Source organism: Hirschia baltica ATCC 49814, assembly GCF_000023785.1.
Taxonomy (GTDB): domain Bacteria; phylum Pseudomonadota; class Alphaproteobacteria; order Caulobacterales; family Hyphomonadaceae; genus Hirschia; species Hirschia baltica.
In genome coordinates this window covers 1670516-1728186 of sequence record NC_012982.1, presented here as the reverse complement: position 1 = coordinate 1728186, position 57671 = coordinate 1670516, and the positions used below count along the sequence as shown (strand labels likewise).

Genomic DNA, 57671 nt, shown 5'->3' with positions numbered 1-57671 from the left:
CGGAAACGCATCCTTGCTTGCGATGTAAAGTAATCTAAAATCGGGATACCCTGCTTAAATGGGTATCCCGATTGAAGTTATAATTTAGAGAACCATTCTAAATCCAAAGCGGAAATTACGACCCATATCTGGTACAATGTCTTTAAGAACAGATGTTGAATGTCTGATTTCTTCGTCAGTTATGTTCTGAACATCCAAGAATATCTCAGCATTTTGTAATGAAACACCCAATTGGGCGAGATCTATGCTGCTTTTAAAGTTAAGCGACGTGTATCCATCAGTGTCTAGATATCCCGCACCTGAATCAGTCTGGCTATCCGCCACAACAACATCTAAACCAACATTAAAGGCATTCCAGTTGGCATCTGCAGAAGCATTCAAAGTGAGTGGCGGCATAAATGGAAGGCTTTCACCGCTATCCAATTCTGCGTTCACATATTCAAGGCTGGATTTTAATTCCCAGTCTGCGTTGAATAAGCCGCTATTTTGGAAATGTTCGATATAGATTTCACCACCAGTAAATTCAGCGTCTTCTTGCGTGAAACTATAAACAGGGAATTCGTCAATTTCATCAACGAATACACCATCAACTAATGTTTCTTGAGGCGCAAGATATATGAATTGATCGAACTGGTTTACAAAGACATTTAAACCAATACGTGTCGCATCATTTTCCCAACGCAGCGCTCCTTCAATATTGATAGCGCTTTCTTTGTCTAGGCTTGAATCACCAATTTCAAACTGACTTGTCGCGACGTGTGGGCCGTAGGCATAAAGCTCATTCTCATTTGGTGCACGCTCGGAATAGCCCAATTGCCCACCTACAAACCAACCGTTTTCCCAATGCTTATGCGTTCCAACGGAAAAGTTGTAGAGATCGAATTCACGTTCGCCTTGAATATTGTTTTCAATTTGGGTCTTCTCATACCGAGCACCACCCTCAATTCCAAAACCGTTTTCCCAGTCTTTGGTTTCATATAAAAAGGCACCGATGTTTTGGTGACTTGTTGGCGTGATAAATGCTTCTTCTCCAAGAGACACCAAATCTTTTTCTGAGAATTGAAGTCCAAAAGCACCTTCAATCCCGTTGATTGAATGATCAATCTCTAACCGTGCTTCTGTACCTTCATTCTCAAACACTGAACCTATTTCGCCTGGAGCTTCAAACTCGGTATGCTCATAATCAGAATGAGAGGCAGTAAATAGAATTTTGGTTAGACCTGTGGTCCCCAAATTAAGGCCTGTGCGGATGTCTATGCGTGTTTGTTCTAAATCGATGAATGGAAGCTCTTCTTCGTGCTCGTCATGTCCCTCTTCTTCATGTTCATCGTGATCTTCGTCTTCATGGTCTTCATCGTCATGTTCTTCATGATCATGAGAGTGGCCAGGTATACCGTATGTTGAAGTTTGGTTGCGTACAGCGACTCCGAAAAACGCATTGGACCCAACCCAACTAACGCCCCCCGAAATAGTATTCGTTTCGAGAAAGGAATTTTCTAAAGAGCCGTATATTTCTTCCTCGTGCGCATCATGTCCTTCTTCTTCGTGGTCGTCATGATCTTCGTCCTCGTGATCATGATCCTCTTCAGTTTCACTCGCACGCAAACGCTCAGATTCAGCAAACCCCGGAATATCGTAATCTTCAAAATCACGTTGAGATGCAGAAAGAGCAAAAACAAAATTACCAGCTACGAATTTTGTGTTGGCAGCAAATTCAGATCCGTTATTCGCGCTGTTATACGCAGAGAAGGCTTCTGCGTTGAATTTCTTTTCTGGAATTTCTTCGGCAATCAACCCATCAATAACGTTTACGACGCCACCAATAGCCTGCCCACCATAAGCGAGCGCCGCTGGTCCTCTTAAAATTTCTATACGTTCCGCATCTATACCGTCAGATGCAACCTGATGGTCTGGTGAGGACGCTGATACATCAATTGTACCTATCCCGTTTGTCAGAACAAGAACGCGTTCTGCTCCTAGACCACGTAGTATTGGTCTGCTCGCTCCAGCGCCAAAGAACGATGTTGAAACACCCGGCTGGGAATCAAGTGTGTCGCCTAAAGTTCCTGACAGATTTTCAATCAAGTCTGCACGATCAAGCGATGTTGCATTGCCAATCAGCTCACTTGCTGCTCTGCTTGGTCCAGGGCCGGATACAATTATTACTTCTTGTCTTGAGGTGTCCTCTTGAGCCAAAGCGTGCGGGCATACCGACACCATGAGCATAGCAGCCCATAATGGTCTTTTCATTCTTAAATTCATTTTGTGATATTCTCTATTTTGACAAACAACTTTGCCATCAATTGGCAAAACGCAATTAGGTCAGAATAGATTGGGGCGGCCCTCGCGCCGGCGGCGCGCGTTCAGGTGGCCAGAGCCAGGACAAATTCTCTGTTGTTATCGGCGCGTTTATTTGAAGTACTGTTTTTACCTTGTGAACTACAGCGACAGGTGGATCGATCACTATTTCTTGAGATGAATAAGTCCCGATATCACAGAGCACGCCATCATGACTGTGTGAGTGGTCCCCGTATTTTGCCTCATGCGCGACACCTGCCGTTTGCACAAAGACAAACACAGTTACCAGCATTACCCAAAATCGGAACACAGATGCCATAAACCTACAATCAACAGAATTTAGATGTTATATTATAACGCTTGTTTTTGATGTATTACAAGACATTACTTCAATTAGACACCAAGCTAATTGGTGATTTAGCGAGATCAGATAAACATTTTTGTTTTTTACAGAGAAATGTAGCAAATATACATCTCGACGAAATCGACAGACACTGACAATAGCACCCCAAGCGTATGTTAATATCTTTAATCAGAGCATAGGAAGACGAATGACGACTATATTATTTTTTGGAAAAATATCAGATGTCATAGGCAGTCAGATTACATACAAATTTTCAGATAGCTCTTTAAATGTAGGTCAATTACGCTCACAATTAAGCACCATTCATGAATGTCCTGAGTTAAATGACCTTACTATACGTGTATCAGTGAATGATGAATTAGTTGCGGAGACGGATATGGTGAAACCGATCGACACAATTGCATTCCTTAGCCCTTTTTCAGGCGGCTAATCTATGAGTAATGTTGTAAAGTTGACGTCAAATTCTATTGATTGCCAAGCTGAAGAGCTTGAACTTTGGGAGCGCACTCAAGACTGCGGAGCTGTAGTCAGCTTTAAAGGAATTGCCAGGCCGACGACAAAGCAAGGCGAACCGCTCGACTTTCTTGTTTTACAAGCCCACCCAAGCATGACACTTAAATCTATGCAGAAGATCACTCACAGTGCAAACGAGCGATTTGATGTCAAACATTGCCAAGTTGTCCACCGACACGGCAGCATAGCCCCCAATGAAACAATTGTTTTTGTCGCTGTTTCAAGCGACCACAGACGTGAAGCGTTTCAGGCTGCGGATTACATTATGGACCGGCTTAAATCCGAAGCTGTGTTTTGGAAACGAGAAGAAGGTGCTTTTGGTCGCCGTTGGATAGAACCGACAAATAGAGATACAACAGATCTTGCTCGATGGAGTGACTGACCCACTCCGCTTGTTTTCATTGACGCTTGATTTTCCCAATATCACGCTCACAAAATGATACGAGATGGCTCATTGAAAGTTAGATTCGATTTGTCGAAATCCTTAATCACCAAATATGCACAGTGTTTCGGCAGTCAATCCACAATAAAAGCGCAGAGACGTGGAACAAAAACACCAATATATAGAAACAAATTTGTATCTAAATCATCCCAAAATACCCTAGCCCGCCACCTCTTTTAAGGGCTGCGGCGAAAGACTTTCTGTCTTCTTGAGATCATTTCGCATAAATTCCGGTTTTTGTTCTACCAGCTCCCAGCGACCGTCAAAATGCTCAACTAGCGCAGTACAGCTTTCCACCCAATCGCCATCATTCATGTATGCAATGCCGTCAATTTCTCGCATTTCAGCGACATGAATATGCCCGCAAATAGCGCCGTCAAACCCTTTGCGTTTGCAATAATCTGCGACATGTCCTTCAAAGCTATGGATATAGTTTAGAGCTTTTTTTGTTCGCTTTTTCAATTCGTTAGACAGCGACCAATATGGCAAACCAAAGTGGCGGCGCACCTGATTGAGTTTCGTATTCATTGCCAGCATGAAGTTATAAGCATTGTCCCCTAGAAACATTATCCATTTTCTATCAGACCGCATCATCCCATCAAACATATCACCATGAACCACAAGGTATTTTTTACCGTCAACGCCTTGATGGGTAATTCTATTTTTCACATCGATGTGACCAAAGCTCATGCCAAAACCAAGAAAGGCTCGAAGAAATTCATCATGGTTTCCAACGATGTAGACGACTTCTGTATCTCTCTTAGACGCGGTCAATATCCGCCGAATGACATTGGTGTGTGACTGCGGCCAAAACCATTTTTTTCGTAGGCGCCAACCGTCAATAATATCTCCAACCAGATATAATTTTTCACATGTGTTTGACTTTAGAAATTCACACAGCGCCTCAGCCTGACAACCTTCCGATCCCAGATGAATATCCGAGATAAAAATGCTACGGTATTTAGGTGAATTATTGCTCATGAAGCCACTGCATAAAGTGCTTCTGTATAAGTTTTATGACGTTAAGAATAATTCTCTGTACCAGGCTAACGAGGCATTATCTCTTAAGCTGGATAAATCTTTTTAATAGATACAGACGGCGCGCACGGATACTATCTTTTCTTCTGTTGACCGAATCCCTCTAGTATACGTCCTTATTGTTGTTCGGACTTTATAATTCGAGGTCAAATTTATGTCAGGCAACGCAAACTTGCGTGATTTAGCGAATGAACTTGAGCAATCAGGTGACTATCGCGTATTGAAAAGACTCGTCCCACCACTTCCTATGAATTTTATTGGTGCCCCTTTCAAGCGAGGCCTGTTGATTGATACAGAAACTACCGGTCTAGATTATCGCGAGGCTGAACTTATTGAAATTGCACTCGTTCCTTTCGAATATTCTACCGAAGGAAAACTGGTGACTTTTGGAAAGGCGCTAGATCAATTTCAACAACCAAAATCACCTATTTCTGAAGAAATCACCAAGCTTACCGGTATCACAAATGAAATGGTAGCAGGTCAAAAAATAGATATTCCTGCTGTCGAACAATTGATCAAAGAATCTGACCTTATAATCGCACACAATGCTGCTTTTGATCGCCCTTTTGCTGAACGTTTAACACCTGCTTTCAAAGCAAAACCTTGGGCATGTTCTCTGGTCGATATTGACTGGAAAGAGGAAGGTTACGAATCTCCAAAACTCTCATTTCTAGCTATGGAGCACGGTTTCTATTATAAAGCTCACCGGGCTGATATTGACTGTTGGGCGACGATTAAATTGCTTGCACAGCGGCTAAAAACATCTGGTGACAGAGCTATGGCTCACCTTCTAACGAGTGCTCGTGAAGAAAGATGGCGTATTTGGGCAACTAACACCAATTTTGCTAAAAAAGACATTCTAAAAAACAGAGGATATCGTTGGGAAAGTGGTGAGAATGGAAAACCTAAATCATGGTACGCTGACATTGCAGCCAAAGATAAAGAAGCAGAACTCGAGTTTCTAAAATCTGAAATTTATGATGGTCATTTACCCAACATCCCTATGATACATATTACTGCTTTAAATCGCTTTTCCGCCGATCTAGATTAGTTTACATAGATTTCCACTGAAACGGACTTAAAGGCTGGTGTCTTGCTTCTAGGGTCAACATTTGTCGACGTTAAAATATTTGCTTCTGGATAATAGGCCATAACATTGCCTCTAGGAATGTTAAATTCAACAACACTCACTGACAGCATCTCACCTTCAGAGCTTCTTAGATTTACCTTCGCACCATTTTGCGCGCCGAGTTCAACAATATCTTCCTTATTCATCAGTACGGACCAACGAGAGTCGGTTCCTCGATATGAATCTTTTTCTTCATAGATAATAGAGTTAAATTGTCCCTCACTACGAATAGTGGATAGAGTGAAACACCCTGTTTTCTTTAATGGTGGATTTTGAGAATTAACGACAAATTGCGCCAATCCATCAGGTTTGTTAAAAACGGGTTCATGAAGTAGACGATTTGAAATATGAAACTCTCGCTTCGCCTCATCAATATCCTTAAGGTTCTCCATTCCCGGAACAATTTCAGCGATAGCGGCACGAACAGAATTATGTTTTTTGAAAATTTGGAAATTCACCGGCAAATCCGGTAGTAATTTTTCAGCAAGATCAGCTAGAATAACTGTCTCAGGTCTTACATTATCTAGCCTATTTATACCTCCATCGCTCATTCGGACGTAATTAAACATGGACTCCTGTGTAGTTGGTTCCCATTCCTCGTCTCGTGCCGTTACTGGCAGTATGAGCATCTCGCTGTCTTCAACGCCAATTAAGTGGCTTTGATTCAATGTGGTGGTCAAACATAATTTAAATCCAATTGAGTTGAGGGAACTTTCAGACCAAGAAGAATTTGGGTTTGCGGCATATAAATTTCCACCCATTAGAACGGCAGCATCAATCTCTCCTGATGCTGCGGCTTTCATACAAGCCATAGTATCCATGCCAGTTTCGTCTGGAAGTATTATACCAAAATAATCCTCTATTTTTGCAATGACATCTTCAGCAAGAACAGGTTTAACACCGATAGTGCCAACTCCTTGAACATTTGAATGCCCTCTAAGCGGCAGCAGGCCTGCGCCTCTTCTGCCGATCATTCCTCTTAGTAAGGCAAGATTGGCGATATATTCAACATTATCAGACCCGTGCAGATGATGGGTCATCCCCATCCCCCAAGAAAACACCGTATTCTCCGAGGAAGCGTATGTTTTCGAAATGCGGATTATATCTGATTTTGAAACGCCTGTTCTCAGCTCGATATCATTCCATGATACCGATACGATATCTTCATAGAAATTCGAAAATCCGGAAGTGTATTTCTCTATGAAACTTTCATTCTGGGCATTAATTTCCAGCACCCCTTTGGCTATTCCTTTGAATAGCCAGATGTCTTGGCCAATATTTGGTTGCAGATACTCGGATGCGATTTCTGAACCACCAGAAAGCAAAGATTTTGGACTCTTAGGAACAGCAAATTTTACGAGTCCAGGTTCTTTTGCTGGATTTATCACGATGACTTGCCCGCCGCGCTCTCGGCAAGCTTTTAATTGATGAATAAAACGCGGATGGTTAGACGAAGGGTTGGCACCTATCACAAAAATGGTGTCTGCAAGTTTTAGGTCTGCAAACTCAACAGTAGCAGTTCCAGTTCCTATGGTTGACCCTAATCCAACTCCTGTTGCCTGATGGCAATAATAAGAGCAATTATTGACATTATTTGTCCCATAAAACCGAGCTAATAGCTGAAAAACAAACGCCGCCTCATTGGATGATCGACCAGAAGAATAAAAGAAAGTCTTTTTGGGATCGGTTGCTTTAAATCGGTCAGCTGCAAGGGCGATTGCTTCATTCCATGCAATGGGTCGGTATTTCCGGTCACTTTTAGCTTTGTATATGGGGGTATTTAAGCGCCCTAAACGTTCAATATCTTTGGGCTGTAGCTCTCTTAATTCAGAGATCGGGTGTTCAAAAATTTCATCTGGAATTGCTGGTTGGATATCTGTCGACTGCGCTTGAACACTCTTATTGCAAACAGAAGGAAATTCGCCCGCTTCATTGGTCATTCCGCCCAATTGACCACCCATTCCAAAAGCGCATGCTTTACATGTGTTTTTGGAGGTAAGTGCTTTGGTCGCTTTACCCACACCGATGCGCCGAACAGTCTCTAAAGTGTAGAGCACCTTCTTTGCACCACCACCAATGGGTTCACTTCTCATAATGTCCAGCCTCGCACTATTTTTGTTTCAGATTAGTGCCGCTAGTTTTCACAATAATCAATCACTCTTCCATATCAGAAATTTGTTATGACAGAGTGATTTTCATTGGCTTACATGTGCAATGAGCGCCCTAATGCACTGAATGCAGATTCTTGTAGTGCTTCTGCACGTGTCGGATGGGCCTGTATAACCATAGACAAATCTTCCAACGTGGATGCCATCTCAATTGCGAGCGTGAAAGCCCCTGACAGCTCTGAAATCTCTGCACCTACCCCTTGAATACCCAGAACTTCATGATTATCCTTACGTGCAATCACAGTTACAAAACCATCTTCACGTTCAGTAGACATAGCCCGCCCTGATGCGCTGAAGGGAAATTTACCCGTTACGACTTCGATACCATTTTTTACTACATCCGTAGCACTCATACCAACAGATACGATTTCGGGATCAGTAAAACAAACAGCAGGAATGCATCTCTTATCCCAAACGCGTTTGCTACCTGAAACTATTTCCGCAACCATTTCACCTTGCGCCATAGCGCGGTGCGCTAACATTGGTTCACCAGTTACATCGCCAATAGCGTATACATCTCGCATGGATGTAAGGCACTTATTGCTTATTTTTAAAAATGAACCATTCATAACAAGAGATAATTTTTCTAAGCCAAACTCAGTTAAATTGGGTTTGCGTCCTACCGTTACGAATACTTTATCTGTCGGAATACGAACTTCTTTGTCTTTTATGGATACCAACAAGGCTTTTCCATCTTCTGACATAGTTTGTGCTTGGGCCTCACAATGAAGCGTTATACCAAGCTCCTTCATACGCTTCTCAACAGGTTTTCTAAGATCGTCATCATACATAGACAGTATATTTGCGCTGGCTTCGACAATAGTGACTTTAGACCCCAATTTTGCATAAGCCATTCCTAGCTCAAGGCCGATATATCCACCTCCAATAATTATGAGCTTTTTGGGAGGTTTGCGAAGTTCTAATGCTTCAGTGGAGCTGCAAATCTTACCGCCAAAGGGTAATGAGGGTAATTCAATTGATTTAGAACCTGTAGCAATCACAACATTTTCAGTAGATATGCGGACAATGCCGCCCGCAGTAGTGACATCTACTGTTTTTCCATCAATAAAATTTGCGCGCCCATTTACGTGTTGGACTTTCGCCTTTTTTAAAAGTCCTGCAACACCTTGGGTCAGTCGATCTACAATTCCATTTTTCCAATCAATTGTTTTTGAAAAATCAATTTCTGGCGCATCAGCACGAATGCCCAAAGGATTATCTTTGGCATTCTCCCTTGCTTTTTCAAATTCATTTGAAGCATGAATAATCGCTTTTGAAGGGATACATCCAACATTCAAACAAGTGCCGCCCAAATGAGATTCTTCGACAATAATTGTATCAACCCCAAGCTGTCCGGCTCGGATTGCACAAACATAACCACCAGGACCTGCACCAATGATTAGCAACTTACATTTTTTTGAAATCATGGCTTAGTTCCCCATAAAAATTAGTGCGGGTGTTTCCAAGAGTGTTTTAATGCGTTGTACAAAAACAGCCGCATCCCAGCCGTCGATAATTCGGTGATCAAAGCTGGATGAGATATTCATCATTTTACGAGGTACAAACTCAGCACCATCCCAATGTGGGCGTACAACAATTTTGTTTACACCAACGATAGCAACTTCGGGGTGGTTTATGATGGGTGTTGTCGCAATCGCACCTAATGGACCAAGAGATGTTATTGTAATCGTGGAACCAATTAATTCTTCACGCTTTGCCGTACCATCCCTTGCCGAAGCAGATAACCGAACTAATTCAGAGGCGATATCCCATACAGATTTTGCTTCAGCATGGCGCAGGACTGGCACAACCAGCCCATTCTCAGTCATTGTGGCAATACCGGCATGAACACCCTCATAACGTCGCACAAAGCCTTCATCGTCATAATAATGAGCATTCATTTCTGGCTGTTTTTGAATAGCTTTAACAATAGCCGCCGTTATGAACGGTAAAACCGTCAATTTTGGTTTGTCGCCTCGATCATCATTTAATTTTGCTCGCAAGTCTTCAATTGAAGTGACATCAACCTCCTCTACAATTGTAATGTGAGGGATACGAGCATTGGCGAGCGCCATCTTTTCTGAGATTTTTTTGCGCAATCCTGTGATCTTAATGTCAGTTTGCCCCGCTTGCTCAACCATTGCATTTCCCACACCAGCGTTAGATTGCGCAACTGGGTTCGCATACACTCGGTTGAGGTCTTCATGTGTAATACGTCCAGCAGGGCCTGAACCAACCACTTGACGCAAATCAATTCCGCCTTGAAGCGCTCGATGCCGGACTGCTGGAGAGGCTAATGGTGCCTCCCCTTCTTTTCTAGGTGCACTTAGGTTGGAAGTAGGTTTATGAGATGTTGAAGGTGCTAACTTTTGTTCGGAAACATCGACTTCTTTTGAAGCGTTGTCCGGTTGAAGTTTGGCTACTGTTTCTTTTGCTTCTTCAATTTTAACATCATCACTTGTTTCAATATGTACAAGTTCAGATCCAACCGCCAGTACATCGCCTACATCCGTCGCAAGCCAAACAATCTTACCGCTACACAATGATGGAATTTCAACAGTTGCTTTATCGGTAAGCACAGCGGCCAACACATCATCTTCGCGTACTTCGTCACCAACTTTTACATGCCATTCTACGATTTCAACTTCAGTGACACCTTCACCAACATCTGGAAGTTTAATTGCTATATTTTTCATTTTAAGCCTCCAAAGTTTCTTTAATTGCTCGGATGACGCGTTTAGGACCTGGGAAATAATCCCATTCTTGCGCATGCGGGTAAGGCGCATCCCAACCAGTTACGCGCTTGATAGGTGCTTCAAGATGGTAGAAACAGGCTTCCTGAACTTCAGCGATAAGCTCGGCACCAAAACCAGATGTTCGGGTTCCTTCATGAAGAATCATGCAGTGCCGCGTCTTCTGCACAGATGCCACGATTGTTTCTAAATCAAGTGGCAACAAAGTGCGTAAATCAATAATTTCCGCATCAACTTCAGCCTCTTTAACCGCAGCTTCGGCGACATACACCATTGTGCCATAGGCTAGGATCGTTATCGCTTCACCTTCACGGTAAACTGAAGCTTTGGCTAATGGGGTTTTATAATAACCTTCTGGAACCTCACCTAAAGGATGCCCCGCCCAACCAACAGATTTAGTGTCGTGATGGCCATCAAAAGGACCGTTATAAATTCGTTTGGGTTCAAGAAATATAACGGGATCTGGATCTTCTATAGCTGCAATCAGAAGCCCTTTGGCATCAAGAGGTGATGAAGGTTGTACAACTTTCAAACCCGCGACATGAGTAAAGAGTGCTTCTGGACTTTGACTATGCGTCTGTCCACCAAAAATACCACCTCCGGTCGGCATACGAATAACCATTGGGCAAGTAAATTGACCAGCGGAGCGATGACGAATACGTGCAGCCTCCTGAGTGATCTGATCATAAGCAGGAAACATATAATCGGCAAATTGGACTTCGACGCATGGACGCATGCCTTGCGTGGCCATGCCAACTCCCATCCCAACAATAGCGCTTTCATTTATAGGCGTATCGAATACGCGTTCGATACCGTATTTTTTTTGTAATCCGGCTGTGCAACGAAAAACACCACCAAAATACCCAACATCCTCCCCCATAACGATAACTTTGGGGTCCTTTTCAAGCATAACATCCATGGCAGATCGTACCGCTTCAATCATAGTCATTTGAGCCATTTTCACTACGCCCCCATATCTTGACGCTGACGTTTCAAATGCTCGGGCATTTCTTCATATACGCCTTCAAAAATCGCTGACGGAGATAGGTATTGGGGATTTAGGAAAGTCCCCAATGCTTCACTTTCTTTTTGAGCGGTAATAACTTCATCCATGATTTCAGCTACCCCTTGCTTATGCCGCGCTTCGGACCATTTTCCACGATTTATGAGATGTTGTTTTAAGCGTTCAACTGGATCACCTAAGGGCCAAGCTTCAGCTTCCTCTTTGGGTCTGTAAGCGGACGCATCATCTGAGGTTGAGTGCGCCGCCACACGGTAAGTCACCCATTCGATTACAACTGGCCCAAACCCACCACGCGTGCGCTTTGTTGCCCATTTTGTAGCAGCCATAACAGCTAGAAAGTCATTTCCGTCTACACGAATAGACGGTATTCCATAACCTACCCCACGGCTCGCAAAAGTTGATGCTGAGCCACCTGCTATTCCTGAAAAACTAGATATCGCCCATTGGTTATTGACCACATTCAATATCACTGGCGGCTTGTAGACCGCAGCCGTCACCATCGCAGAATGATAATCATTTGAGGCAGTTGCACCATCTCCTATCCAAGCTGCAGAGATATTGTCAGTACCAGTTAGAGCCGCTGCCATAGCCCACCCAACAGCTTGAACGTATTGGGTACCTAAGTTTCCGGATATAGTAAAAAAGCCATAGTCTTTAGCTGAATGTAGCGTAGGTAATTGACGCCCGCTCAATGGGTCATTTTCATTTTGATAATACTGACCAAAAAGACTTTTTAAAGGATAACCACTGGCAACCAATAATGACTGTTGCCGGTATGTAGGAAAATTCATGTCACCTGGGTGCAGTTGCTTCTGGAATGCACAACCAATTGCTTCTTCGCCTGTACATTGCAGATAAAAGGTCGTTTTACCTTGCCTTTGGGCGTTTAACATTCGCGCATCTATCGCGCGCATCTGAAGCATATCGCGGAGACCTTGAAGCAACGCGTCTTCAAGACCCTCTTCACCTAGATAATCTGACCACGGGCCAACGGCATTCCCCTCCTTATCAAGAACACGAATAAGACTATTTGCGTACTCTCGAGATTCTTCTGCGGTCATCTCCAATGGTGGTACTGACAAAACTCCTGGGTCGGGAAACTTATAATTTGAAAAATCCGGGATATCTCCGGGTCTCGCCGAGGGGGTTGGAAAATTAATTTTAACTGACATTACATTGAGTTCCTCCGGACAGAACGCCAGCAATTGCCCATCTATGTAAGCTAACTGCTTTCATCTGCTATAGTTCAAGAAGCCATCCCAATACCGCAGACAAGCTTCCGTACCACCCAATATAACAGAATAATAGACCAGTATATACTGATAATTATTATAAAATTTGCGGGTAATTTAAAATTTACAGTACAAAGCTTCAACATTCGACGAATATTTGCAATATATAACCTCCGCAATATCCTTGGAAATTTGACATTACGCAGGCGAACTCACAGCAAAAACAACTAGCTCTCGCTTCTATCACAAAAGAAATTCTCAAAATTCATAAGATAAAGATTTCTTGACTAAATAATGATCAAAAACCCTCAATATCATCTAAGTTAATTTATAATTAGGCGTATTTCATGCGCAGAGCGCTCAAGCCACCTTGCTGTATCGCAAAAGAGCTGCCAAAAATCATTTATCAACAAAATTCGGGATGAGGAATTTCCATGAGCAAAACAACACTAACAGCTCTAGCGACCATACTAATGCTAGCAGCATGTGAGCCCAACACACCCACCAAATCTGAACCAAAATCAGAAACCACATTCACAGCTGAAGAAGTTGAACTTGAATCAAAGCGTTTGAATGAATGGTTGGATCAAAAATTTGAAGAAGAGCTAGCGTTCAGTCCAATCCAAAAAACATTCCTTGGCAGAGATAGCGGTCAAGATAAAATCGACGACTTCTCAAAAGAGCACGAAGAGAGCATTCTTAGCTGGAAGCGTTCCAAAGATTCGGAAATGAAAGCCTCATTTGACTATGATAAACTTTCAGCTGAAGCAAAAACATCTTACGACATCGCGGCTTATCAATTTGCACAATCTGATGCAGCAGCAAATTTTCCTACAAATGGGTATGTATTTGAACAGATGAATGCTGTTCATGGCTTTTTTCCACAGCTATTAATTGCATTTCATAAAGTTGAAGATGCAGATGATATGGACAATTACCTATCACGAATTGGCGAATCTGCTCGTGCTATAGACCAACTCATTGTCAGGTCAAAAGAGAATGCTGCTACAGGCGTTCGGCCACCATATTTTGCATTTGAACAAGTGATTGAAGAAGCCGAAAAAATCATATCAGGCGCACCATTTGATGAAAGTGGTGAAGATAATGCTGTTTGGGCTGATGCAAATACAAAAATAGATGCTCTACTTGAATCTGAAGCAATAGATGAGAGCAAAGCGGAGCAACTAAGAGCAGACATCAAAACCACCCTTTTGGAAAAATGGAAGCCAGCTTACCAATCGCTCATCGAATGGCAGGTTGAAGACAAAGTAAACGCCAACGAAATTGCTCAAGGTGTAAGCGCACTACCTTCTGGTGGTGATTTTTATAATGAAAGACTGGCAAACCAAACTACGACAACGCTCACAGCAGATGAGATTCACGAAATAGGTTTAAAGGAAGTTGATCGCTTACGAGGCGAAATGGAAGCAATTCAAACAGAATTTGGATTTGAAGGAAGTTTACAAGATTTCTTTGCTTTCTTGCGTGATGAAAAATCCGATGAACGCCTCTACTACCCCAATACTGATGAGGGGCGCCAAGGATATATAGACGACGCGACAGCTGCAATTGATAAAATCAAAGCGCAACTACCAAACTATTTCGGCATTCTACCTAAAGCAGATCTAGAAGTACGTCGAGTTGAACCCTTCCGTGAACAAGCAGGCGCTGCTCAACATTATTTCCCCGGTACGCCAGATGGGTCACGCCCAGGAATATATTACGCCCACTTACTAGATATGGAAGCAATGCCAAAACGTGAGCTTGAGGTGATTGCATATCATGAAGGCCTTCCCGGCCATCACATGCAAATATCAATAGCACAAGAGCTAGAAGGTATTCCAATATTTAGAACGCAAGCTGGTTTTACAGCCTATGTTGAAGGCTGGGCTCTGTACACAGAATGGCTAGCCAAGGAAATGCCAGGCACTTATGAAGACTCTCTGTCAGAGTTTGGTCGTTTAGGTTCAGAGATCTGGCGCGCTATACGTCTAGTTTTAGACACTGGACTACACTCTAAGGGCTGGACAGAACAACAAGCTATCGAATATTTCCAAGCAAACTCCGCAATAACAACTGACCAAGCGCGTTCTGAAGTGCGTCGTTACATGGTTCTACCGGGACAAGCGACTAGCTACAAAATCGGAATGATAAAGTTTCAAGAATTAAGAAAGAAAGCAGAAGAAGAACTTGGCGACAAATTCGACATTCGCAGTTTTCACGATACAGTTCTCAGTGGTGGTGCCCTACCACTTACAATTCTGGAAAGACGTGTAAATGACTGGATTACTTCTGTAAAAGCAAAATAGCATTTTACCGCTTAAAAAATTCTAGGCTCCGGAAATTTTTCTGGAGCCTTTTTTGTAAGCCTCCATTGCAATGGAAACTTACAAAAATATTTTAACCATACTCTTGCTTGTAAACCTTCTATAAATGAGTTCAGGAGCACTTCATTACCTAAAGCATTTCACAAACTTGTTACTTATCCGATCAGTCGAACCATCGGCCACCAAGGTGCATAAATGAAAAATTCTTCTTCAGTAAAAAATCAAACAGCGCAAATCATTGCTCGTGAACTTAAAGTTCCCGACGCCAAAGTATTAGCGGCAATTACACTAATAGAAGAAGGTTCCACTGTGCCGTTTATTGCCCGATATAGAAAAGAAGTCACAGGCGGTTTGGATGATACTCAACTTAGAAAACTATCTGAAAGATTAACCTATCTCACCGAGCTTAACGATCGAAAATCAACGATTTTAAAATCTATCCGTGATCAAGAAAAACTCACACCAGATTTAGAGCGTCAAATATTGAAGATTGAAACAAAAGTTGAGTTAGAAGACGTATATGCACCGTTTAAGCCCAAGAGGCGCACGAAAGCATCAATAGCAATAGAGGCGGGTTTAGGACCTCTGGCAGAGAAACTATTGCTCAATCCATCTCTAGCTCCAGACAAAGAAGCTCTCGCTTTTGTCTCTAACGATAATGGGATCACAGACCTGAATGCAGCATTAGAAGGTGCCAGAAATATCATTATTGAACGTATAGCTGAAACACCTAAGGTTGTTGGTCCGGTAAGAGAAAAAGTATGGAATAATGGGGAGTTAGGTTCAAAATTAGTAAAAGGGAAAGAAAAAGAAGGAGCTAAGTTTTCCGATTATTTTGATTTTGATGAACCCATTCGCGATATGCCATCACACCGTGCGTTAGCCCTGCTTCGGGGTCAAAAAGAAGGTGTGCTGAAAATCAATCTTGATGTGCCACATTTGCCAAGTCAAAAACATCCTGCCGTTGGTGTGGTCATGCGAGAATTTGGAATATCCAATAAGGGGCGTCCAGGTGATAGCTGGATGTCTGAAACAGCTGAAAAAGCGTGGAAATCCAAACTAGCATCATCAAGTGCAAATGATTCAATTTCACGCCTAAAAGAAAAAGCAGATACAGAAGCTATCAGAATATTTTCTCGAAATGCGCGAGACCTATTACTCGCAGCACCAGCGGGCGCTCGAGTGGTTATGGGGGTGGATCCGGGAATACGAACAGGATGTAAAATTGCTATTGTTGATGCAACTGGAAAAGTAATTGATACAGCAACTATCTACCCACACGAGCCGCGTAAAGATTGGCAGGGCTCGCTTACCACCATGGCTACACTTTGTAAGAAGCACAAAGTAGAACTTGTGAGCGTAGGCAATGGAACAGCAAGTCGCGAAACTGATAAACTTGTCGCAGAGTTATCAAGCAAAATGCCAGAATTGAAGTTGACTAGAGTCATTGTATCTGAAGCAGGTGCCTCTGTGTATTCTGCTTCTGAGTTAGCGGCTAAAGAGTTCCCAAATATGGATGTAAGCATTCGCGGCGCTGTCTCAATTGCTAGACGCCTACAAGATCCCTTGGCTGAATTAGTAAAAATAGACCCCAAGGCGATCGGTGTTGGTCAATATCAACATGATGTGGATCAATCAGCTTTAATTCGATCACTAGACGCCGTCGTGGAAGATTGTGTGAACTCTGTCGGTGTTGATGTTAATATGGCGTCGGCCCCGTTACTTTCTCGCGTTTCTGGTTTATCTGAAACCTTAGCTAATAATATAGTTGCTTTTAGAAATGAAAATGGTCCTTTTAAGAACCGATCAACTCTCAAAAAAGTGGCCCGTATGGGGCCTAAAGCCTATGAACAAGCAGCTGGTTTCCTGAAAATTGTTGATGGCACGAATCCCCTTGATGCTTCAGCAGTTCACCCTGAAGCATATCCTCTGGTAAAACAAATTGCTGAAAAGACGGGCCGAACAATAAGCAGCCTGATTGGGGACAAAGAATTTCTTTCCAGGTTAAACCCAAAAGATTTCGCGACTGAAACTTTCGGTATTCCCACTGTAGTAGATATTATCGCTGAACTTGAAAAACCCGGTCGTGACCCGCGACCACTTTTTAAGACTGCCACGCTACAAGATGGGGTAGAAGAAATATCAGATTTAAACTCAGGAATGAAATTGGAAGGTACCGTCACAAATGTAACAGCTTTCGGAGCCTTTGTGGATATAGGTGTACATCAGGATGGACTTGTTCATATTTCACAATTAGCCGACAAATTTGTGAGCGACCCTCACGATATCGTCAAAGCAGGTGATATCGTAAATGTGACGGTTATGGAGGTAGATGTTCAAAGAAAACGGATTGGTCTCAGCATGAAATCAGAACCGGAACTGCAATCTAATAATCGGCGATCCTAAGATCGTCGAACACGCACACAACAGCTACATTGTACGACGATTGCATCTGTTACGAAAATGAAAGTCGCAAAATGACGAAATTTGAAATTGCGACCTTCTTCTTCAAATAGAAATTTGTTGCTGTATTGTTTCTATGAAATTTTTGCTAGAAATATCATCTTTAGATATTATTGCTGCCAAGCGTTGGTCAGCATCCTCTTCGCCTATATTTATAGGAATTTCACTAGAAAACAGTATGATAGGCCCTGAAAAAGCCCCATCTAATTCCTTGATTGATTGACGAAAGTCAAAATGCGGTGGAAGTAAATTATCTAGTAAAATTAAGTCAGGTGTATCTGATTCTATTTTCAGACATGCAATTTCCAAGCAGTCAGCATGCTGGATTCTGATATGACTAAGACCTGCTTTTATAATATAAGCTTCTACCAATTTTGAGATGTTGGCATGATCGTCAACGACGAGAATGCTGGGATTTCTTGCTCGGCTCTTTTGAGCATTATCAATCACCATATTTGGTCAACCATTTTTATGTTATAATTTAATTCGTTGAAGCTCTTGGTAGCTTAACTTCTTTTAGCCAAAATTCATTTAATAGAGATGCTACTTTTTGATATCCCGCCACACTATCCGGTTTCACCATATATGCGTTAGCTTTACGACTGTATGAGTCATCAACATCTGTCTCATTTTCAGATGTGGAAAGAACAATCGTCGGTATATTTTTAAAGCGATCGTCCGACTTCAAAACGTCCAACAACCCGCGCCCGCCCATTCCTGGCATATTTAAATCTGTAACAATTATTCTCGGATTGCTTCCATTTTTTAGGACTTCCAAAGCACATTCAGCATCTTTAGCGATTTCAATTTGCAGATTTTCATCTGCTTTGTTCAATGCTCGCAGGATGAATTTTTGGTCTTTAAGATCATCTTCAACTATTAGTATCCCAATTTGTTTTGGCATAATAAATTCCTAATATCTAATAACCAAATGCCATCACAAATTTGGCACCATCTTTAAAGCTAGAGTCTACGTACAAATCACCATCATGCAAAGCCATAATCTTTTTACACAACGCTAAACCAATTCCTGCACCTTCAATAGTTTTACCATGATGAAGGCGTTTAAAAGGTTCAAATATTTTTTTCTGAAATTGCTCAGCTATTCCTACACCATTGTCTTCAACGATTATGCATTTTTGTCGATTTATAACATCTATTTGAGAATGAATTTTAATGTTCAATTGGTCAGCCATAGAATATTTACAGGCATTGACAACAAGGTTTTGAATAACTTGAACGAGTAATTCTTCATTTACATTGTGTTGGAAAAAATCACCGATTTCAATATTTGCACCAACGGCTTCAACTTCCGAATTTACTTGCTTTCGAGCTTGAACAACGATTTGTTCGAAATCAGTGATCTTCTTTTTTATTTTTTCACTGTCCAACTTAAACATGTCATACAAACTGCGAACCATAACTCTCATTCGCCGTAATCCATCTTCCATTTCATCGAAATACTCTGCCGCCAAAGTCGGTAAAACGATTTCATGCTCTTTCAATTCATCGGCAAATAGTTCAGAGAACATTGCAGATTGACGAAGGGGTGCTTGCAAATCATGTGAAGCCACAAACGCGAAATCTGACAGACTTTCATTAAGCCTAGATAATTGTTCTTCTTTCAGCTTTAATTCCGTTATATCAGTTGCTACTGCCAGAATAGTTGTATTCCCATCCTCACCAATCATTGGAATCTTATCTGTAGATATCCATCCCTCTATACCGTTCGTAGGCGCGTAAGATTCCACGATATTTCTGCGTGGTTTACCACTTTCTATGACACTTAAATCGTCTTGAAGGTATTTCTCGGCAATCTCTGGAAACAAATCTTCAGTAGCAACGCCCTCAACCTCTAATGGGTCATTCAAACCTACTGAGAGAACAGCTGCTTTATTAGCTCTTAGAATTTTGTTGTTATTATCTTTATACCAAATCCGCGCCGGTACGTTATCCAGCACCATTCTCAACTCATCGTTCAAACGTGCATATTTTTCAAACGCTTTTTGTGATTCAATTGCATGCCCAATACTTGCAGCAATAATGCTCAACAACTCAAGGTCCGTCGTTGGAAAAGGCGAACTCCGTTTTACGTCACTTACGAAGCTAATTGTTCCGTAGAATTCTTCATCCACAAAAATTGGAGCGCCTAAGTAACTAGCAAATTCATTTTGAGGAACAGCCGGATGACATTTAGTCTCGTTAGACTGAAGGTCGTCAAATGACAGGGCTGTTTGCTCTTCGACAACAGCAGCGCATATAGTATCAGGCAAGGCAAGCTCAACACCTGCAGCTAGTCCTTCCATTTCACCAACATATGCTTTCACCAAATATTTTTTGTCCTGAATATTTGATACAAACCCATCTGTCGCATGAAAAGTTCGTCGACCCAACTCAAGCAATTCTTCTAAATATTTAGTAGGGTCTGAATGCGCAAGTGGAGATATAGCTTTGAGCGCCTTAACAGTCGCTTCAAAATTCTTCCTTTGAGAAATAGGTGTAGATGCAACTGTCAGCCCGTTTACGCCGCAAGGTTCTGCCTTGACCCTAAACCATGCACTAATGGTATCATCAGTATATTCTATTTCTACAGTTTCTGATTTCCCCGTCTTAACAACTTTTGAATATAGTGCGAATAGCCCCACCTCTTTAATGTTGGGAAATAGATCCAACATTTTGTTTCCGATGAGGCTCTCTAATTTTTGCCCCGTATTTAATTCCAATGCGGCATTTGCACCAAGTAGCGTAAAGTCAGAAACAATACCCTGCTCATTGAAAACAGCTTCCAGCCTTAAAATCACAGCCTCACTAGCGTCGTAGATTGAACGTGAAATTTCACTTTCTTTTCGAGCTGCTTTAGCGAGTTCAATAATTTCATGCTCAAGTGTATTTTTAACAATCATATCCCTGATTGTTGTCGCCAATCTCACAAGGAGTGCTTGTTCCTGTGCCGAGAATTTTCGAGGTTTTCTGTCGATAAGACAAAGCGTTCCAAGGGCGTGCCCTTCTTCTGTAATCAACGGTGCGCCAGCGTAAAAACGAATACTGGGTTCGCCTAAAACTAGGGGATTTTGGTCGTATTTTTCGTCTTCAATGGCGTTTTCAACAACCATAACATTTGTAGACTTTATCGCATGTTGGCAAAAAGAGATGTCACGAGCAGTTTCAGTGACACCATCTAATCCGCAATTGGATTTAAACCATTGGCGATTTTCGTCCACTAGCGAAACGAGAGCAATAGGAACGTCAAACATTTCAGCAGCAAGCGCAGTCACATTGTCATATTGTGCTTCTGGTTTTGTATCCAGTATTTTCAATGCCGCTAACGTTGCTAACCGTGTTTGCTCATTTTTGTCATCAACCATTTAGACATTGCCTCAACATTTTTTACATTCCAGCCAACTGCCCCCCAGATTTATATCTCTCTTCATATGAATAAATCATAACCAGATAATATATGAGTATAGCGCAACTTAAAGAGACACGCCGATATGAAAAACATTATTTCTTGGAGTGCATAATCCAATCTCCAGATTCAATGCCATCTATTGTCCAATTCCCCACTCGATATCGAATTAAACGCAAAGTAGGAAATCCAACACAAGCGGTCATCCGCCTGACTTGCCGATTTCGTCCTTCTGAGATTGTGATCTCAATCCAACTATCTGGTACGCTTTTTCGATATCTAACAGGAGGCTCCCTCACCCAAAGGTCAACAGGTTGGTCCATCAGTTTGACTTTAGCCGGCTTGGTCATCCCGTCTTTCAATAATACTCCAGCCCGCAACAGGTCCAACGCTGTTTCGTCGGGAATCCCCTCAACTTGAACCCAATAACTTTTTTCCATTTTATTACTTGGATCGCTTATACGGTGTTGCAATTTACCGTCATCTGTGAGGACCAATAAACCCTCACTGTCCTTATCTAATCGCCCCGCCGCATACACATTGGGTACGTCAATAAAGTGAGATAAGGTCCGGCGAGAAGATGCTTCATTTCCAGCGTCAGTAAACTGTGAAAGCACATTGAATGGTTTATTAAAAAGGAGAATATTCGACATGTGAATCTCTATGCCATTATAAGATATTTAATGCCATCCCCTCTTGTTCGCCTATTTCTATTGAACCGAGGTGAGAGATACAAAATCAACTGTTTTGCGTATTATGTCTTTTTAAGAAAGCTTCAAAAAAACCTTTTAAACGAGGCATTAATCGTGTCTCACAAATAGCTAAATGATCAAACCGCCTCCGCATTCTTGAAGCTATGGAGTTTTCATTTTTCGTTCCAAATAGGTTCCAACTTTTAAACCCAACGCCTTGAATAGTCCCCAAAATTGTTGGACGGAAATAAACAAGTTTTCCAACCTCACGAGATGGCTTTGCAAAATATTTCTTGTAGTGATCGTGACCACCTGAGAGATCATAAGATTTCAGCCCCATCTCATCCATCGCTTCAATAGCTCGATAGAGAAGTATAATTCCCGGCCCCAACTCACTGTGATCTGGATCATACGCTGATATCCATGGATGAAAATTTTCACCTGACCTTAAACCAAAATGACCTGCCACAAGGGCACCGTTCACCCTAAGCTCAATAAGGTATCCACCAAAATTATTTTCTTCATTGTATTTTACAGAAGATACCGCCTGCAGAACTGTAGAACTTTTCTCAGCTTCAATCACATCTACCAGACCCGATTTGCTAAATTGGTTACTTTTCCAATTAAAAAGTTGTTGAATATCTGAAGGATTATTCACACCATATCTGAGTTCTACGGTATCAAAATCTTTATCCAGTTTCCGACTAAGCCGCCGAAAGTTTTTCATTCTTTTTGGATTGTCTTTCCATCGCTCCGCAAGATATTCTGCTGCACTTCCGTCTTCAATTTGCGCAACAAAAGAATAGCCTCGACTCTCAAACTTGGCGTCCATCAACACACCTTCAGGAGTCGCACAACCTTCACCTCTATAACTATGCCAACCACCCGCCCGTAGCATGTCATTCATGCTTATCTGGTAGCCTTCTGCGATCAAAGGCCCTGAATAATCATCAAATGGTGCACCAAGGGGGCGTACCATTCCTGCAACACGACCAGAACCACAAAAAACGCTGACAATCTTCTCACCGACTTGTCCAAATATAACTCGGACATGATCATTATTGGAAGCAATCAGTTTTGCAAATTCAGGCTCCAACAAAGGAGACCTATAGCAATTTTGAGAAGAATTTAAGAATTTCCATTGTTTCCACTCAGCATGAGTTACTTCAGAAATATCTTTTGCAACAAATAAAACCACCCGTGAAACCTCAGTATTTTTTTCCATTTGGGTTACACGTTGGAACTCTCATCAATCCGTCGCACTTCAAGAGTATTTTTATCAATTTCGAAAGTAATGGGCGTGACTTTCTTAACCGTTGGTTTTTTCTGAATTTTTAGAGCCCTTGCAACAACAGCTTTTAGCATGACAGCTGCTCCAGTATTTTGGGGAATGGACGGATTCATACCAAAACGACGTCTCAATTTTCCATTTGTATACATTGCATTGGCTTTTAATAATCCTGAAGCTGTCATATATTCACATGACAATGAAACATTCATCATATTGCCATTCTGCACTCTGTGCGGAGCATTTTGAGGCCAAGTAATTGCTACTCCTGGCTTCATGTGCACCTTTGATACATGCTCATCAAAGCTATATTTAAAATCCATTTCTTCTTCTTGTTCACGCAAAACAACTGCCTCAATCTGGTTGGCGGTCGCAAAGGGTTCATGCGGTGGATAAAGAGAAACATATTTTTCTCCCCTCACCTGAACCAGACAAACAAATGGTATGTCCAAATGGTAATGGACATGAATATCTGGAGAAGAAATTAGGACACCGATATCTTGCTTTAATGTTTTGATACCTGCTGCTGAATCTAGTTGAGAAAAAAGTTTATTTCGAACATCTGCATATTCGGGAAGATATTTACTGACTGCTCTCAAATTTAACCAAATCTGCCCTCGCTTTACCGCCTCAAGGAGTTCAGCCCCAGATAAATTATCAGCTCTTCCATGGATTGCTTTAACCCGTCCTTCTGAGTGGGCAGGAAATGTGTAAATTCCCATATTTTCACGAGGGTAACGGTCTAGCAAATCAGCCAAGCCATCGTCTGAGTATTTCTCACTCAAATGCTCGTCATGCTCACCAGCAATAACTTCTTTGGAAAAGCATACAGACGTATCCTCTGGCCATTTGAAAAGCATATCAACACCAACTGCTTGAAAACAAAAACTCTAAAACGGAAAACACTAGACCAACCAATTGAATAAGCAGTTCGTCTGATTTATTTTCTGTATTCCAATTTCTTTGCAACTAATATGCCGAATACATTAAAAATAAACTGTTTTTTACATCATCATTTCAATACCAAATAAAGCGACCAGCTTTTTTTATGAAACCAGCACACAAAATTCACCGAGCGAGAGAAAACCTCTTATTTCCTCTACCAATTTGAATTCACATAAATTTCTATGGATTTGTCATTTTTGCTCGTAAAACATCAACAATCACAGGCGGTGAATGGTACAATTTTTCTGCATGCGGTGCCCACAGCAAACCAACGGACCTCACTAGGTCAAACCCCGCCATTTTTCGCATTATGATGTGACTACAATCATAACTGTCAGGCATTACCGTCACGCCTAATCCTGCTTTGATCATTTCCAGTACACGCTCGTCATTTGATGATTTGTACGCAAAAAAAGGGCGAACGCCCCTTTTTGTAAAATGCTTACTGGTTTCAGACAACACCTCACAATGCCTACGAACAATCATAGTATTGTCAGCCAAAGCTTCACCGGGAATAATTTCTTGGTCTGCTAAAGCATGATTTTCAGGCATAGCAATGGAATATCCCTCTCTAAAGAGTGTCTCTTCCAGGAAACGTTCCCCGCCTCGCTCGACAAGCGTCATAGCAGCATCTACACGACCACGCGCAAGATGATTTGTGAGTTCGCGTTCACTACCCTCGACAAGCTCAACCTTGGCATTGTCATCAACATGTCTAGCTTGAACGATAGCATCAGACAAAATCTTTGCTGGAATGCTCGTCAATATTCCTAACTTAAGAACTGGCTGCGCTTCCTGTCCCCGCACCGCCCTTTCTGCTTGGTTAAAATCACTTTCTATTCGTCGAGCATATTCAAGCAATCTAGTACCAGAATCTGTAAGATGTATTCGTCGATTTGCGCGATGGAACAGCTTAGATTCTAATATTTTTTCAAGCTTAGCAATTCCCACAGACAAGGTTGGCTGGGCCACATTCAAATGAACTGCAGCTCGAGAAAAATTTCCATGATCTACAACGGCAAGGAAATAGCGAAGAAGGTAGCGATCTATCATAGATAAAATCTATACCATGATTAGTTTAATTTCAATTTTATCTATTAAACCAAAAATGTTACAATGTGCCATAAGAGGCGCAGCGCCCATAAATTGAACTTGGGAGGTATTTAAATGATGAACCTTGATTTCGCTTTGGGCGAGACAGCAAACATGATCCGAGAAACATGTCGACGCTTTGCTCATGACAAAATATCCCCGATCGCTGCAGAAATAGATGCGTCAAATAAATTCCCGCGACACCTATGGCCTCTTATGGGAGATCTTGGGCTTCATGGAATTACTGTTTCTGAAGAAGATGGCGGTTTGGGGCTTGGCTATCTTGAACACGTTGTGGCGATGGAAGAAATTTCTCGGGCATCAGCATCTGTTGGTCTTTCATACGGTGCGCACTCCAATTTATGCGTCAATCAAATCCGGCGCTGGGGTACAGATCAACAAAAAAAGAAGTATCTTCCTAAACTCATTTCTGGAGAACATGTCGGATCACTTGCCATGTCAGAAGCTGGTGCCGGGTCTGATGTATTAGGCATGGTCACAAAAGCTGAAAAAGTTGATGGTGGCTATCTTCTCAACGGAACAAAGTTCTGGATAACAAACGCCCCCGAAGCCGACACGCTCGTCGTCTACGCCCGCACAGACCCAAACAATAAAAATCAGGGTGTAACAACTTTTCTTATAGAGAAAGAATTTGAAGGTTTCTCAGTATCAAAAAAGCTGGACAAACTGGGAATGCGTGGATCAGACACCGCCGAGTTAGTATTTGAGGACTGCTTCGTACCCGAGAGCAATATAATGGGCGAAGTTCATGGCGGCGCAAAAGTCTTAATGAGCGGGTTGGACTATGAGCGGGTAGTCCTTTCTGCGGGCCCTTTAGGCATAATCCAAGCCTGTCTGGATGTGTGCATTCCTTACGTGAAAGACCGAAAACAATTTGGCAAACCCATTGGTAGCTTCCAGCTCGTACAAGCAAAAATAGCAGACATGTATGTCGCTCTAAATTCAGCACGGGCCTACACTTATGCTGTTGCACGTGCTTGCGACGCGGGGCAAACAACACGTTTTGACGCAGCAGGTGCTATTCTTCTCGCCAGTGAAAACGCCGTTAAATCTTCTCTAGAAGCCATTCAGACATTGGGCGGTGCAGGATATCTAAAAGAATGGCCCGTTGAACGCTTTTTAAGAGATGCAAAACTTTATGACATTGGTGCTGGAACGAACGAAATTCGGCGCTTCCTCATAGCTCGGGAGTTGCTGGCTTAATGAGTGCTCCAACGCTTGAAACCAAACTAGACACCAGTTCGGAAACTTTCCGACAAAGACATGCATCAAATAAAGCTCTCAATGAAGAATTGAGAGAACGCATTGCTGAAATTGGGCTTGGTGGCCCAAAAAAATCCAGAGACAAACATGTTGCACGCGGAAAGCTATTACCTCGAGAAAGGCTAAAGGTTTTATTAGACCCCGGCTCACCCTTTTTAGAAGTCAGTCAGCTTGCCGCCTATAATCTTTACGGCAATGAAGTTCCGGGTGGCGGCATTATTTGCGGTATAGGCCGTGTGAGTGGCCGACAAGTCATGATCGTTATCAATGATGCTACCGTAAAAGGTGGCACATATTACCCCTTAACGGCCAAGAAACACCTCCGCGCTCAAGAGATTGCCGAAGAAAACCACCTTCCTTGTATCTATCTTGTGGATTCAGGCGGCGCTAACTTGCCTCACCAAAGTGAAGTATTTCCAGACCGAGACCATTTTGGACGTGTCTTCTTCAATCAAGCAAACATGTCAGCAAAAGGCATTCCGCAAATAGCGTGTGTCATGGGAAGTTGCACAGCCGGCGGTGCATATGTGCCTGCTATGTGTGATGAATCTATCATTGTCCGCGATCAGGGCACCATCTTTTTAGCCGGTCCGCCGCTGGTCAAAGCTGCAACTGGAGAAGAAATCTCCGCTGAAGAATTGGGCGGTGCCGATACTCACGGACGCCAATCAGGACTTGTTGACCATATCGCTGATGATGATGAACACGCACTCACAATCGTACGTGACATTATCTCAACCCTTCCCCCACAAAAGCTTCCCGAGCTAAACTTAATAGAACCGGAATCTCCACTATATGATGCAGATGAACTCTATGGTGTCATTCCACAAGATCTTAAAACGCCCTATGACGTCCGAGAAATAATAGCCCGCATCGTTGATGGAAGTAAGTTTAACGAATTTAAAGCCAACTTTGGGGAAACGCTTGTCACAGGCTTTGCCCATATATGGGGAATGCCTGTTGCTATCCTAGCAAATAATGGCGTGCTATTTTCAGAAAGTGCTCAAAAAGGTGCGCACTTTATTGAACTAGCCTGTCAGCGTAAAATCCCGCTCCTCTTCCTACAAAACATCTCCGGTTTCATGGTTGGTGGAAAGTATGAAGCTGAAGGCATCGCAAAACACGGCGCAAAAATGGTAACCGCTGTTGCAACTGCCCAAGTCCCCAAGATTACAGTGCTAATCGGCGGAAGCTTTGGTGCAGGCAATTACGGCATGTGTGGCCGCGCCTATTCCCCCCGTTATCTTTTCACTTGGCCCAATAGCCGCATCAGCGTGATGGCAGGTGAACAAGCTGCAAGTGTCCTCGCAACTGTAAACCGTGACGCAACAAACTGGACACCTGAACAAACAGAAGCTTTTAAGCAGCCTATTCGAGACAAATATGATGAAGAAGGAAACCCATTCTTTGCCACGGCGCGGTTATGGGATGATGGAATTATAGATCCAGCTCAGACACGTGATGTACTCGGTCTAGCCTTTGCGTCAACTCTAAATGCGCCAATAGCCGATCATGCCCACTTTGGCATGTTCAGGATGTAATCTCATGATCAAAAAGATACTGATAGCCAATCGCGGTGAAATTGCATGCCGGATTATGCGCACAGCTAAAGAAATGAATATTGCAACAGTTGCAGTATATTCTGATGCAGATGCAAAAGCGCTTCACACACAAATGGCGGATGAAGCTATTCACATTGGTCCTTCACCAGCAATTGAAAGCTATCTTGTTGGCGAAAAGATTATTGCAGCAGCAAAAAAAACTGGCGCTGATGCCATCCATCCAGGCTATGGCTTCTTGTCAGAGAATGCGACTTTCGCTGATGCCGTCATAGATGCTGGTTTAATATGGATTGGCCCAAAATCATCTTCCATACAGGCTATGGGACTAAAGGATGCAGCCAAAACACTCATGGAGAAAGCAGGAATTCCTTGTACGCCCGGTTATCTAGGCGAAGACCAATCACTAAAGCGTCTTGAAAAAGAAGCTAAAATCATTGGTTACCCTGTTCTTATCAAAGCTGTTGCTGGCGGCGGCGGTAAAGGAATGCGTAAAGTTGACAATGCTTCTAATTTTGCGAATGCGCTAAAGTCCTGCCAAAGGGAAGCTGCCTCTTCTTTTGGCGACGATCGCGTACTTTTAGAAAAATGGATTACAGCACCGCGTCACATTGAAGTACAAATCTTTGGCGACAAACATGGGAATATTGTCCATTTGTTCGAGAGAGATTGCACGCTTCAACGCCGCCATCAAAAGGTAATTGAAGAAGCACCTGCTTTTGGCATGAACCAAGAAACGCGTGCACGGATATGTGAAACTGCAATTCTAGCGGCCCAAGCTGTAGACTATGAAGGTGCAGGCACAATTGAATTCATAGCAGATGCTTCTGGTGAACTAAACCCGGATAGCATCTGGTTTATGGAGATGAATACGCGGTTACAGGTTGAGCACCCTGTTACAGAAGCCATTACAGGTATTGATCTGGTCGAATGGCAAATACGTATCGCTTCAGGTGAACCAATCCCCGTTAAACAGGAAGATATCAGTATTAATGGTTGGGCTATGGAGGCGAGACTTTATTCCGAGAACCCTACGAACGGATTCTTACCATCCATAGGTAAAATAAACCTGCTAAACATGCCGTATGGTGTGCGTGTCGATACTGGGATTCAAGATGGAGCTGAAATCACTCCTTTCTATGATCCAATGGTCGCTAAGCTGATTGTACATGAAGAAAACCGCAAATTAGCTATGCATAGCCTGGCTGAAGCATGTGAAAACGTTTCGACCTACCCTGTGATCAACAATGCTGGATTTCTTTGTAATCTATTGAACCACAAAGCATTTGAAGCGGGCAGCTATACCACCGGATTCATTGATTCAAATTTAGAAGCTCTTACAGCAAAGCCTCCCTTAAAGGTTGATAAACTAAAAGCCATATCACTTCTTCTAAGTGACGAAGATAAAGCCGGCCCATGGAATGGATTATTTGGTTTCAGAAATGGATCACAAGCTGATCTTTCAATGCGTATAAGCGTTGATGGCGAGACCCATACTATAAGTGTAGACCCATATTGTGATGACTGCCCTTATTGGGAGCAAGTCTCAGATGGTCTACTTTGTATTGATCAAGGGTGGCCCTACCTTGTGTCTTTGCCGCGCGGTAAAGCTAAATCCGGTGCTGGTGATTTATCAGATGGTCAGATTACATCCCCCATGCCTGGGAAAATACTTTCACTTTCAGTAGCACTAGGTGATGAGGTCACGAAAGGCCAACCCCTTATCACGCTTGAAGCAATGAAAATGGAGCACAGCATGACCGCGCCATTTGATGGAAAAGTTATTTCTGTAAATGTGGAAGCTGACCAAAATGTTATGCAAGGCATGATATTGTTAGAAATCGTATCTCATCAAGATGAAGAGGTTTAATTTTTATGGCTGGCAAATATTTTGATGAGTGGACTATTGGTGACATTATCAAGCATGATTTACGCCGTACTGTAACTGACACTGACAACATCATGATGACTACGCTGACACACAATCCTCAGCCATTGCATTTAGACAAAGAATACGCTGAGAGCACAGAATTTGGACAAATCGTCGTAAATGGCATTTTCACATTTGGCCTAATGGTTGGTATTTCTGTAGGTGACACAACTCTTGGAACACTCATCGCCAATCTAGGTTATGATAAAGTCGTTATGCCAAACCCTGTTTTTATCGGTGATACTTTGCGGGCAGAAACAGAAATCAGGGAGATGAGAGTTAGCAAATCTCGCCCCAATGCTGGTATCGTTACATTCACCCACCGTATGTATAATCAGCGAGATGAATTGGTTTGTCAGTGCTTACGAACGGCTCTATTGAAAAAGAGAGAAGCATGAAACTACGATCCCTTTTGTTTGTGCCGGCAGACCGCCCTGACCGCTTTGAAAAAGCGATAAATTCATCTGCAGATGCCATTATTTTAGATATGGAAGATTCCGTTGTTCCATCTCACAAGCAAGAGGCACGCATTGCTGTTTCAGAATTTTTAAAGACACCGAAACCTAAGCCTATATTCGTCCGTATTAATCCCTTAACGACGCAATGGGCGGCGCAGGATCTGTCTTGTTTGCTTCCCTTCCCGCCTGCTGGAATAATTCTGCCCAAGGCTGAGGGAGCGCAATCCATTCTTACCCTAATCAAGCTTCTAAATGGAGTTGTTATTCCTATCATTCCGATTACGACAGAGACCCCAACTGCCGTCTTTGAATTAGGCACCTATCGTGAAGTGTCGGAATATTTACTAGGCTTAACATGGGGAGCGGAAGACTTGCCAGCCTCCATTGGTGCATCAACCTCTAGAAATGAAGACGGCAGCTATACTCCCCCCTATGAAATGCTTCGCAGTATGTCACTATTTTCTGCGCATGCTGCAGATGTTGCAGCAATAGACACAGTATATGTTGATATTAAAAACCAAGACGGCTTGGCAGCATATGCAGCGCGAAGTCGACGTGATGGCTTTTCAGGAATGATGGCAATTCACCCATCTCAAACTGACATTATCAATCAAGCATTTACACCAACAGATACCGAAATTAAACAAGCACAATCTATTGTGGACGCTTTCAAAAGTGACCCCGACGCCGGAGCACTTCAGATCAATGGCAAAATGGTAGATGCACCGCATCTGGTTCAGGCTAAAAAAGTACTTGCGCGCCTAAAAAACTAAAAAAATACCTTCTGGTTCTTCTCAGTTTTGACACTAAAGAACCAGAAGGCATAAATTTACTAATGGAAAATATCTAAGCTTCAGAAGCTCTTTTTACATCTGACCGATAAAAAATACCCGAGAACAGAAAACAGATAATGCTCGCCGCGTTAAAAATGAGAATCCACCGCAGAGCTAATGTAAGTGGTGCCTCCACTCCCTGCGCAGCAAAATAATCACTTAAACTTCCTGCGATAAGTGGTCCGCCCCCAATGCCAATCAACGTAAGACAAAACAGAGTGAAAGCAGATGCAAATGATCGCATTTGCAAAGGCACAAGTTCTTGAGATGATGTATACGCGATGCTCGCATAAATTAATCCGACGAAACACGGCACGATATTCCACATATAAGCGTGATTTACGGTTTCTGCACCGAGGAACATCCACGCAAACGGCAGAGCAACCAACGAACATATTCCAATCATCCATGGACGCCAGCGAAGATCCTTAGCTGACAAGCGATCACACACATTTCCTAGAACAATAGCACCGAAACTCCCCACTACCCCGATAAGAAGTCCTAAGGGAAGTGCCACATCCATCACAGTCAAGTTATAGGAACGCTGCAAATGGCTTGAAATAAATGCCACATACGCATTCGCAGAAATACAAATCATCAAACATCCAAGCAACAACCAGATAAGTGATTTTTGCGTACCTATAAAGGCTAATGTTTCCTTCAAACTTGGCGCTTGCTCATGCTGCTCCCGCGCCTCGGAAAGACCGCGTTTGGGCTCTTTCATTGTAAAACGAACCAGTAAAGCCAGTAATAATCCCGGCACACCCGCTACAAAGAAAGCTATTCGCCACCCAAAATGCGCGTAGACTTCAGCCGCCAGCACATACCCGATCATGATACCAAGTCCGATACCTGAAGTGTAAATACCCAAAGCCATTGCGCGCTGTTTAGGTGGGTACAGATCGGCGATAATACTTGTTGCCGGAGGTGTACCACCGGCCTCACCAACACCAACCCCCATGCGAGCAATGAGTAAATGCATAAAGTTCTGCGCAAACCCTGATACTGCAGTCATCGCGGACCAGACGGTTAGAGCTAATGCTATGATATTTCGGCGATTTCCTCTATCAGCCCACATAGCCACGGGAATTCCTAATGTCGCGTAAAAAGCAGCAAACGCAAGACCAGTCAGCAAACCAAGCTGACTGTCTTTCAGGTGGAGCTCTTGTTTGATCGGCTCAAGAAGCGTTACCAAAATCTGACGGTCGACATGGTTGAAGGTGTAAACCAGCGTGAGAAGCCCTAAAACATAGGCACGCCCCTTAAAATTGGTTTGAGTTTCAGTACTTGGTTTGTTTAAGGAATCATTCATTGACCTAACTCCAGCTTTTTAAGAAAACTCTCAATTGTTTTCACACAGATAGGCTCATCCAATATTGGGGCGTGACCAACGTTTGAGACAGAGATTACATTCGCTCGACCGTGACGGTGAACCATTTTTACAGCCGTATCACTTGAGAAAAGATCAGAAATTTCGCCACGTACAACCAATAAAGGTCGTTTAAATGTAGAAGCAAACAAAGCCCAAGTTTGCATCTCTACTGAAATGTCAGCTTCTATATTTTTCAGGCTTTCTGCAATTGCCGGATCATAATCCAAAACAATTTTACCATCTTGATTTTCTTTGTGAGTTCGCTTGGCAAACTTCATCCAATCATCATGCCTGAAATTTGGAAAAGCTGAATGTTGAGATTTTTCAACTGCTAACGCAGCATCTTCCCATGAATCATGCTCAATGAAATTGCCCACATACCCAGCAATTCTCTCAAGTCCAGCTTGCTCAAGTTTTGGGCCCACATCGTTTAAAACGACTCCCAACAACTCTTGTGAAAGCATTTGGCTTAAAAGGAGCGACATCAATCCTCCCATTGAAGTCCCGATTAAGACCAACTTAGAAGGTTTTACGATCGCAAGCAGATCCAAGACATCTTGCACATAGACATCTAAACGATATTTCGAGGGATCTTGATCTCTATCAGATCGGCCACGTCCTCTCACGTCTATCGCGATATAGCGTCTATGATTCCCCAAACTTTGAATCATAGGTACAAAATCTTTATGGTTCCGTGTTAACCCGTGAAGACATAGAACAGTTAAATCTGCATCTTCAGGTCCAAAGCTTTTAGCAAAAAGATTTAACCCATCTCGCGATTGGTAGATGATTTCACCATTCTTCATTGTTTCCTCGCCGTCTTTTTATATTTCAACAGATGTTGAACATGAAATGACTTAGGACACAATAGTTAGATCAAACATATGAAAATCTGGACATTTATAATCCGCGCCCTATTCTTGTCGGATGGTAAGCACGACTCAATCAAATACTACTACCGACGGCGATGGAATTAGCCGCCGTACTCGTATCCTCAACGCTGGTGAAATCCTTTTCTCTCAAAATGGGTTTGACGCCGTTACATTGCGAGAAATCGCTAAATTAGCAGAAGTAGATCTTGCTTTACCTAATTATTACTTTGGTCGTAAAACCAAAGTATTTGAAGCCGTTTTCAAACGTAGAGCGAAACTTCTCAATGATTGGCGCTTAGATGCGCTTCACAAAGCAGTTGCAGAAGCAGCGCCCAACCCGCCCTCTATCCGCTCAATCATGGAAGCTTATCTCAAGCCTGTCCTCACTGGTTCCCATATTAAAAAACCTGGCTGGAGAGAATATTACGCGCTTGTCGCATACGTGAATAACTCTTCTGAATGGGGTGGTAAGCTCATGTCAGAATTTTTTGACCCAATGGTTGGGACATTCCTAGAGCAACTAAGAGCGGCTTACCCTGAAGCATCTGAAGCAGATATGCTTTGGAGTTACCACTGTCTTTCCGGCGCGCTAACTTTAGCTTTCGCTCAAACTGGACGCTTGGATACTCTTTCAAACAACAAACTTCGTTCTACCGACCTGCAACAAGGCTATGAAACCATTTTAGAATTTTGCATAGCCGGTTTTGAAGCAAGTTGCGGAAGAAAATAAACGTCACAATTAGCACATTGATACATAAAAAACGGCGACTGATTTCTCCGTCGCCGCTCTTTTAGTTTAATGATTTTAGAATATTAGAACTTATATCCTACCGACATAGTAAACGTCCGAGGGTTTCCGTAAAATGCAGTTAAAGTCCCCTCTAATCCCAATGTTGGCGTGAAAGATCCGTCTGGCCCGATTGAAACAAAATTGTATCCAGCCACTTTGTATTCCTCATCAGTTAAGTTCTTGCCATGCAGCCCTAAAGTCCATTGATCATTAGGTGCAGTCCACACAAGACTCAAATCATACAAAGTAAATGCTTCCTGATCCAAGAAAGGATTTGGTGCTTCGAACTGACTTGAATCCCCTTTGTATGAAATGGTGGTCGCAACATTCAAATCACCACCCCCAAGAGGCGTATTATATGTAAACACACCACTCGCAGACCAGTCGGGAGTATTCTGGAATACACGCTGATCAGACACATCAACTTCATTGAGGATATATTCGTCATATTGCGCGTCTATATACCCAGCGGTAACAGATGCGTTTAAGAAGTCACCTGTCGTAAAGATATCATCAGCAACATGCGCCAAAGCTTCAAATTCTATCCCTGAAACAGTAGCAGCACCCGCATTCGTCGTCACACCTGTGAAAGTATCATTAATTCCATCATCATCAGTATCGACACCGATTGAACCAGGAATTTGAATATCAGTATAATCCATAAGGAATGCGGCAATATTTGTTGTTACCCTACCGTTTCCAAATGACGATTTCAGCCCCACTTCAAAACTATTTACAGATTCAGGGTCGAATGACATGAATTCATAAATTTCTTCTGCTGACACAACTGAATCTTGGTTTAAATCAGGCGCTGTTGATGTCTGACCACGTGGATCAAAACCTCCACCTTTAAAGCCCTTAGATGCAGACGCGTAGATATTGTGATCAGGTGTAGGCTTATAGCTAAGCGCTATACGCGGAGTAAATTCATCCCATTCATTTGAACCATTAAAGTCGGATGATGTGGCGATGACGATACCATCACCATTGAAGAATTCAGAAAAACCACCAATATATGTTCGTCTCAAAACGGTTGAAGTACGTTCATCATGTGTAAAACGCCCCCCTACAGTTAAAGACAATTGTTCGGTGAAATCATAACTAAAGTCTGCGTATGCAGCCCATGTTTTTGTTTCAACTTCTCCAAATGTCTGAGCATTTAATCCCGGCAACGAAATCAACGCACCAGTATTTGCTAGCAACACATCAAAAACAGTTGATGCATTTGCATCAAGATAATAAATCCCTGCAATTCCGTTTAATTTGTCACCAGTATAAGACAACTGCAACTCATTTGAAAGTTGATCATTTGCATAAATAGCTGGTACATCAAGATCAGCAGATTGCAGACTATCAAAATCAATTGGAGATGTCGTTTCATCTTCTCGATAAGCTAAAATGTTCTTGATAGTGATGCTGTCGTTCAGATCCAATGTCGTGACAAAAGACCCACCATAAGCTTCCACTTCTTGCTGAACAACATTCAATCCAGCGCGTGTGTCAAACACATCACCCAAAACTGGAGCACCCGATAACTGGCCAGGAATAAGTCTATGTCCTTGGCGTGCAACAGAATCATCTTTCGTATAATCACCTGACAGTTTGAAAGACAAACTTTCCGTTGCATCTAATTCCATCGACAAACGACCAGAAAGTACATCTTTGTTATAATTTTCAGCGCCAGTGATGACATTTTTCCCAAAACCGTCACGGTTTAATTTTGTGACAGCTGCACCGACGCGGAAAGAATCAGATATCGGAACTGAACCTTTAACTAACGCTTCAGCTTGTCCATACGTACCGTAAGCGCCACTCACTTCTAATTCTGGTTCATCTGAAAGGTCTTTTGTCACATATTTAACGGCACCACCGATCGTATTGCGACCATATAGGGTTCCTTGAGGTCCACGAAGCACCTCAATACGCTCAACGTCAAACACATCTAAAACAGCTCCCTGAGGTCTGTTCAGATATACATCATCCAAATATACCCCTACGCCGCTTTCAAAACCAGAAACAGGATCTTGCTGCCCCACACCGCGGATAAATGCCGTTAAAGTTGAGTTCGTACCACGTGATACTTCTAATGTGACATTTGGAGAAAGTTTCGAAACTTCCGTCATGTCTGCAACACCGAGATTTGCCAACGCATCCCCACTGATCGCTGTGACGGATACAGGAACATCTTGTAAGTTTTGTTCACGTCTCTGAGCTGTGACGACTATAGTATCATAAGTTTTTGCACTCTCTGTTACTTCATTATCAGTCTGAGCTAACGCAACGCCAGACAAAGCAGTTGTGCTTGCACCCAATAACATTGCTAACGCGAATGATTTTTTTGATCTGTTCATACCTATTCCTCCCAATGCGAGCCATTTTGACTTCTTCTAAACCAACAATTTTTCAACAAATGTTGATTTCAACACGCGTTGAAAGTATAGATAGGTTTATGACCTGTCAATTGGGTTCAGTATAATCTAACGAACCGCCAGATGTTCGGGTTTAAAAGCACAACAAGGGGAAGAAGAATGGCTAATAAAATTTATTCAGATGCTAATTCAGCACTGGATGGCCTCCTAAAGGATAACATGACCATTGTATCGGGAGGTTTTGGGCTTTGTGGAATTCCCGAACTACTGATCAATGCGATCCAAAAGAATGGATCTAAAAATCTCACAGTCATTTCAAATAATGCTGGTGTCGATGGTTTTGGATTAGGGCTTCTCCTAGAAAACCGTCAAATCAAGAAAATGATTTCTTCTTATGTTGGTGAAAATAAAGAATTTGAACGCCAATATTTAAATGGTGAACTGGAATTGGAATTTAATCCACAAGGCACCCTAGCTGAGAGATGCAGAGCTGGTGGAGCTGGAATTGCAGGATTTTATACCAAAACGGGTGTGGGAACAGTGATTGCTGAGGGGAAAGAACACCGAGATTTTAATGGTCAGACCTACATTTTAGAAACAGGGCTAACGGGCGATATAGCCATTGTAAAAGCTTGGAAAGGCGATGCTCAGGGAAACCTTGTCTACCGAAAAACTGCTATGAATTTCAATCCAGATATGGCTATGGCGAGTAAAATGACCATCGCAGAAGTAGAAGAAATTGTACCCGTCGGCTCCCTTGATCCTGCCCACATTCATACTCCGGGCGTGTTCGTTCAACGCGTGATCCAAGGACATCATGAAAAACGAATCGAAAAAGTAACCACACGCACCAGAGAGGAGTCATAATTATGCCTTGGGACCGCAACCAGATGGCTGCCCGTGCAGCTCAAGAACTTGAAGACGGCTTTTATGTAAACCTTGGTATTGGTATTCCAACACTTGTTTCAAACTACATTCCAGAAGGCGTGGATGTTACGCTCCAATCGGAAAATGGCATGCTTGGAATGGGGCCATTTCCTTTTGAAGGAGAAGAAGACGCCGACCTGATAAACGCTGGCAAGCAAACCATTACAGAACTCGATCGCACTAGCTTTTTTTCCTCTTCTACTTCATTTGCCATGATTAGAGGCGGACATATAAATCTTGCAATTCTCGGTGCTATGGAGGTTGCTGAAAATGGAGATCTCGCCAATTGGATGATTCCAGGCAAGCTTGTCAAAGGAATGGGTGGCGCAATGGATCTGGTTGCAGGCGTGCAGCGCATTATAGTCGTCATGGATCACACAAATAAGCGAGGAGAATCAAAACTTCTCCCTTCCTGTACCCTCCCTCTAACTGGAAAAGGCGTCGTTGATAGAATCATTACTGATTTAGGGGTATTTGACGTTGTTCCACATGGGCTAAAAATCGTAGAGTTGGCAGCTAACGTTACGCTCGACGAAATCAAATCAAAAACTTTAGCTAATTTGGTGGAATGAACATGTCAAAACACCCACTTAGCGACTTTTTGGACCTTACAGGGAGAAATGTACTCGTTACCGGATCGACAAGTGGTATCGGTAAAGGGATTGCCATCGGTTTAGCCAATGCAGGGTGTAATGTAATGATCAATGGACTTGGGCTTCCCGAAGAAATTGAAACATTTAGGTTAGAACTGGAAAAGACGTCAGGCAGAAAAATCATTTATTCAAACGCTGATCTTACAAATCCGTCAGAGATTGATACTATGTTTGACGTTTTTAAAGAAGCTTTCGGTGATATCCACGGCGTTATCAACAATGCTGGAATACAACACATTGCGCCAATAGAAGACTTTCCAACTGAAAAATGGGACCAGATACTTTCTCTCAATCTGAGTTCCATTTTTCATACTACTCGATTAGCTTTTTCAGAGATGAAAGCGCGTAATTGGGGCCGCATAATAAACATATCTTCAGCGCATGGCTTGACCGCCTCTCCTTTTAAATCGGCATATGTAACTGCCAAACACGGAGTCATGGGCTTTACAAAGACAGCAGCATTGGAAGGTGCTGAATTTGGTATCCGAGTAAATGCTATCTGCCCAGGTTATGTCCACACCCCGTTAGTCGACAACCAAATTCAAGCGACAGCTAAAGCTAGAAATCTTGAAATCGATGAAGTAATTAAAACAGTGATGCTTGACCGACAACCAACCAAAGAATTTACAACTATCGAAGAAATAGCCCGAATGACGTGTTTCCTTATGTCCGATGCTGCCAATAGCATCACTGGTGCCGATATAAAAATGGAAGGCGGCTGGACGGCTCTGTAGTGCACTATACAATTATCGTTTTGAATTAGATATTGAGCATCAAAAATGGACAACCGCCACTCTATCCCTAACGGATTTGTTCCAATTGTAGACCGGGGGCCTTTAGTTGATCTACTAGGCCCCTTTTATCGTTATCAGTCGAAAGATAATACATCCCCAAAAACATTTGGCTTCATGCCGGAAAATCGACATACCAACAATTTGGGTTTTATGCACGGCGGTATGATCTCGACTCTACTAGACGTCTTTATGGCCCAAGCCTTATCCGAAATTTATGACCAAAAACTCGTAACCTTGACTCTAAAAATAGAATTTCATCACGTCATAATGATTGGCAAATGGGTGGAAGCAGAAGTTACACTAAATAAGGTTAGCGATAATCTGACAACAATCTCTGCTACTCTTAATTCTAGAAATCGCGTATGCGCCTCTGCAATAGGTAGTTTCAAACTGTTTAAACGTTGAAAAAGTCATCCCCAAAGTGCTTTTCTCAACATATTGATCGCAGTACAAATCAAAAGAAGCCCAAAAATTTTTCTTAATCTCACGGCATCCAAGCCATGAGCAATCCAAGCACCTATAGGCGCGAATGATGTTGTCATCAGCGCAATAAGTAGAAACCCCGGAAGGTTCAAATAACCGATAGATATTGGTGGCAGATTTTCAACATACCATCCATTGATGACATATCCAACAACAGCTGGAATACCAATTAAAGCTCCAAACCCTGCACTCGTACCAATTGCCTGATGTATAGAACGACCATAAAGAACCATTGTGGTCACACCAAATACACCTCCCCCAATTCCCATCAATGAGGAACATAAACCAATAGTGATGGATATAAACCAAGCTATTGGTCCGCTCGGAATATCACTTGCTAGTTTCCAGCTCGGGCGCCCAAAGATAAGTTGTGCAGCAAGCAAAAAAGCAACAGCACCAAAAAATATAGTTAGCGCGCGACCAGAAAGGATTGCAGCTAAAAAACTACCTGCAAACGCTCCTAATATTATGAATGGACCCCACAATTTCAGAATATTCCAGTCAACAGCCCCTTTGGCATTGTGAGACAGCACAGATCTGATTGATGTTGCAATAATTGTAGCTAACGATGTTCCAACCGACACATGCATTGCTGTTTCAGCAAAACCTAGAGAGCTAAAGGTAAGATATAAAGCCGGCACTATAATAATGCCTCCACCTACTCCAAACATACCAGCAGCTATACCCGCTCCCGCACCTGCGAAAATCAAAGCAAATAAAAGAGGAATGTTCGTAAGGATCAATTCATCCATAATTACTTCTGACATGTTGGAAGTGGAGAGACAAAAAAAACCGCTAATTACTTAGCGGCTTTTAGGGTTTTAATGAAAAATCACATCAAGCAAACTGTTTTCTAAACTGTCGGAATGAAATCATACGTTCATTCTGTTCATCCCATAGAGCTAGTGGAACGCATTTGAAACTTTGCCATAATGTAAGGCGGTTTAAATCTTTTAAGTCCGGATGGTCTTTCAGTACTTTAGGTAATTTATAAAAAGGTATTTTGCTCGCCGCATGATGCACATGGTGAATACCTATATATCCAGTCAACCAACTTAAAGGCTGTGGCAAATCATAGTGAGAGCTACCTAATAAGGCCCCTTCAGTGTGATTCCACTTATTATTTCTAAACCAGAGAACATCTTCAAATTGGTGTTGAACATAAAACAACCAAACACCTAGAACTGCAGCAAAAAATACTGATGGTACAAACACAGCAAGCAATGGAGCCCACCCAAAATTGGATACAAGCAACCATGCAATCGCCGCAACCGCTATATTCGTTCCGATTGCACTCACCCACGGACGCCAGCCTTCTTTCATGATACCGGACGGTATTCTGTGCTCTAAAAAGAACATATAAACCGGACCGATAATAAATAATGTAATTGGATGACGATAAGCGCGGTATCCAAATTTCTGGAGAGAACTAAGCTCCTGATATTCTTCAACGGTTAGTGTATCAATCGCACCTAACCCACGTCGATCAAGGTTTCCAGAGGCTGCGTGATGAATCGCGTGCGTGCGCCTCCAAACATCATAAGGTGTTAAGGTTAGAATACCGACACACCTACCAACCCAATTATTGATAGTTGGTGATTTAAAAAAAGCATGATGCCCACAATCGTGTTGGATCAGGAACATCCTAACAAGGAAAACACTTGCAGGAAGACACAAAAGGACAGCAAGCCAAATCATACCTGACACAGACGCCCAAAAAGCTCCTGCCCACAACAACGCCAGAGGAGTAATTGTAAGTAGAATCTCAAAAATAGAATGTGTCAGATCGGGTTTTTGGTAGGCTGAAAGTATCTTCCGCCATGCCGGCTGTTTTGTTTCAGTCGTCATACGGTCTCTATCTCTTACAGGCCGCGGCCATAACTCTAAACCATTCGCCAATAGTGTCGTTTTTGCCAACGCGCATGAAAACACTATCAGATGGTTCCCTCATGGAACCGTGAAGCCAATGTCTAATGTCCTCATTGCATCAGTCAAGTAGTGATCTTGTTTCCAGCAATATTTTAAACAGCAAGTATGAAAATATTACGTCTCACATCCTGCAAATTGTCGTTCTAATTTAACAAATTATTTGGACAAAAACACACCTTCAACCTGCATTTTCTCCGGCACGCAAACAAGCCAAATGTACAATATTGGCCAAACGCCCTCGACAATTGCCTTCGACAGGGTTGCGATAGCACGAATCATCAGGACTTAGATCCATTGCCACAGCGATATAAGCCAACAATTCTCCTGAATCCTTTCCGTATGGCACTAAATTCCCGTTCTGATCTCTATTGAAGTTTAATGAGACCCGGCGATTGATTTTGGTCATGGCATCATCGGCGGTGCATGCTGATGCAAACAAACTTCTTTCAATAGCTGCGTTCGTTACATTCTCTTGCTCTTGGGAACTGCGCAACAATACAGGCCATTTTGTATTCACATGATTAGCAAACGATTGCGTGACACTTCGGGTTGCTTCCCAGTTAATTGGTACGTTGCTCCCAGAATCAGCTATCCTCTTCAACTCAGCTGCTGAACGACGTGAAAACAGAGTTGCATCATGAAGCCCAGCAACAGAACACATTCTTCTATCACTCGTCGTCGTACATAGTGTTTTGACATCCTCAATTGCCTCTTGAGCAGAGGTATATGGATCACTCTGCCCTTCTTGTGGTGGCATTTCAATCAACAACACACGTGCTTCCATCTCAAGAAAACGACATCCAAGGGCATCTTCGGGGCGCGATGATGAAGATATATTTTCAGTCTTGGCAATCAGTTGATTGATGTCATCAATATTTTTTAGGACCGCTATACTTTGATCATCAAATTTGGAAATAGCGTCTTTGATATTTTCAAGAGAGACCAAATCTTTGCCATACTGACAGTGAGATTGCTTCACTGTAGCGTCTGTATAATTAGTATTTGAATTGCCTGATGTTTGAGTAGTTGCACACCCTGCACCCCACACAACCGATGCAGCAATAAACCCCTTCAAATAGCTCAATGACATATGTGCCTCCCTGTTTTCTAAAATCGAAAATCTTTAGCTAGTTACTCCAACTATTCACATCACCGGTTTCAGCCTTCAAAGCCTCGATGATATCGACAGCTTGAATTTCATCCACCGCTCCAACACCATTCTCAAGAATATGAGAGATAAAATACTTAAAAACGAATAGCCATTCATCAGCGTTCATTGTTGTAGATGGATCGTCAGAAAGCGACATTGAGTTCAACTTCTCAATAAACAACCCAACCTCTTGAATATGAGCCTTTTGGTCACCTGTCGTCTTTTTTTCAATAACACGCACAAGATTCGCATTAGCCGCTTTAATAGTTACTTTAAGAGCTTCTCTGAGTGTTTCACCGAAAAGAACACTGCCAGTGACACGACCTTCTCTTTGCATCAAATCTCCAGCTTTTCGTAAGACCTGCTGAATCAACTCTAATCCGACCTCATGCCCCATACTGTCTTCTGCATTCACAGAAAAAAGTACGCCAGGATTACGAGCGGCGGTCAATGTCATAACGGACACAACTGATCTCCAGTCATGTGCATTAAGCAATCCTAATTCGTCACTAGAAATAGCTTGAGCTGCAATACGTGCAATTTCCTTCACTTCGGAATTTGCAGACCTACCTGCCGCCATGTGCGGATGCGAAGCTATATGACCGGCCATAACTTTTACCAGATCAACAGCTTGCTCACGCGTAAACAATTGCTGAAGCACCTCACCGCGATTTCCTTTAGAGATACCAAGTTTCAAACCGCTCATTAGATCCGCAAACAAATGGCTATAAACATCCGCCCAAGCAGTATCCCAATCTTTGTTTCCGGCTTTACCTTGGATTCGCGTTGTTCCGTACTCGCCAACGACATCAAGCGCGGCACTCATTATTTCAGAACCAAAACCAGAATTAGCATCAAAAGGAGGCGGTGCCATGTCCTGCATGACAGTGACCATGTTTTGAAGAAACTGTCTGGCCGAATTTGTTTCTAAAGAACGACCCCTCATAAACAGTTCTGGTCTTTTTGAAGCTGTTTTCAAAGTCGCCTCATATACCTTTAATGCACCGACCTCTGACAATGCATCCACAATATTAAATGCATCAGGGCGTATTGAAACAGCATCGCCTAGCACTGTGCGGGTAATTTCACCCATCAGTTTCTTGGTCCCAGCATCCCCCTTTAAAAAAGCGTCGGCATTATTGTTGATGGCCACTAGTGCACCATGAACCATTGACCCTGACACAACTCGTGTTAGTTTTTCATGTGCGAGGAACTCTAATCCTTCGCTTGTTTCTACTTCAGCCTTAAGCGGCTCAATCATACCATGAATGACAGGTTGCCAACGCTCTTTGCTTGTCACTAAATCTGGATGTTGTGACACAGATACTAGTGCAGAATGAACGAATGTTTTAACAAGACGTTCGCCAAAACCTTGTTCGCCGCCGCCATCCAATTTTACTCTATCAACTAAAACATCCAGACTTGGTATTAAGCCTTCCAATATGCCTTCCGCTTTTTTATCGAAACCAAGAACTTGCGGCTGACTCCCGATTACGTCCAATGCAACATCAGCCAGCTCCAACCCGAATCTAGCCCATCCGCTTGGTTTCGTACTTGTGAACCATTCTTTGTGTATATACTGTATGCGAGGGTCTAACGCGGTATTCCGAAGTATTTTACTATCAACAGCATCGGGTATTTCGTTTCTCAGAGCCTCGTATAAAAAATCCACACAAGATGCAACCTGAGACCTATGGCGCGCAGTTGGCTTTGCCAGCTCCATCGCATCACCTGATGCCAAGCTTTGCTCCGTAAACAACGAATCTAATTCACCGCCCAAACGGCAATGATGATGTAAATCTCGCCGGCGGTAGACATAATCAACCGCCATCCATTCTATTTCCTGACTGTCATGAACTGGAAACCTAGTCGTAAGAACAGAAAAATCTTGTGACAACAATTGATCTCTTCTGGCATGTCTTGCTGCTTTACCAAGTTGAATCACACCAGAAACGGCCGTCATAAAAAGAGCTGGCGATAAAATCACAATATCACTCCTTACCCTCTATATTTTCGAAGACCATTATTCATTGTCACCGGCTTTGTTGGTCCTGGCCGAGTTGGCATCTCACCAATAAATACGCCAGTTTTAGGCACTAATGGGGATGATTGGGGCAAAACTACAGGCTCAACATTTGCGGACTCAGTCGCGGTAGGTACGCCTACTTCTTTACCTGCTACTGTGAGAAATGCATCGGTAAGAAGATCGAGGTCTGGCTCACTACCTGGTGCAGCCAAAGAGCCTTTAACTTCTCGCGGTCGACGAACCTCACCTTCGGCCATTGGCGGCACTGGATCGGTTGCTCGCGCTCGTGAAGTACCGCTAGCTGCTGACGCATTGCGAAGCGCAAAAGATGCCATCGCCCGAAACAGATTAAACCAGAAATTAGCACCAAGTCCGATCAAGCCTGCTGTGGCAATCATACCAAGCAACCACTGAGCGCCTTCTGGTGTCAAAATACGGGGTATTGCTTTACTATCGTATAGCCCAAACAAACTTACTGAATCAGCGAAACCTTTGACATCACAATTTGAGTTTTCAGGTACATCACAATAAGGAAAATAATTGCGGCCGACAGGAAAGCCTGCATTAGACAATATTCTAAAATCTGATGATATTGATGAAGCAAGCCCTGTCGAGGTGCCGTTTTGAGACTGAGCTAAAGTCGCTTGATTGATCTTTTGAGTGATAAAGCCATCCAACGCCTCTTCAGAATTAAACGTATTTAAAACACCGCTTAGTGCACCTTGGTTGGTCGCGAGATGAGAGTAGATTGCCAATGCATTCACATTCCCAAGAGACACAATCAACAAAGCGACGGCAGTTGTAAAAACTTTAGCACGAGAACCAAAAAATTCAGATTGCCCAGCACCATACCGATCAAACTCATACACTAATCTATTAAGTGACTGTTTTATCTGTGGACGACTCATGCCTGATAAGCGCTGTCCGTAGTCTGTCTGTGTAAGTTGTTCAACGAATTGCAGTTTTGAGAGGTTTTCAAATCGGCGCGTAAAAATGTTCAGAAATGGTATATTTGCGATCCACCACCAACGCCCTTTACCGCCGTACGCCGGGCTACGTGTCATTTGCTTAGCAAATTGATCCGCGCGCTTAGATGCACCACCTTGTAAACCTTGTGTTACATCAGGGTATTCAGGATCAAGCGGCATTACAACGCCATCATGCAAAGCCCGAAGCATTTCCTGCATTCCGCCACTTCGAAGAGCAAACACTTTGTGAATAGCTTCAACGACCACAGAAGCAATCGTGGACATAACTGCCATTATGCCAGCAAAGGCAAATAAAGCGAGAATCCAATTCATAATCTGTCCCCTCAGACGCACGTTGAAAAGTCTTCAATTGACTAACTATAGACAAGCAACGCCTACTCACAAGAAGAATGTTCAGGCCCAAACGACTTATTCACCGAACTGAAAGGCAAATAACTCGCCCATTTGGTGTATCAATTTCCTAATAGGTGAAAAGAATTGCGATTTCAGCACAAATATGCGGCTAGTAAAGGGAATGTTTTACCTTTTTAAGCGCATAGCAGTACGTATGATTGTATTTACTGTTTATCGCTTTTATTCGCAGTCATGCTCGGATTAAAATAAATACCACATCTCGTTCACTGCTTCTGAAAGATACCATGTCTATCCAAGCCAGCATCTATCACCTCACTCATTACAAATATGATCGTCCAGTAACACTTTCTCCTCAAGTGATCAGATTGAGACCCGCCCCACATTCTCGTACTCCAGTGATTTCACACTCACTGAAAGTGAGCCCCGGCGGGCATTTTGTGAACCATCAACAAGACCCGTACGGGAACTGGCTTGCAAGATATGTATTTCCAGAACCTGTCCGTGAATTGAAAATTGAAGTCGATTTAGTCGCAGATATGAGCGTCTATAATCCTTTCGACTTTTTCGTCGATGAACTCGCTGAGACATGGCCTTTTAAGTACCCAGCTGAACTCAAGCATGACTTAAAAATATACACAAAAACAAAGAAACCCGGAAAACGATTACAATCATTCTTATTCAACTTCCTTGAAGAAGGTAAGAAGAAGGGTTTGCGGACAATCGACTTCATTGTCGAATTAAATTTAGCTGTAAACAAAGTTGTTGATTACGTTATTCGCATGGAACCTGGTGTTCAAACACCAGAAGAAACTTTAAATTTAGCTAGAGGGTCTTGCCGAGATTCATCTTGGCTTTTGGTACATGCGTTTAGAAACCTTGGATTTGCTGCAAGGTTTGTTTCTGGATATCTAATTCAGCTCAAACCTGACTTAAAGTCTCTCGATGGTCCTGCAGGAACTGACAAAGATTTTACTGATCTGCATGCTTGGTGTGAAGTTTATTTGCCTGGTGCCGGCTGGGTAGGTCTTGACCCAACATCGGGTCTGCTAGCAGGTGAAAGCCACATTCCACTTGCTGCAACACCTCACTATTCTAATGCGGCTCCAATCGTCGGAATGGCGAGTGATGCAGAAGTCGAATTTGACTTCGATATGCAAGTTTCACGAACAGCAGAACACCCGCGTATCACAAAGCCATTTTCAGATGCTTCATGGGATAAACTAGACGCATTAGGACAACGCGTCGATGAGATTTTAAAGAGCGAAGATGTCCGCCTCACCATGGGGGGAGAACCAACTTTTGTATCTATAGATGATTTTGAATCAGATGAATGGAATACAGACGCTGTAGGTCCAACCAAAAAAGTCTTAGCAGACCGTTTGATCCGCCGATTACGTGATCGTTTTGCTCCCGGCGGTTTCCTCCACTACGGACAAGGCAAATGGTATCCAGGTGAAACCCTTCCGCGCTGGACATATTCCCTATATTGGCGCGGTGACGCAAAACCAATTTGGAAAAATGTAGACCTTATCGCAGCAGAAGATCAGGATACAGAAGCAACATCAAAAGATGCGGCAGACTTATTGGAAGTTATAGCTTCGAAGCTAGAGATCAGTCAGGATATGGTCGCACCGGCCTACGAAGATCCTGCAGAGTGGATCTTACGAGAAAACTCTCTCCCAGAAAACGTGACACCAGACAATTCAAAATTGGATGACGCTGAAGAGCGCGAACGAATTGCCCGCGTATTTGAGCGTGGTCTTACAAAACCGGCTGGATATGTTTTACCTGTGCAACGTTGGCAGGCAAAGAGTGCTGGTCGGAGATGGCGATCAGAAAAGTGGACGACGCGTCGAGGTAAAATATTTCTAACTCCGGGGGACAGCCCAGTTGGATACCGCCTACCTTTAAGTGCGTTACCTTACCTCAATAAAATAGAATACCCCTATACGTTCGAAGCTGATCCTACTGGTGTAAACGGCCCGCTTCCAGAATTTTCTGGACAAGCTCCTTATAACAATGAGTTAAATCCACGCCCTCAACCATTCCGTCAAAACACAGAAGAAATTAGGACCGAACAACAACAAGTCCAAGATGCGACCCTTATTCAGGCGACACACGTTAGAACTGCTCTGGCTGTGGAACCAAGAAATGGGCGTTTATGTGTATTCATGCCGCCAACTGAAACTGCGGCTGATTATCTTGAGCTAATCTCTATAACTGAACAAGCAGCCGAGGACTTGGAACTTCCAATTCACATAGAAGGGTATGCTCCTCCTTCAGACGCGCGATTAAACGTCATTCGAGTTGCGCCAGATCCAGGTGTCATAGAAGTCAACATCCACCCCGCTTCTAGTTGGGATGAATGCGTAGATATTACAACTGCAGTCTATGAAGAAGCACGGCAGACCCGTCTAGGCGCTGATAAGTTCATGACAGATGGGAAACACACCGGTACAGGTGGTGGAAACCACGTTGTTGTTGGAGGAGCAACACCTCTAGATAGCCCATTTCTGCGCCGCCCTGACCTATTAAGAAGTCTTATTTTACACTGGCAACGTCACCCAAGCCTTTCTTATCTTTTTTCAGGCTTGTTTATTGGACCAACCAGCCAAGCCCCTCGAATAGATGAGGCGCGTCACGACAGCTTATACGAACTCGAAATTGCCCTATCTCAAATCCCACATCCGGGCAAAGGAGAAGCGCCTCAGCCGTGGTTGGTGGACCGCCTCCTTCGAAATATTCTGATTGATGTAACAGGAAACACGCATCGTGCAGAGATCTGTATCGATAAACTTTATTCGCCAGACGGTCCAACCGGACGCTTAGGGTTAGTTGAATTCCGTGGTTTCGAGATGCCTCCTGAACCTCGCATGAGTTTAGCTCAGCAACTTCTCATTAGAGCTCTAATTGCTCGTTTTTGGCGAAGCCCAATTGATGGCAATTTAAAACGTTGGGGTACAACACTCCATGATAAATTTATGCTTCCAGAAAATGTCTGGGCTGATTTCCTTGAGGTTCTAGAAGATCTTCGAATTCATGGGTTCGACATGGACCCCGAATGGTTCAAAGCGCAAGCTGAGTTCCGTTTCCCTTTTTGTGGTGAAACTGAAGTCGAAGGTATGAAACTAGAAATTCGTCAGGCACTGGAACCGTGGCATGTTATGGGAGAAACTGGCGCAATCGGCGGAACTGTACGTTATACAGATAGCTCTGTAGAACGCGTTCAAGTAAAATTAACCGGAGCTGATCTTAGCAGATATCAAGTGACATGTAACAAACGCCAAGTACCTCTGAGCGTATCTCCGGATGGCAAATCAGCAATTGCCGGTGTACGTTTCAAAGCTTGGCAACCACCGCTTGCTTTACATCCAGTACGCCCCGTTGATGCACCACTTACATTTGACATTTATGACAAATGGTCTGGCCGTGCTATTGGTGGGTGCGTGTACCATGTCGCTCACCCTGGTGGTAGAAGCTATGACACCTTTCCAGTCAATGGCAATGAAGCTGAAGCACGGAGATTAGCACGTTTTCAGGAATTTGGTCATTCACCAAATAGCTATCACGTGTTAGGCGAGTCTCCTCACCCAGAGTTTCCTATGACTTTGGACCTCAGAAGGCCTGCTGGAATCTAAATTTGCCCAATAGCCAGACTAATCAAGATGTTTCATCTTGTGATTTATTAAATTACTATACACCGCTTAGCGGTGTATTTGATGAAATGATGACAACGAATGGAGAGGTTCGCCCGATATGGCGTAACTTCATAAACCATTTGTGCTCTATTTCACCAGAAGAAATGAAACGAAAAACCCTACGCGGCAACCAATATCTGGATGATGCGGGGGTTTTTTATCGTCAATATGGTGAATCTGGTACGCAGGAACGCGACTGGCCGCTAAGCCATATTCCAGTTCTCGTTGCCGAAGGAGAATGGAAAAACATCTGTGAAGGCCTTTCTCAAAGAGCAGATCTATTAGAGGAGGTTCTAAATGATGTTTATGGAGACAACACTTTAGTTCGAGACGGTATTTTACCTCCCAATCTCATTGCATCTAACCCCGAATGGTTGCGTCCTATGGTTGGTTCAAAACCCCGCGGCGGACATCATCTCCATTTTTTAGCTTTTGAAATTGGGCGAGGCCCCGCTGGGAATTGGTGGGTGTTGGGTGATAGAGCTCAAGCGCCATCCGGAGCAGGCTTCGCACTTGAAAACCGCGTTGCTACTTCTCGTGTTTTCTCAGACTATTTTGAAACTGAAAATGTCGAACGACTTGCTGGTTTTTTCCGGGAATTTCGACAAGCTTTGATTAATCTTAGTGATAATTCTGATCACATTCTCGGTATTCTTACTCCCGGAAGAATGACTGATACATATTTTGAACACGCATATATTGCTCGGTATTTAGGTCTGACCCTATTAGAGGGAGAGGACATGACAGTTGAAAATGGCGAGGTCATGGTCCGTACCGTTCGTGGATTAAAACCAATTAGCGTGTTATGGCGTAGGCTCGATTCATTGTTTGCCGACCCGTTGGAATTAGACGAAAACTCACAACTGGGTACCGCGGGTTTAGCCGCTGCTGCTCGCAATGGAAAAGTAAGTCTGGTGAATGCGTTAGGCTCGGGAATTGTAGAAACCCGTGCATTACTTGCGTTTATGCCGAGAATATCGAAAAAATTACGCAATGAACCGTTAAAAATGCCCAATATCGCAACCTGGTGGTGCGGTCAGAAAGCTGAACGGCAGCACGTAAGCGCCAATGCAAAGAATATGCTTATCGGCTCAGCAATGACGACAAATTTGCCTTTTAGCCTCGACTTAAAAAAAGCTATTGGCGAATTAACAACAAACACATCTTCTTCAACACTTGAAAGTCTGTTAGAATCAGAAGGTGAACATTTAGTTGGGCAAGAAGCCGTAACACTATCCACAACTCCAGTTCTGCAAGACGGTAAATTGACCCCACGCCCAGTAACATTGCGTGTTTTTGCATGTCGGACAGCTGATGGTTGGCAATTTATGCCTGGGGGATACGCCCGCATAGGAAGAGACAACAACGCATCGGCCATCACCTTACAGCAAGGTGGATCCGTTTCAGACGTTTGGATCGTTACCGATCAAAAAGTTGAAAAAGAAAGCCTAATCGGAAAAACGGGTTCTGCTAAACATCAAGAAAGAACTCGAAATCTACCTAGTCGGGCTGCTGATAATCTATTTTGGCTAGGCCGATATGCTGAACGTGCAGAAATTATGATGCGAATGCTACGCGCATATCATAGCCGTTTTGCAGAATATGCAGACCCAGGACGCCCTCTTCTAAAGCTTTTAGAAAACAACCTAACAACCATTGGTGTGTCTGCACACTATGATCCTCTGACTAAAATAATCGAGGTAATCAATAGCGCGTTAAACTCTGCTGCTCAACTTAGGGACCGTTTTTCTGATGACGGTTGGTTGGCCCTAAAGAACCTTCTAAAAGAAACCAAGAGTATGCAAACGTCAGCACCTTCTAGCGGAGACGAGCTGGCACGATCAATGAATATTCTTATTCAAAAAATTACCGCTTTTTCTGGTTTGATCCATGAGAACATGTATCGTTTTACCGGATGGCGTTTTTTAAGCATTGGACGCTCTCTTGAAAGAGCGTTGGAAACATCATCTCTTCTAATGAATTTTTCTCAGCCTGACATGCCAGCTGGCTCGCTTGATCTAGCGCTCGAGTTAGCTGATAGTTCAATGTCCCATCGCCACCTGTTCACGGTTGAAACTCAGCGAGACTCTGTCTTAAACCTCGTTGCATTGGATGAATTAAACCCGCGTTCCATCGCCTATCAGATGTTAGAGATAAAAAATCAAATCAGCTACCTTCCGAGTTCAGTTTTCGACTCCAAAGCTTCCAAACTTTCTAAAGTTGTAAAACAATCATATAGCGACGTTAAAGCACTGAAACCTGAGACGATTGTGAACGAAGATTTTGCCGATTTAAAAACAAAAATAAGCTCAATATCTTCATTGCTAGCGCACGTTTATTTTAATTAGGCTGACTAAAATGCAGTATGAAATTTCGCTGAATATCGCATACAAATACGACTATCCAGCTGCGGGCGGACGTCACCTATTGCATATGGTTCCTAAATCCATCGAAGGCTGCCAGAACGTTGAATTTAACGAAATCATTATTGATCCAGTTCCAGATGAAATGGTTAAAAGCACAGATTTTTTCGGAAACCACACACTTCACATAGCATTTCAGGCACCACATAAATCACTTGTTTTCAAAGCAAAATCTCAAATTACGAGGGAGAGTATTGTTGTGCCCGCTGATACCAGCCCTCTCCTCAATCAAATGAAGGCAATACTTAAGGAAATAAGGTCTCTTTCTCCAGATTCGCCTCACCATTTTATTGGCCCCTCCCAACGAATAACATCGACCGAGTGTGTTCAAAATTACACTTTAGATCAAATTACTGCTGATATGAGTGTATTCACTATTGTTAAAACTATAAATCAGGCAATCAATCGAGATATGACTTTCGATTCCAGAGCAACGCAAGTTGACACGCCTTATGAGCAATCCTTTGCCAACAGACACGGTGTCTGTCAGGATTTTTCTCATATCATGATAGCTTGCCTTCGAAGTCTGAATATTCCAGCAGCATACGTTTCGGGTTATCTACGAACTATTCCCCCAGAAGGAAAAGAACGTTTAGAAGGTGCAGATGCCATGCATGCATGGGTTCGCGCTTGGTTAGGCCCAGATATGGGCTGGCTTGAATTTGACCCAACAAACAATATCATCGTGAATGAAGACCATATTGTAATAGGATATGGGCGAGATTATTCCGATATCTCTCCAATCAAGGGCGTATTACGAGCTGAAGGATCACAAACAAGCTATCAAAGCGTAGACGTTAAGCCTTTATAGCCTATCTGCTTCCCTAAATTCCTGCATATAAAACAATAACGTCCATTCCTGACGATTTGATAAGCACCAGGGATCAAACTCACAGTATTGAACGATGTCAGTGCTGCTTTACGCAAAAGATTGACTCTTATACAGTTATGCCTATGGTGCGCGACGATTGATACGGCTGCCAACGCAGCGCTTGCGGCATTCAAGCGCCGCTATGACAACCCAGCATGACTTCCTTCTTAGAAAACAATCCGGTTTTAAAATATGAAGCATGCGCAATTAAAAGGCCGATCGTAAAAAAACGATCGAACATGAAGACCATATGACATTTGATGATTTGGACTTAGATCCTCGCGTGCTTAGTGCTGTAAAGGAAACAGGCTACACTGAACCAACTCCTATTCAAGCACAAGCTATACCGGCCATTATCCAAGGTCGTGATGTAACTGGAATCGCGCAAACTGGAACAGGGAAAACCGCTGCATTTGTCCTACCGATGATCCATAAACTAGGACAAGGTCGAGCGAAAGCTAGAATGCCAAGAACCCTTATCCTAGAGCCCACTAGAGAACTTGCTGCGCAAGTTGCGGATAATTTTGAAAAATACGGCGTCAATCACAAGCTGAATATGGCCCTACTGATTGGCGGCGTATCCTTCGCGGATCAAGATAAAAAATTAACTGCTGGTGTTGATGTTCTGATAGCGACGCCAGGTCGCTTAATGGACCATTTCGAACGTGGCCGCTTGCTTATGACTGGTGTGCAAATGCTGGTTATTGATGAAGCAGACAGAATGCTCGATATGGGATTCATTCCAGACATTGAAAAAATATGTAAACTGCTACCTCCGCGTCGGCAAACTCTTTTGTTTTCAGCTACGATGCCTCCTGAAATAGCAAAGCTCACCAAACAATTTCAAAATGATCCAAAGCAGATTGAGGTCGCTCGCCCTGCTCAGACGGCTGAGCTTATTACACAACACGTTACAAAGTCCCCGAGCGACAAAGATGAAATCAAGCGCGGGATTTTACGGGCGATAATCGCCAGCTGCGAAGTTAAAAACGGCATTGTTTTTTGCAACAGAAAGAGAGAAGTCGACATCGTTGCAAAATCCTTGAATGCGCACGGTTTTGATGCAGCTCCAATCCATGGAGACCTATCTCAATCTTATCGGATGGAAACATTAGAAAAATTCAAAAATGGAGACCTAACGTTGTTGGTCGCTTCTGATGTTGCTGCACGTGGTTTGGATATTCCTGATGTAGGGCATGTGTTTAACTATGCTCCTCCGCCAAACTCAGACGATTATGTACACCGAATTGGACGTACTGGGCGCGCAGGTCGCACAGGTGAAAGTTACACAATCGTATCACCACGTGATCAAAAGCTTTGGGATGCAGTTGTAAAACGGATCAGCAAGGACGTCGAAGAGTTTACTAATGACGCAATAAAAAAGTCTATTGAAGAAGTATCTTCAAGACCTGAGCGTAAACAGAACAATAAGAATGAAAACAAAAACTCGAAACGCCGCAATCGTCACACCAAAAAGCATGATGACACTCCGAATGTAGAAAAAGTTGAATCTACTTCTGTTGAACAGTCAGAAAATATGGCTTCTAAAAACGCAAATGATCGAGCTGACAAAAAGAAAAAAACGAACCGTCGCGGTCATGACGATTTAGGCCCTTCATTCAAAGGCATGGGAGATCACATTCCCGCTTTCTTGCTCCGTCCCGTGGATACAACATCGACTAGCTAGGTATAATTAATTCTGTCTGTACTTATTTAGCAAATTCATAGACAATTATTGTTCGGCGGTTAATCAATATTTACACTTATCAATCATTGTGGCTGGCAATAAGAGAAAAGCCTTGATTCTAGGGATCCGATCCAATGTATGAACAACTCACAGGACCCAATGGTGTAGAAACTGGTCATGCAGCCGTTGATAAAATCGGTGAATATAAACTGTGCGCAACGCCTCAAAACTACGAAATCTGGTTAAACTACATTCGAGGATGGGCTCCTGATTTAACTCGAGAGATTGATAAAAAACTCTCTAATGGACTCCCCATAACTGACATTGAATTAGAAAAACTACACAACCGTTTCTTTGGGGCCACCCAGCTTTCATCTCAAGTTATGGAGACAGGCACAAAAATTGCGAAAGAAATCGCAGATGCCGTTGAAGCTTTAAAGAGCGCAGGTAACACAACTGAAGAGTATGGCGTTACACTAGATAAAGCTGCCAAAACGCTTTCAAAATCAGATTTATCTACGGATGCACTTAACCGAATTGTTTCAGTGTTATCTGAATCAACGCTTGAAATGTCCGATATAAATCACAATTTGAACCGCCAACTCTTGAGATCGACTCGTGAAATAGAAATGCTGCGGACATCTCTTCAAGCAGCACGCGCAGAAGCACTAACAGACGGTCTCACAGGTGTTGCTAATCGTAAGCAATTTGATGAAGTTCTGCAAAGACGCATCAATGAAAGCTTGGAAAGCGGTTCAGATTTATGCCTCATCATATGCGATATCGATTTTTTCAAAAATTTCAATGACACGTGGGGCCATCAAACCGGTGACCAAGTTATAAGGTTTGTCGCCAATTCATTGGCGCAAAAAGCAGTAAACGAATCATTGGTGGCACGTTATGGTGGTGAAGAATTTGCTATCATTATGCCAAGAACAATTCTCGATACAGCTTTCGAATTTGCTGAAAGTGTTCGCAAAACCATTGAATCTAAAAAATTAATCCGCAGATCCACGGGTGAACCTCTTGGGCAGGTAACAGTGTCTTTTGGCATCGCAAATTATCGTTCCGGTGAAGGCGCTTCAAACTTGATAGAACGGGCCGACCATTGCCTCTACCACTCAAAGCAAACTGGTAGAAACCGTATTACACTGGAAAGTGATCCTAGTTTATCCTAAGAGGGATTTGCATACTCTCAAGGCGCATATGTCGCTACTTTCCTGATTAATCTAAAAAGTCCTCAAAAAAAAACCGACGTTTTGAAAACGCCGGTTCAGTAAAGAATAATTTGACCACGTCAGCTCTAGAGGGACTTAAAAGCCTTTTTGGTCGTGTTTCTATTTTATATTATTGGAATGAATTCTATTTGACTTCACAATTCACACTCTATTCATCAAACCACACAAAAAAATAAAAATACTTATAAAATAATTACTTACATCATAAATTGCGTAAAATTTACATCAAATTTTATTGAAATAAATCAACTTTGTCTAAACAACCCTAAAGGTAAATAAGTCATCTTACAGCTTCAGTACCTCTGAAGCGGGATGAATATCTATGGCTCGAAGTGAATTTTCAAATCAGCTCAAAATTTCAGTCATATGTGGTGACCACGACCGCTCACAAACCATTTGTAAAACCCTTGCAGATTTGCAGCTTGATGCACATTCTGGGGAATTTTCAAATATGGTCGATATATTCCTTATCGACTTAACAACGTGCCGCCCTGCTCTCGTTGAAGAAGTTATTCAATACACGTGTGAAAGCCGCTTTTCTAGTAGTCTAATTGTAACTCTTGGCAAATTTCCGTGCGGAGCAGAAACACCTAAACGTGCAGATGTTCGATTGAGTTCAGACAACGCGTTAAAATTAGCCAGATCCCGCTTCCATTTTGCTCACCGTACTGCGGCTCGACGCGCAGAAATAGAGTTAAGACGCGAGAGTTACAAACGTTATGGTTGTATCTTTACTACCCAAGCGGAAGATAAGAACTATGACGTCCTCTACGTTGGTGAAGCTTCCACGCGTTTCATGTCCCTTAAAAATCACCTGGAAACACTTGGGGTCAACATCATAGCAGCTTTCAGCGCATACACGGCTTTTGACTATCTACATGACCATAAATTTGCTGCTGTTTTGCTGGATGTAAGTGCTACATCAATTCGGCCTGATAATTTCTGTGCAATGGTCCAGCGCAGTTCTAACCTTGCAGAAATGCCCATACTCGCGCTTGGTAAGTCAGACTATATTCCTAGTGAGCACATCATTGAAAGTGCCGCAGATATTATTGATGACAACTCTTCGCTAGAGGCTATTTCAGACCAATTGCTTGAACTTACTTCAAACCAAGCACCGTCGGCAAAAGAATTCTTAGCACCTCAATCAAGCATTACTGATGCGGAAACTGGCCTGTTCACCAGAAACTTCTTTGAAGATCATCTTGACCGTCAAATAGAGTGGTCACTTGACTTCAACCAACCGCTTACTGTCCTAATTATAGATGTCTTAGGAGCAGATGATAAAGCTGATATCAGAGATTTAGCCTACACTGCCAGCGTTGTGCGCACATTATTGAGAGTGCAAGATGCACCAACTCGCTTAAATGACTCAACACTCGCCATCTCTATGCCCGGCTCAACGAAACAAACTGCAAGTTATGCGGCACGGCGAATAGAAGGTGTTCTCGATGCAACTGCATTTGAAAGTGAACTCAACCAACCGGCCAGACAAGTTACCATTAGCTGGAAAGTAACAGAGTTAAATCCAGAGCAATCAGCCAACCAGCTATTATCCGATGCGCTATCAAATACGCAAAATGACAAAGGACACGCAGCTGCCTAAACGCTTCTCATTTTCTAATCTGAATCTTTCGCCGCACTGTCTAATTCTCTTAAAACACCTTTCACAGCCTTCAATCGATGTTCGGCATTTGGCCAAGTTCCGTTGATAACAAGCTTCATATCCGGCCGTAGCTTCATCATGCTTGGCCGTGTATGAACCCAAGCAATTAATTGTGCAGGATCTATCGGCGGTTTATCACGGA

Annotated in this window: 46 protein-coding genes (2 of these 46 running past the window's edge); 22 read left to right on the top strand and 24 right to left on the bottom strand. The window is 42.9% G+C overall.

The genetic code is table 11. The features are described 5' to 3' along the window. On the top strand, nucleotides 1-28 hold the 3' portion of the coding sequence (gene putA / locus HBAL_RS08140; protein WP_015827463.1) for a bifunctional proline dehydrogenase/L-glutamate gamma-semialdehyde dehydrogenase PutA. It extends 3656 nt beyond the left edge of the window; the window shows 28 of its 3684 coding nt (coding positions 3657-3684); its start codon lies beyond the left edge, outside the window; its stop codon occupies nucleotides 26-28. A gap of 56 nt (nucleotides 29-84) precedes the next feature. On the opposite strand, the gene HBAL_RS08135 is transcribed toward putA, so the two are convergent. Together HBAL_RS08135 and HBAL_RS08130 are read right to left on the bottom strand one after the other, a co-directional pair. After that, nucleotides 85-2250 carry a TonB-dependent receptor gene (locus HBAL_RS08135; protein WP_149037386.1) on the bottom strand — a complete coding sequence of 722 codons (2166 nt, stop codon included), beginning with the start codon at nucleotides 2248-2250 and terminating at the stop codon, nucleotides 85-87. A 67-nt stretch (nucleotides 2251-2317) separates the two neighbouring features. Then, entirely contained in the window at nucleotides 2318-2617 is a 300-nt protein-coding gene (locus HBAL_RS08130; protein ID WP_015827461.1) for a hypothetical protein, read from the bottom strand. A gap of 232 nt (nucleotides 2618-2849) precedes the next feature. Here HBAL_RS08130 and HBAL_RS08125 point away from each other — a divergent pair, with 232 nt between their 5' ends. After that, the gene (locus HBAL_RS08125) at nucleotides 2850-3092 is read left to right on the top strand and encodes a MoaD/ThiS family protein (RefSeq protein ID WP_015827460.1); all 243 of its coding nucleotides are present in this window, start codon (nucleotides 2850-2852) and stop codon (nucleotides 3090-3092) included. A gap of 3 nt (nucleotides 3093-3095) precedes the next feature. Beyond that, nucleotides 3096-3557 carry a molybdenum cofactor biosynthesis protein MoaE gene (locus tag HBAL_RS08120; RefSeq protein WP_015827459.1) on the top strand — a complete coding sequence of 154 codons (462 nt, stop codon included), beginning with the start codon at nucleotides 3096-3098 and terminating at the stop codon, nucleotides 3555-3557. A gap of 219 nt (nucleotides 3558-3776) precedes the next feature. Here HBAL_RS08120 and HBAL_RS08115 read toward each other — a convergent pair whose 3' ends face one another. Beyond that, on the bottom strand, nucleotides 3777-4598 hold the full coding sequence (locus HBAL_RS08115) for a UDP-2,3-diacylglucosamine diphosphatase (protein WP_015827458.1): 822 nt from the start codon (nucleotides 4596-4598) through the stop codon (nucleotides 3777-3779). Nucleotides 4599-4809: 211 nt separating this feature from the next. Here HBAL_RS08115 and HBAL_RS08110 point away from each other — a divergent pair, with 211 nt between their 5' ends. Beyond that, the gene (locus HBAL_RS08110; RefSeq protein WP_015827457.1) at nucleotides 4810-5706 is read left to right on the top strand and encodes a 3'-5' exonuclease; all 897 of its coding nucleotides are present in this window, start codon (nucleotides 4810-4812) and stop codon (nucleotides 5704-5706) included. Here the strand turns inward: HBAL_RS08110 and HBAL_RS08105 are convergent. The 5 genes from HBAL_RS08105 to HBAL_RS08085 form a co-directional block, all read right to left on the bottom strand. Beyond that, on the bottom strand, nucleotides 5703-7877 hold the full coding sequence (locus HBAL_RS08105) for an FdhF/YdeP family oxidoreductase (protein ID WP_015827456.1): 2175 nt from the start codon (nucleotides 7875-7877) through the stop codon (nucleotides 5703-5705). The two genes, HBAL_RS08110 and HBAL_RS08105, sit on opposite strands and share 4 nt — an antisense overlap. A gap of 110 nt (nucleotides 7878-7987) precedes the next feature. After that, nucleotides 7988-9379 carry a dihydrolipoyl dehydrogenase gene (lpdA, locus tag HBAL_RS08100; protein ID WP_015827455.1) on the bottom strand — a complete coding sequence of 464 codons (1392 nt, stop codon included), beginning with the start codon at nucleotides 9377-9379 and terminating at the stop codon, nucleotides 7988-7990. Between the two features lie 3 nt (nucleotides 9380-9382). Beyond that, entirely contained in the window at nucleotides 9383-10648 is a 1266-nt protein-coding gene (locus HBAL_RS08095; RefSeq protein WP_015827454.1) for a dihydrolipoamide acetyltransferase family protein, read from the bottom strand. Nucleotide 10649: 1 nt separating this feature from the next. Further along, nucleotides 10650-11663: an alpha-ketoacid dehydrogenase subunit beta gene (locus HBAL_RS08090; protein ID WP_015827453.1), complete on the bottom strand. Its 1014-nt coding sequence runs from the start codon at nucleotides 11661-11663 to the stop codon at nucleotides 10650-10652. A 5-nt stretch (nucleotides 11664-11668) separates the two neighbouring features. Continuing rightward, on the bottom strand, nucleotides 11669-12901 hold the full coding sequence (locus HBAL_RS08085) for a thiamine pyrophosphate-dependent enzyme (protein ID WP_015827452.1): 1233 nt from the start codon (nucleotides 12899-12901) through the stop codon (nucleotides 11669-11671). Nucleotides 12902-13395: 494 nt separating this feature from the next. Between HBAL_RS08085 and HBAL_RS08080 the strand changes: the two genes are divergently transcribed. Together HBAL_RS08080 and HBAL_RS08075 are read left to right on the top strand one after the other, a co-directional pair. Then, nucleotides 13396-15270: a DUF885 domain-containing protein gene (locus HBAL_RS08080; protein WP_015827451.1), complete on the top strand. Its 1875-nt coding sequence runs from the start codon at nucleotides 13396-13398 to the stop codon at nucleotides 15268-15270. Between the two features lie 213 nt (nucleotides 15271-15483). Beyond that, a complete protein-coding gene (locus HBAL_RS08075; RefSeq protein WP_015827450.1) occupies nucleotides 15484-17694 on the top strand; it encodes a Tex family protein in 2211 nt (736 codons plus the stop codon). Nucleotides 17695-17796: 102 nt separating this feature from the next. Here HBAL_RS08075 and HBAL_RS08070 read toward each other — a convergent pair whose 3' ends face one another. The 7 genes from HBAL_RS08070 to HBAL_RS08040 form a co-directional block, all read right to left on the bottom strand. Beyond that, nucleotides 17797-18204 carry a response regulator gene (locus HBAL_RS08070; protein WP_015827449.1) on the bottom strand — a complete coding sequence of 136 codons (408 nt, stop codon included), beginning with the start codon at nucleotides 18202-18204 and terminating at the stop codon, nucleotides 17797-17799. A 28-nt stretch (nucleotides 18205-18232) separates the two neighbouring features. Beyond that, nucleotides 18233-18655, bottom strand: a complete 423-nt coding sequence (locus HBAL_RS08065) for a response regulator (RefSeq protein ID WP_015827448.1) — start codon at nucleotides 18653-18655, stop codon at nucleotides 18233-18235. A 16-nt stretch (nucleotides 18656-18671) separates the two neighbouring features. Beyond that, on the bottom strand, nucleotides 18672-21116 hold the full coding sequence (locus HBAL_RS08060; RefSeq protein ID WP_015827447.1) for a GAF domain-containing protein: 2445 nt from the start codon (nucleotides 21114-21116) through the stop codon (nucleotides 18672-18674). 136 nt (nucleotides 21117-21252) lie between these two features. After that, nucleotides 21253-21810 carry an rRNA large subunit pseudouridine synthase E gene (locus HBAL_RS08055; protein WP_015827446.1) on the bottom strand — a complete coding sequence of 186 codons (558 nt, stop codon included), beginning with the start codon at nucleotides 21808-21810 and terminating at the stop codon, nucleotides 21253-21255. 85 nt (nucleotides 21811-21895) lie between these two features. Then, entirely contained in the window at nucleotides 21896-23074 is a 1179-nt protein-coding gene (locus tag HBAL_RS08050) for a GNAT family N-acetyltransferase (protein ID WP_041301490.1), read from the bottom strand. 5 nt (nucleotides 23075-23079) lie between these two features. Further along, the gene (locus HBAL_RS08045; RefSeq protein WP_233356766.1) at nucleotides 23080-23922 is read right to left on the bottom strand and encodes a hypothetical protein; all 843 of its coding nucleotides are present in this window, start codon (nucleotides 23920-23922) and stop codon (nucleotides 23080-23082) included. Nucleotides 23923-24262: 340 nt separating this feature from the next. Continuing rightward, entirely contained in the window at nucleotides 24263-25135 is an 873-nt protein-coding gene (locus tag HBAL_RS08040) for a LysR family transcriptional regulator (protein WP_015827443.1), read from the bottom strand. 114 nt (nucleotides 25136-25249) lie between these two features. On the opposite strand from HBAL_RS08040, the gene HBAL_RS08035 reads away from it, so the two are divergent. Genes HBAL_RS08035 through HBAL_RS08015 form a run of 5 tightly spaced genes read left to right on the top strand, consistent with a single transcriptional unit; the run spans nucleotide 25250 to nucleotide 31178 of the window. Continuing rightward, complete coding sequence (locus HBAL_RS08035; RefSeq protein ID WP_015827442.1) at nucleotides 25250-26398, top strand: isovaleryl-CoA dehydrogenase; 1149 nt, start codon at nucleotides 25250-25252, stop codon at nucleotides 26396-26398. Beyond that, entirely contained in the window at nucleotides 26398-27999 is a 1602-nt protein-coding gene (locus HBAL_RS08030; protein WP_015827441.1) for a carboxyl transferase domain-containing protein, read from the top strand. The genes HBAL_RS08035 and HBAL_RS08030 overlap by 1 nt, the downstream gene beginning before the upstream one ends. A 4-nt stretch (nucleotides 28000-28003) precedes the next feature. After that, nucleotides 28004-29887: an acetyl/propionyl/methylcrotonyl-CoA carboxylase subunit alpha gene (locus HBAL_RS08025; RefSeq protein WP_015827440.1), complete on the top strand. Its 1884-nt coding sequence runs from the start codon at nucleotides 28004-28006 to the stop codon at nucleotides 29885-29887. Nucleotides 29888-29892: 5 nt separating this feature from the next. Continuing rightward, nucleotides 29893-30345, top strand: a complete 453-nt coding sequence (locus HBAL_RS08020; RefSeq protein WP_015827439.1) for a MaoC family dehydratase — start codon at nucleotides 29893-29895, stop codon at nucleotides 30343-30345. Continuing rightward, a complete protein-coding gene (locus HBAL_RS08015; RefSeq protein WP_015827438.1) occupies nucleotides 30342-31178 on the top strand; it encodes an HpcH/HpaI aldolase/citrate lyase family protein in 837 nt (278 codons plus the stop codon). The genes HBAL_RS08020 and HBAL_RS08015 overlap by 4 nt, the downstream gene beginning before the upstream one ends. 73 nt (nucleotides 31179-31251) lie before the next feature. Here the strand turns inward: HBAL_RS08015 and HBAL_RS08010 are convergent, their stop codons facing one another. Together HBAL_RS08010 and HBAL_RS08005 are read right to left on the bottom strand one after the other, a co-directional pair. After that, entirely contained in the window at nucleotides 31252-32550 is a 1299-nt protein-coding gene (locus HBAL_RS08010; RefSeq protein ID WP_015827437.1) for a spinster family MFS transporter, read from the bottom strand. Beyond that, the gene (locus HBAL_RS08005) at nucleotides 32547-33416 is read right to left on the bottom strand and encodes an alpha/beta fold hydrolase (protein WP_015827436.1); all 870 of its coding nucleotides are present in this window, start codon (nucleotides 33414-33416) and stop codon (nucleotides 32547-32549) included. Before HBAL_RS08005 ends, HBAL_RS08010 begins: the two co-directional genes overlap by 4 nt. Nucleotides 33417-33537: 121 nt before the next feature. Here HBAL_RS08005 and HBAL_RS08000 point away from each other — a divergent pair, with 121 nt between their 5' ends. Next, complete coding sequence (locus HBAL_RS08000; protein WP_015827435.1) at nucleotides 33538-34212, top strand: TetR/AcrR family transcriptional regulator; 675 nt, start codon at nucleotides 33538-33540, stop codon at nucleotides 34210-34212. A gap of 83 nt (nucleotides 34213-34295) precedes the next feature. Here HBAL_RS08000 and HBAL_RS07995 read toward each other — a convergent pair whose 3' ends face one another. Beyond that, a complete protein-coding gene (locus tag HBAL_RS07995; protein ID WP_015827434.1) occupies nucleotides 34296-36623 on the bottom strand; it encodes a TonB-dependent receptor in 2328 nt (775 codons plus the stop codon). A gap of 177 nt (nucleotides 36624-36800) precedes the next feature. On the opposite strand from HBAL_RS07995, the gene HBAL_RS07990 reads away from it, so the two are divergent. Genes HBAL_RS07990 through HBAL_RS07975 form a run of 4 tightly spaced genes read left to right on the top strand, consistent with a single transcriptional unit; the run spans nucleotide 36801 to nucleotide 39420 of the window. Next, nucleotides 36801-37508 (top strand): CoA transferase subunit A, encoded by a 708-nt coding sequence (locus HBAL_RS07990; protein ID WP_015827433.1) that lies wholly within the window; start codon nucleotides 36801-36803, stop codon nucleotides 37506-37508. Nucleotides 37509-37510: 2 nt separating this feature from the next. Then, entirely contained in the window at nucleotides 37511-38140 is a 630-nt protein-coding gene (locus HBAL_RS07985) for a 3-oxoacid CoA-transferase subunit B (protein WP_015827432.1), read from the top strand. Nucleotides 38141-38142: 2 nt separating this feature from the next. Continuing rightward, nucleotides 38143-38955, top strand: a complete 813-nt coding sequence (locus HBAL_RS07980) for a 3-hydroxybutyrate dehydrogenase (protein WP_015827431.1) — start codon at nucleotides 38143-38145, stop codon at nucleotides 38953-38955. A 45-nt stretch (nucleotides 38956-39000) separates the two neighbouring features. Continuing rightward, nucleotides 39001-39420 (top strand): PaaI family thioesterase, encoded by a 420-nt coding sequence (locus HBAL_RS07975; RefSeq protein ID WP_015827430.1) that lies wholly within the window; start codon nucleotides 39001-39003, stop codon nucleotides 39418-39420. Nucleotides 39421-39425: 5 nt separating this feature from the next. On the opposite strand, the gene HBAL_RS07970 is transcribed toward HBAL_RS07975, so the two are convergent. From HBAL_RS07970 to HBAL_RS07950, 5 genes are all read right to left on the bottom strand, one after another. Beyond that, nucleotides 39426-40250 carry a sulfite exporter TauE/SafE family protein gene (locus HBAL_RS07970; RefSeq protein ID WP_015827429.1) on the bottom strand — a complete coding sequence of 275 codons (825 nt, stop codon included), beginning with the start codon at nucleotides 40248-40250 and terminating at the stop codon, nucleotides 39426-39428. Between the two features lie 85 nt (nucleotides 40251-40335). Further along, a complete protein-coding gene (locus HBAL_RS07965) occupies nucleotides 40336-41346 on the bottom strand; it encodes a fatty acid desaturase (RefSeq protein ID WP_015827428.1) in 1011 nt (336 codons plus the stop codon). Nucleotides 41347-41605: 259 nt separating this feature from the next. Beyond that, nucleotides 41606-42517 (bottom strand): hypothetical protein, encoded by a 912-nt coding sequence (locus HBAL_RS07960; protein WP_015827427.1) that lies wholly within the window; start codon nucleotides 42515-42517, stop codon nucleotides 41606-41608. 37 nt (nucleotides 42518-42554) lie between these two features. Beyond that, nucleotides 42555-44564, bottom strand: a complete 2010-nt coding sequence (locus tag HBAL_RS07955) for a hypothetical protein (protein WP_015827426.1) — start codon at nucleotides 44562-44564, stop codon at nucleotides 42555-42557. A gap of 11 nt (nucleotides 44565-44575) precedes the next feature. Beyond that, on the bottom strand, nucleotides 44576-45904 hold the full coding sequence (locus tag HBAL_RS07950; protein WP_015827425.1) for a hypothetical protein: 1329 nt from the start codon (nucleotides 45902-45904) through the stop codon (nucleotides 44576-44578). Between the two features lie 326 nt (nucleotides 45905-46230). Here HBAL_RS07950 and HBAL_RS07945 point away from each other — a divergent pair, with 326 nt between their 5' ends. From HBAL_RS07945 to HBAL_RS07920, 6 genes are all read left to right on the top strand, one after another. After that, on the top strand, nucleotides 46231-49584 hold the full coding sequence (locus HBAL_RS07945) for a transglutaminase family protein (RefSeq protein ID WP_015827424.1): 3354 nt from the start codon (nucleotides 46231-46233) through the stop codon (nucleotides 49582-49584). A 2-nt stretch (nucleotides 49585-49586) separates the two neighbouring features. Next, nucleotides 49587-51992, top strand: coding sequence for a circularly permuted type 2 ATP-grasp protein (locus HBAL_RS07940; protein WP_015827423.1), 2406 nt, complete (start codon nucleotides 49587-49589; stop codon nucleotides 51990-51992). A gap of 10 nt (nucleotides 51993-52002) precedes the next feature. Continuing rightward, nucleotides 52003-52878 carry a transglutaminase family protein gene (locus tag HBAL_RS07935; protein ID WP_015827422.1) on the top strand — a complete coding sequence of 292 codons (876 nt, stop codon included), beginning with the start codon at nucleotides 52003-52005 and terminating at the stop codon, nucleotides 52876-52878. Between the two features lie 310 nt (nucleotides 52879-53188). Further along, a complete protein-coding gene (locus HBAL_RS07930; protein ID WP_015827421.1) occupies nucleotides 53189-54625 on the top strand; it encodes a DEAD/DEAH box helicase in 1437 nt (478 codons plus the stop codon). 134 nt (nucleotides 54626-54759) lie between these two features. Beyond that, complete coding sequence (locus HBAL_RS07925) at nucleotides 54760-55803, top strand: GGDEF domain-containing protein (protein ID WP_015827420.1); 1044 nt, start codon at nucleotides 54760-54762, stop codon at nucleotides 55801-55803. Between the two features lie 382 nt (nucleotides 55804-56185). Next, nucleotides 56186-57469, top strand: a complete 1284-nt coding sequence (locus HBAL_RS07920) for a GGDEF domain-containing protein (protein WP_015827419.1) — start codon at nucleotides 56186-56188, stop codon at nucleotides 57467-57469. A 14-nt stretch (nucleotides 57470-57483) separates the two neighbouring features. Here the strand turns inward: HBAL_RS07920 and mfd are convergent, their stop codons facing one another. Next, nucleotides 57484-57671, bottom strand: partial view of a transcription-repair coupling factor gene (gene mfd, locus HBAL_RS07915; RefSeq protein ID WP_015827418.1) — the 3' portion only. 3271 nt of this gene lie beyond the right edge of the window; the window shows 188 of its 3459 coding nt (coding positions 3272-3459); its start codon lies beyond the right edge, outside the window; the stop codon is at nucleotides 57484-57486.

Coding starts and splice junctions, on each gene's coding strand:
- HBAL_RS07965 (WP_015827428.1), bottom strand. CDS start 41,346: ATGACGACTGAAACAAAACAGCCGGCATGGCGGAAGATACTTTCAGCC.
- HBAL_RS07990 (WP_015827433.1), top strand. CDS start 36,801: ATGGCTAATAAAATTTATTCAGATGCTAATTCAGCACTGGATGGCCTC.
- HBAL_RS07920 (WP_015827419.1), top strand. CDS start 56,186: ATGGCTCGAAGTGAATTTTCAAATCAGCTCAAAATTTCAGTCATATGT.
- HBAL_RS08110 (WP_015827457.1), top strand. CDS start 4,810: ATGTCAGGCAACGCAAACTTGCGTGATTTAGCGAATGAACTTGAGCAA.
- HBAL_RS07945 (WP_015827424.1), top strand. CDS start 46,231: ATGTCTATCCAAGCCAGCATCTATCACCTCACTCATTACAAATATGAT.
- HBAL_RS08075 (WP_015827450.1), top strand. CDS start 15,484: ATGAAAAATTCTTCTTCAGTAAAAAATCAAACAGCGCAAATCATTGCT.
- HBAL_RS08010 (WP_015827437.1), bottom strand. CDS start 32,550: ATGAATGATTCCTTAAACAAACCAAGTACTGAAACTCAAACCAATTTT.
- HBAL_RS08030 (WP_015827441.1), top strand. CDS start 26,398: ATGAGTGCTCCAACGCTTGAAACCAAACTAGACACCAGTTCGGAAACT.
- lpdA (WP_015827455.1), bottom strand. CDS start 9,379: ATGATTTCAAAAAAATGTAAGTTGCTAATCATTGGTGCAGGTCCTGGT.
- HBAL_RS08025 (WP_015827440.1), top strand. CDS start 28,004: ATGATCAAAAAGATACTGATAGCCAATCGCGGTGAAATTGCATGCCGG.
- HBAL_RS08035 (WP_015827442.1), top strand. CDS start 25,250: ATGATGAACCTTGATTTCGCTTTGGGCGAGACAGCAAACATGATCCGA.
- HBAL_RS08090 (WP_015827453.1), bottom strand. CDS start 11,663: ATGGCTCAAATGACTATGATTGAAGCGGTACGATCTGCCATGGATGTT.
- HBAL_RS08080 (WP_015827451.1), top strand. CDS start 13,396: ATGAGCAAAACAACACTAACAGCTCTAGCGACCATACTAATGCTAGCA.
- HBAL_RS08095 (WP_015827454.1), bottom strand. CDS start 10,648: ATGAAAAATATAGCAATTAAACTTCCAGATGTTGGTGAAGGTGTCACT.
- HBAL_RS07970 (WP_015827429.1), bottom strand. CDS start 40,250: ATGGATGAATTGATCCTTACGAACATTCCTCTTTTATTTGCTTTGATT.
- HBAL_RS07930 (WP_015827421.1), top strand. CDS start 53,189: ATGACATTTGATGATTTGGACTTAGATCCTCGCGTGCTTAGTGCTGTA.
- HBAL_RS07980 (WP_015827431.1), top strand. CDS start 38,143: ATGTCAAAACACCCACTTAGCGACTTTTTGGACCTTACAGGGAGAAAT.
- HBAL_RS07975 (WP_015827430.1), top strand. CDS start 39,001: ATGGACAACCGCCACTCTATCCCTAACGGATTTGTTCCAATTGTAGAC.
- HBAL_RS07925 (WP_015827420.1), top strand. CDS start 54,760: ATGTATGAACAACTCACAGGACCCAATGGTGTAGAAACTGGTCATGCA.
- HBAL_RS08085 (WP_015827452.1), bottom strand. CDS start 12,901: ATGTCAGTTAAAATTAATTTTCCAACCCCCTCGGCGAGACCCGGAGAT.
- HBAL_RS08060 (WP_015827447.1), bottom strand. CDS start 21,116: ATGGTTGATGACAAAAATGAGCAAACACGGTTAGCAACGTTAGCGGCA.
- HBAL_RS08115 (WP_015827458.1), bottom strand. CDS start 4,598: ATGAGCAATAATTCACCTAAATACCGTAGCATTTTTATCTCGGATATT.
- HBAL_RS07960 (WP_015827427.1), bottom strand. CDS start 42,517: ATGTCATTGAGCTATTTGAAGGGGTTTATTGCTGCATCGGTTGTGTGG.
- HBAL_RS08130 (WP_015827461.1), bottom strand. CDS start 2,617: ATGGCATCTGTGTTCCGATTTTGGGTAATGCTGGTAACTGTGTTTGTC.
- HBAL_RS08125 (WP_015827460.1), top strand. CDS start 2,850: ATGACGACTATATTATTTTTTGGAAAAATATCAGATGTCATAGGCAGT.
- HBAL_RS08065 (WP_015827448.1), bottom strand. CDS start 18,655: ATGCCAAAACAAATTGGGATACTAATAGTTGAAGATGATCTTAAAGAC.
- HBAL_RS08135 (WP_149037386.1), bottom strand. CDS start 2,250: ATGAAAAGACCATTATGGGCTGCTATGCTCATGGTGTCGGTATGCCCG.
- HBAL_RS08050 (WP_041301490.1), bottom strand. CDS start 23,074: ATGGAAAAAAATACTGAGGTTTCACGGGTGGTTTTATTTGTTGCAAAA.
- HBAL_RS07950 (WP_015827425.1), bottom strand. CDS start 45,904: ATGAATTGGATTCTCGCTTTATTTGCCTTTGCTGGCATAATGGCAGTT.
- HBAL_RS08015 (WP_015827438.1), top strand. CDS start 30,342: ATGAAACTACGATCCCTTTTGTTTGTGCCGGCAGACCGCCCTGACCGC.
- HBAL_RS07985 (WP_015827432.1), top strand. CDS start 37,511: ATGCCTTGGGACCGCAACCAGATGGCTGCCCGTGCAGCTCAAGAACTT.
- HBAL_RS08055 (WP_015827446.1), bottom strand. CDS start 21,810: ATGTCGAATATTCTCCTTTTTAATAAACCATTCAATGTGCTTTCACAG.
- HBAL_RS07935 (WP_015827422.1), top strand. CDS start 52,003: ATGCAGTATGAAATTTCGCTGAATATCGCATACAAATACGACTATCCA.
- HBAL_RS08070 (WP_015827449.1), bottom strand. CDS start 18,204: ATGGTGATTGATAATGCTCAAAAGAGCCGAGCAAGAAATCCCAGCATT.
- HBAL_RS08040 (WP_015827443.1), bottom strand. CDS start 25,135: ATGATAGATCGCTACCTTCTTCGCTATTTCCTTGCCGTTGTAGATCAT.
- HBAL_RS08000 (WP_015827435.1), top strand. CDS start 33,538: ATGGTAAGCACGACTCAATCAAATACTACTACCGACGGCGATGGAATT.
- HBAL_RS07995 (WP_015827434.1), bottom strand. CDS start 36,623: ATGAACAGATCAAAAAAATCATTCGCGTTAGCAATGTTATTGGGTGCA.
- HBAL_RS08020 (WP_015827439.1), top strand. CDS start 29,893: ATGGCTGGCAAATATTTTGATGAGTGGACTATTGGTGACATTATCAAG.
- HBAL_RS08120 (WP_015827459.1), top strand. CDS start 3,096: ATGAGTAATGTTGTAAAGTTGACGTCAAATTCTATTGATTGCCAAGCT.
- HBAL_RS08105 (WP_015827456.1), bottom strand. CDS start 7,877: ATGAGAAGTGAACCCATTGGTGGTGGTGCAAAGAAGGTGCTCTACACT.
- HBAL_RS08005 (WP_015827436.1), bottom strand. CDS start 33,416: ATGAAGAATGGTGAAATCATCTACCAATCGCGAGATGGGTTAAATCTT.